Source organism: Cupriavidus sp. 291-E7, from assembly GCF_057798835.1.
Window position 1 is genome coordinate 281,787 of sequence record NZ_JBYOJV010000005.1, and the last position, 55,085, is coordinate 336,871.

Annotated in this window: 57 protein-coding genes and 1 tRNA gene (2 of these 58 cut by a window edge); 36 read left to right on the top strand and 22 right to left on the bottom strand. The window is 64.2% G+C overall.

The window, feature by feature from the left end; translation table 11 throughout:
• The 6 genes from gshB to bfr all read left to right on the top strand — a co-directional run.
• A protein-coding gene (gshB, locus tag AC3FLX_RS11730; protein WP_488696653.1) for a glutathione synthase crosses the window boundary here: on the top strand, window positions 1–772 show its 3' portion. The gene continues 182 nt to the left of window position 1, outside the view; the window shows 772 of its 954 coding nt (coding positions 183–954); the start codon falls outside the window, past its left edge; it ends in the stop codon at window positions 770–772.
• Between the two features lie 118 nt (window positions 773–890).
• A complete protein-coding gene (locus tag AC3FLX_RS11735) occupies window positions 891–1,346 on the top strand; it encodes a PTS sugar transporter subunit IIA (protein ID WP_488696654.1) in 456 nt (151 codons plus the stop codon).
• Window positions 1,315–1,584, top strand: a complete 270-nt coding sequence (locus AC3FLX_RS11740; protein WP_488696655.1) for an HPr family phosphocarrier protein — start codon at window positions 1,315–1,317, stop codon at window positions 1,582–1,584. Before AC3FLX_RS11735 ends, AC3FLX_RS11740 begins: the two co-directional genes overlap by 32 nt.
• 49 nt (window positions 1,585–1,633) lie before the next feature.
• Window positions 1,634–3,391 carry a phosphoenolpyruvate--protein phosphotransferase gene (gene ptsP, locus AC3FLX_RS11745; protein WP_488696656.1) on the top strand — a complete coding sequence of 586 codons (1,758 nt, stop codon included), beginning with the start codon at window positions 1,634–1,636 and terminating at the stop codon, window positions 3,389–3,391.
• A gap of 227 nt (window positions 3,392–3,618) precedes the next feature.
• Window positions 3,619–3,924: a (2Fe-2S)-binding protein gene (locus AC3FLX_RS11750; protein ID WP_488696658.1), complete on the top strand. Its 306-nt coding sequence runs from the start codon at window positions 3,619–3,621 to the stop codon at window positions 3,922–3,924.
• A 158-nt stretch (window positions 3,925–4,082) separates the two neighbouring features.
• A complete protein-coding gene (gene bfr, locus AC3FLX_RS11755; protein ID WP_092603115.1) occupies window positions 4,083–4,562 on the top strand; it encodes a bacterioferritin in 480 nt (159 codons plus the stop codon).
• Between the two features lie 252 nt (window positions 4,563–4,814).
• On the opposite strand, the gene AC3FLX_RS11760 is transcribed toward bfr, so the two are convergent.
• The 3 genes from AC3FLX_RS11760 to gpmA form a co-directional block, all read right to left on the bottom strand.
• The gene (locus AC3FLX_RS11760; RefSeq protein ID WP_488696661.1) at window positions 4,815–5,567 is read right to left on the bottom strand and encodes a HesA/MoeB/ThiF family protein; all 753 of its coding nucleotides are present in this window, start codon (window positions 5,565–5,567) and stop codon (window positions 4,815–4,817) included.
• Between the two features lie 102 nt (window positions 5,568–5,669).
• Window positions 5,670–7,280: a S41 family peptidase gene (locus tag AC3FLX_RS11765; protein WP_488696663.1), complete on the bottom strand. Its 1,611-nt coding sequence runs from the start codon at window positions 7,278–7,280 to the stop codon at window positions 5,670–5,672.
• A gap of 202 nt (window positions 7,281–7,482) precedes the next feature.
• Window positions 7,483–8,229 (bottom strand): 2,3-diphosphoglycerate-dependent phosphoglycerate mutase, encoded by a 747-nt coding sequence (gene gpmA / locus AC3FLX_RS11770; protein ID WP_488696665.1) that lies wholly within the window; start codon window positions 8,227–8,229, stop codon window positions 7,483–7,485.
• 147 nt (window positions 8,230–8,376) lie between these two features.
• On the opposite strand from gpmA, the gene AC3FLX_RS11775 reads away from it, so the two are divergent.
• The 6 genes from AC3FLX_RS11775 (at window position 8,377) to AC3FLX_RS11800 (ending at window position 15,087) form a co-directional block, all read left to right on the top strand.
• On the top strand, window positions 8,377–8,790 hold the full coding sequence (locus tag AC3FLX_RS11775) for a rhodanese-like domain-containing protein (protein WP_488696667.1): 414 nt from the start codon (window positions 8,377–8,379) through the stop codon (window positions 8,788–8,790).
• 85 nt (window positions 8,791–8,875) lie between these two features.
• Window positions 8,876–9,133: a glutaredoxin 3 gene (gene grxC / locus AC3FLX_RS11780; RefSeq protein WP_488696669.1), complete on the top strand. Its 258-nt coding sequence runs from the start codon at window positions 8,876–8,878 to the stop codon at window positions 9,131–9,133.
• 1,228 nt (window positions 9,134–10,361) lie between these two features.
• On the top strand, window positions 10,362–12,077 hold the full coding sequence (ltrA, locus tag AC3FLX_RS11785) for a group II intron reverse transcriptase/maturase (protein WP_008642654.1): 1,716 nt from the start codon (window positions 10,362–10,364) through the stop codon (window positions 12,075–12,077).
• A gap of 157 nt (window positions 12,078–12,234) precedes the next feature.
• A complete protein-coding gene (gene secB / locus AC3FLX_RS11790) occupies window positions 12,235–12,753 on the top strand; it encodes a protein-export chaperone SecB (RefSeq protein WP_153949023.1) in 519 nt (172 codons plus the stop codon).
• 148 nt (window positions 12,754–12,901) lie between these two features.
• Window positions 12,902–13,927, top strand: a complete 1,026-nt coding sequence (locus tag AC3FLX_RS11795) for an NAD(P)H-dependent glycerol-3-phosphate dehydrogenase (RefSeq protein ID WP_488696672.1) — start codon at window positions 12,902–12,904, stop codon at window positions 13,925–13,927.
• Between the two features lie 176 nt (window positions 13,928–14,103).
• Window positions 14,104–15,087 carry a Bug family tripartite tricarboxylate transporter substrate binding protein gene (locus tag AC3FLX_RS11800; RefSeq protein WP_488696674.1) on the top strand — a complete coding sequence of 328 codons (984 nt, stop codon included), beginning with the start codon at window positions 14,104–14,106 and terminating at the stop codon, window positions 15,085–15,087.
• Between the two features lie 24 nt (window positions 15,088–15,111).
• Here the strand turns inward: AC3FLX_RS11800 and trmL are convergent, their stop codons facing one another.
• On the bottom strand, window positions 15,112–15,582 hold the full coding sequence (gene trmL / locus AC3FLX_RS11805) for a tRNA (uridine(34)/cytosine(34)/5-carboxymethylaminomethyluridine(34)-2'-O)-methyltransferase TrmL (protein WP_488696676.1): 471 nt from the start codon (window positions 15,580–15,582) through the stop codon (window positions 15,112–15,114).
• A 51-nt stretch (window positions 15,583–15,633) separates the two neighbouring features.
• Window positions 15,634–16,449, bottom strand: coding sequence for a ComFC family protein (locus tag AC3FLX_RS11810; RefSeq protein ID WP_488696677.1), 816 nt, complete (start codon window positions 16,447–16,449; stop codon window positions 15,634–15,636).
• Here AC3FLX_RS11810 and AC3FLX_RS11815 point away from each other — a divergent pair.
• The 8 genes from AC3FLX_RS11815 (at window position 16,438) to AC3FLX_RS11850 (ending at window position 23,201) form a co-directional block, all read left to right on the top strand.
• Window positions 16,438–17,376, top strand: a complete 939-nt coding sequence (locus AC3FLX_RS11815; RefSeq protein ID WP_488696679.1) for a methyltransferase domain-containing protein — start codon at window positions 16,438–16,440, stop codon at window positions 17,374–17,376. The genes AC3FLX_RS11810 and AC3FLX_RS11815 overlap by 12 nt on opposite strands.
• 263 nt (window positions 17,377–17,639) lie before the next feature.
• Entirely contained in the window at window positions 17,640–18,221 is a 582-nt protein-coding gene (locus tag AC3FLX_RS11820) for a DUF2244 domain-containing protein (protein WP_488696778.1), read from the top strand.
• Window positions 18,218–19,486 (top strand): cytochrome c oxidase subunit II, encoded by a 1,269-nt coding sequence (coxB, locus tag AC3FLX_RS11825; protein ID WP_488696681.1) that lies wholly within the window; start codon window positions 18,218–18,220, stop codon window positions 19,484–19,486. Before AC3FLX_RS11820 ends, coxB begins: the two co-directional genes overlap by 4 nt.
• Window positions 19,487–19,528: 42 nt before the next feature.
• Complete coding sequence (gene ctaD / locus AC3FLX_RS11830; protein ID WP_488696683.1) at window positions 19,529–21,160, top strand: cytochrome c oxidase subunit I; 1,632 nt, start codon at window positions 19,529–19,531, stop codon at window positions 21,158–21,160.
• A 68-nt stretch (window positions 21,161–21,228) separates the two neighbouring features.
• The gene (locus tag AC3FLX_RS11835) at window positions 21,229–21,375 is read left to right on the top strand and encodes a cytochrome oxidase small assembly protein (RefSeq protein WP_488696685.1); all 147 of its coding nucleotides are present in this window, start codon (window positions 21,229–21,231) and stop codon (window positions 21,373–21,375) included.
• 43 nt (window positions 21,376–21,418) lie between these two features.
• Window positions 21,419–22,018 (top strand): cytochrome c oxidase assembly protein, encoded by a 600-nt coding sequence (locus AC3FLX_RS11840; protein ID WP_488696686.1) that lies wholly within the window; start codon window positions 21,419–21,421, stop codon window positions 22,016–22,018.
• Window positions 22,019–22,029: 11 nt separating this feature from the next.
• Complete coding sequence (locus AC3FLX_RS11845; RefSeq protein WP_488696687.1) at window positions 22,030–22,245, top strand: DUF2970 domain-containing protein; 216 nt, start codon at window positions 22,030–22,032, stop codon at window positions 22,243–22,245.
• Between the two features lie 95 nt (window positions 22,246–22,340).
• On the top strand, window positions 22,341–23,201 hold the full coding sequence (locus AC3FLX_RS11850; RefSeq protein WP_488696688.1) for a cytochrome c oxidase subunit 3: 861 nt from the start codon (window positions 22,341–22,343) through the stop codon (window positions 23,199–23,201).
• 99 nt (window positions 23,202–23,300) lie between these two features.
• Here the strand turns inward: AC3FLX_RS11850 and AC3FLX_RS11855 are convergent, their stop codons facing one another.
• Window positions 23,301–23,510, bottom strand: a complete 210-nt coding sequence (locus AC3FLX_RS11855; RefSeq protein WP_124682561.1) for a twin transmembrane helix small protein — start codon at window positions 23,508–23,510, stop codon at window positions 23,301–23,303.
• Window positions 23,511–23,609: 99 nt separating this feature from the next.
• On the opposite strand from AC3FLX_RS11855, the gene AC3FLX_RS11860 reads away from it, so the two are divergent.
• The 5 genes from AC3FLX_RS11860 (at window position 23,610) to AC3FLX_RS11880 (ending at window position 27,808) form a co-directional block, all read left to right on the top strand.
• A complete protein-coding gene (locus tag AC3FLX_RS11860; protein ID WP_488696780.1) occupies window positions 23,610–24,311 on the top strand; it encodes an SURF1 family protein in 702 nt (233 codons plus the stop codon).
• Between the two features lie 36 nt (window positions 24,312–24,347).
• Window positions 24,348–25,004, top strand: a complete 657-nt coding sequence (locus tag AC3FLX_RS11865) for an SCO family protein (protein WP_488696690.1) — start codon at window positions 24,348–24,350, stop codon at window positions 25,002–25,004.
• Between the two features lie 56 nt (window positions 25,005–25,060).
• Entirely contained in the window at window positions 25,061–26,164 is a 1,104-nt protein-coding gene (locus tag AC3FLX_RS11870; RefSeq protein ID WP_488696691.1) for a COX15/CtaA family protein, read from the top strand.
• Window positions 26,165–26,172: 8 nt separating this feature from the next.
• Window positions 26,173–27,099 (top strand): heme o synthase, encoded by a 927-nt coding sequence (cyoE, locus tag AC3FLX_RS11875; RefSeq protein ID WP_488696782.1) that lies wholly within the window; start codon window positions 26,173–26,175, stop codon window positions 27,097–27,099.
• A 94-nt stretch (window positions 27,100–27,193) separates the two neighbouring features.
• The gene (locus AC3FLX_RS11880; RefSeq protein WP_488696692.1) at window positions 27,194–27,808 is read left to right on the top strand and encodes an SCO family protein; all 615 of its coding nucleotides are present in this window, start codon (window positions 27,194–27,196) and stop codon (window positions 27,806–27,808) included.
• 66 nt (window positions 27,809–27,874) lie between these two features.
• Here AC3FLX_RS11880 and rpoH read toward each other — a convergent pair whose 3' ends face one another.
• Window positions 27,875–28,810 (bottom strand): RNA polymerase sigma factor RpoH, encoded by a 936-nt coding sequence (rpoH, locus tag AC3FLX_RS11885; protein WP_488696694.1) that lies wholly within the window; start codon window positions 28,808–28,810, stop codon window positions 27,875–27,877.
• 354 nt (window positions 28,811–29,164) lie between these two features.
• On the opposite strand from rpoH, the gene AC3FLX_RS11890 reads away from it, so the two are divergent.
• Window positions 29,165–30,037 (top strand): pirin family protein, encoded by an 873-nt coding sequence (locus AC3FLX_RS11890; RefSeq protein ID WP_488696696.1) that lies wholly within the window; start codon window positions 29,165–29,167, stop codon window positions 30,035–30,037.
• 8 nt (window positions 30,038–30,045) lie between these two features.
• Here the strand turns inward: AC3FLX_RS11890 and ybiB are convergent, their stop codons facing one another.
• The 5 genes from ybiB to AC3FLX_RS11915 form a co-directional block, all read right to left on the bottom strand.
• Window positions 30,046–31,035, bottom strand: coding sequence for a DNA-binding protein YbiB (gene ybiB / locus AC3FLX_RS11895; RefSeq protein WP_488696697.1), 990 nt, complete (start codon window positions 31,033–31,035; stop codon window positions 30,046–30,048).
• A 63-nt stretch (window positions 31,036–31,098) separates the two neighbouring features.
• On the bottom strand, window positions 31,099–31,902 hold the full coding sequence (locus AC3FLX_RS11900) for an ABC transporter ATP-binding protein (RefSeq protein WP_488696699.1): 804 nt from the start codon (window positions 31,900–31,902) through the stop codon (window positions 31,099–31,101).
• Between the two features lie 13 nt (window positions 31,903–31,915).
• Window positions 31,916–32,824 carry a nitrate ABC transporter permease gene (gene ntrB, locus AC3FLX_RS11905; protein ID WP_488696701.1) on the bottom strand — a complete coding sequence of 303 codons (909 nt, stop codon included), beginning with the start codon at window positions 32,822–32,824 and terminating at the stop codon, window positions 31,916–31,918.
• A 41-nt stretch (window positions 32,825–32,865) separates the two neighbouring features.
• Complete coding sequence (locus AC3FLX_RS11910; RefSeq protein WP_488696703.1) at window positions 32,866–34,176, bottom strand: CmpA/NrtA family ABC transporter substrate-binding protein; 1,311 nt, start codon at window positions 34,174–34,176, stop codon at window positions 32,866–32,868.
• 397 nt (window positions 34,177–34,573) lie between these two features.
• A complete protein-coding gene (locus AC3FLX_RS11915; protein WP_488696704.1) occupies window positions 34,574–35,209 on the bottom strand; it encodes an ANTAR domain-containing response regulator in 636 nt (211 codons plus the stop codon).
• Between the two features lie 175 nt (window positions 35,210–35,384).
• Between AC3FLX_RS11915 and AC3FLX_RS11920 the strand changes: the two genes are divergently transcribed.
• Together AC3FLX_RS11920 and maiA are read left to right on the top strand one after the other, a co-directional pair.
• On the top strand, window positions 35,385–36,086 hold the full coding sequence (locus AC3FLX_RS11920) for a fumarylacetoacetate hydrolase family protein (protein WP_488696705.1): 702 nt from the start codon (window positions 35,385–35,387) through the stop codon (window positions 36,084–36,086).
• A 4-nt stretch (window positions 36,087–36,090) separates the two neighbouring features.
• Window positions 36,091–36,738, top strand: a complete 648-nt coding sequence (gene maiA / locus AC3FLX_RS11925) for a maleylacetoacetate isomerase (RefSeq protein ID WP_488696707.1) — start codon at window positions 36,091–36,093, stop codon at window positions 36,736–36,738.
• Window positions 36,739–36,826: 88 nt separating this feature from the next.
• Here maiA and ftsY read toward each other — a convergent pair whose 3' ends face one another.
• The gene (ftsY, locus tag AC3FLX_RS11930) at window positions 36,827–38,122 is read right to left on the bottom strand and encodes a signal recognition particle-docking protein FtsY (RefSeq protein WP_488696708.1); all 1,296 of its coding nucleotides are present in this window, start codon (window positions 38,120–38,122) and stop codon (window positions 36,827–36,829) included.
• Between the two features lie 60 nt (window positions 38,123–38,182).
• Here ftsY and AC3FLX_RS11935 point away from each other — a divergent pair, with 60 nt between their 5' ends.
• From AC3FLX_RS11935 to AC3FLX_RS11955, 5 genes are all read left to right on the top strand, one after another.
• Window positions 38,183–39,718 (top strand): M16 family metallopeptidase, encoded by a 1,536-nt coding sequence (locus AC3FLX_RS11935; RefSeq protein ID WP_488696710.1) that lies wholly within the window; start codon window positions 38,183–38,185, stop codon window positions 39,716–39,718.
• Between the two features lie 22 nt (window positions 39,719–39,740).
• A complete protein-coding gene (locus AC3FLX_RS11940; RefSeq protein ID WP_488696712.1) occupies window positions 39,741–41,105 on the top strand; it encodes a M16 family metallopeptidase in 1,365 nt (454 codons plus the stop codon).
• A gap of 73 nt (window positions 41,106–41,178) precedes the next feature.
• A complete protein-coding gene (gene rsmD, locus AC3FLX_RS11945) occupies window positions 41,179–41,820 on the top strand; it encodes a 16S rRNA (guanine(966)-N(2))-methyltransferase RsmD (protein WP_488696713.1) in 642 nt (213 codons plus the stop codon).
• A gap of 245 nt (window positions 41,821–42,065) precedes the next feature.
• Window positions 42,066–42,551 carry a pantetheine-phosphate adenylyltransferase gene (gene coaD / locus AC3FLX_RS11950; RefSeq protein ID WP_066739714.1) on the top strand — a complete coding sequence of 162 codons (486 nt, stop codon included), beginning with the start codon at window positions 42,066–42,068 and terminating at the stop codon, window positions 42,549–42,551.
• Window positions 42,552–42,618: 67 nt separating this feature from the next.
• On the top strand, window positions 42,619–42,879 hold the full coding sequence (locus AC3FLX_RS11955) for a YfhL family 4Fe-4S dicluster ferredoxin (RefSeq protein ID WP_066739904.1): 261 nt from the start codon (window positions 42,619–42,621) through the stop codon (window positions 42,877–42,879).
• A 109-nt stretch (window positions 42,880–42,988) separates the two neighbouring features.
• Here the strand turns inward: AC3FLX_RS11955 and pth are convergent, their stop codons facing one another.
• The 7 genes from pth to AC3FLX_RS11990 form a co-directional block, all read right to left on the bottom strand.
• Entirely contained in the window at window positions 42,989–43,585 is a 597-nt protein-coding gene (gene pth / locus AC3FLX_RS11960; protein ID WP_488696716.1) for an aminoacyl-tRNA hydrolase, read from the bottom strand.
• Window positions 43,586–43,686: 101 nt separating this feature from the next.
• Window positions 43,687–44,301, bottom strand: coding sequence for a 50S ribosomal protein L25/general stress protein Ctc (locus AC3FLX_RS11965; protein WP_488696718.1), 615 nt, complete (start codon window positions 44,299–44,301; stop codon window positions 43,687–43,689).
• 164 nt (window positions 44,302–44,465) lie between these two features.
• Window positions 44,466–45,419: a ribose-phosphate pyrophosphokinase gene (locus AC3FLX_RS11970; protein WP_488696719.1), complete on the bottom strand. Its 954-nt coding sequence runs from the start codon at window positions 45,417–45,419 to the stop codon at window positions 44,466–44,468.
• Window positions 45,420–45,514: 95 nt separating this feature from the next.
• Window positions 45,515–45,591, bottom strand: a tRNA-Gln gene (locus tag AC3FLX_RS11975).
• 65 nt (window positions 45,592–45,656) lie between these two features.
• Window positions 45,657–46,544 carry a 4-(cytidine 5'-diphospho)-2-C-methyl-D-erythritol kinase gene (gene ispE / locus AC3FLX_RS11980; RefSeq protein ID WP_488696783.1) on the bottom strand — a complete coding sequence of 296 codons (888 nt, stop codon included), beginning with the start codon at window positions 46,542–46,544 and terminating at the stop codon, window positions 45,657–45,659.
• Complete coding sequence (locus AC3FLX_RS11985) at window positions 46,544–47,158, bottom strand: outer membrane lipoprotein LolB (RefSeq protein ID WP_488696720.1); 615 nt, start codon at window positions 47,156–47,158, stop codon at window positions 46,544–46,546. The genes ispE and AC3FLX_RS11985 overlap by 1 nt, the downstream gene beginning before the upstream one ends.
• A gap of 128 nt (window positions 47,159–47,286) precedes the next feature.
• The gene (locus AC3FLX_RS11990) at window positions 47,287–49,158 is read right to left on the bottom strand and encodes a tetratricopeptide repeat protein (RefSeq protein ID WP_488696721.1); all 1,872 of its coding nucleotides are present in this window, start codon (window positions 49,156–49,158) and stop codon (window positions 47,287–47,289) included.
• A 224-nt stretch (window positions 49,159–49,382) separates the two neighbouring features.
• Here AC3FLX_RS11990 and mutM point away from each other — a divergent pair, with 224 nt between their 5' ends.
• From mutM to mutY, 3 genes are all read left to right on the top strand, one after another.
• Window positions 49,383–50,297, top strand: a complete 915-nt coding sequence (gene mutM, locus AC3FLX_RS11995; RefSeq protein ID WP_488696723.1) for a bifunctional DNA-formamidopyrimidine glycosylase/DNA-(apurinic or apyrimidinic site) lyase — start codon at window positions 49,383–49,385, stop codon at window positions 50,295–50,297.
• Window positions 50,298–50,640: 343 nt separating this feature from the next.
• A complete protein-coding gene (locus AC3FLX_RS12000) occupies window positions 50,641–52,584 on the top strand; it encodes a dynamin family protein (RefSeq protein WP_488696725.1) in 1,944 nt (647 codons plus the stop codon).
• Window positions 52,585–52,654: 70 nt separating this feature from the next.
• On the top strand, window positions 52,655–53,806 hold the full coding sequence (mutY, locus tag AC3FLX_RS12005) for an A/G-specific adenine glycosylase (protein WP_488696727.1): 1,152 nt from the start codon (window positions 52,655–52,657) through the stop codon (window positions 53,804–53,806).
• Window positions 53,807–53,838: 32 nt separating this feature from the next.
• On the opposite strand, the gene AC3FLX_RS12010 is transcribed toward mutY, so the two are convergent.
• Window positions 53,839–54,492 (bottom strand): LON peptidase substrate-binding domain-containing protein, encoded by a 654-nt coding sequence (locus AC3FLX_RS12010; protein WP_488696729.1) that lies wholly within the window; start codon window positions 54,490–54,492, stop codon window positions 53,839–53,841.
• A 60-nt stretch (window positions 54,493–54,552) separates the two neighbouring features.
• On the bottom strand, window positions 54,553–55,085 hold the 3' portion of the coding sequence (rapZ, locus tag AC3FLX_RS12015; RefSeq protein WP_488696730.1) for an RNase adapter RapZ. Its footprint extends 358 nt past the window's final position; the window shows 533 of its 891 coding nt (coding positions 359–891); the start codon falls outside the window, past its right edge — the gene reads right to left on this strand; the stop codon is at window positions 54,553–54,555.

Consider the following 55,085-nt stretch of genomic DNA (forward strand, 5'->3'; position numbering starts at 1 on the left):
TGCCCACGACTGGTTCCGCCTGGGCGAGGCCGCCGTGCTGCCGCTGGCCAGGTTCGACGCCGTGCTGATGCGCAAGGACCCGCCGTTCGACATGGAATATGTGACCAGCACCTGGCTGCTGGAGCTGGCGGAAAAGCAGGGCGCCCGCGTGTTCAACAAGCCGCAGGCTATCCGTGATCATTCCGAGAAGCTGGCGATCGCCCAGTTTCCGCAGTTCGTCACGCCGACACTGGTCACGCGCGACGCCAGCCGTATCCGCGCCTTCCACGCCGAGCACAAGGACATCATCGTCAAGCCGCTGGACGGCATGGGCGGGATGGGCATCTTCCGCGTGGGCGCCGACGGCATGAACCTGGGTTCGATCGTCGAAACCCTGAGCGACAACGGCGCCCGCACGCTGATGATCCAGCGCTACATTCCGGCCATCAAGGATGGCGACAAGCGCATCCTGCTGATCGGCGGCAAGCCGGTGCCGTACTCGCTGGCGCGTATTCCGCAAGGCAGCGAGATTCGCGGCAACCTGGCCGCCGGCGGCATTGGCCGGGCGCAGGAACTGAGCGCGCGTGACCGCGAGATTGCCGAGACGCTGGCGCCGGGCCTGTGGAAGCAGGGGTTGCTGCTGGTGGGCCTGGACGTGATCGGCGACTATCTGACCGAAGTGAATGTGACGAGTCCGACCTGTTTCCAGGAGATCACGCAGCAAACCGGCTTCAATGTGGGCGCGATGTTCATCGACGCACTCGAGGAGGCCGTCGCCAGCGACCGGCGCTAAGCAAGCCGAGGTCGCATCGATGATGCGACGGCGCCACAGTACGGGGGACGGGCATATTCGCGGCGGAGGCGGCAAGGCTGCCTGCTACAATTCGGGGCAGTCCAACGGATTCACCATCATGGCAGGAATTCTGATCATCGCGCACGCGCCGCTGGCTTCGGCGCTGCGCGATTGCGCTGCCCACGTCTACTGTGGCCAGCCGTCCCGGCTGGAGGCGATCGACGTCGTCGCCGACGCCGATCCCGCGGCCGTGCTGGCCGAGGCTCAGCGTAGCCTGGCAGCGGTCTGCGAAGACAACGGTGCCCTGGTGCTGACCGACATTTTTGGCGCCACGCCCGCCAATATCGCCGCACGGCTGGCCGAACCGGGCCGCGTGAAGGTGCTGGCGGGTGTGAACCTGCCGATGCTCGTGCGCGCGATCTGCTATCGCGCTGAAAAACTCGACCAGCTTGCCACCAAGGCCCTCGCCGGCGGCTCGCAAGGCGTGCTGCAGATTGGCACGACCACCGTCCAGAACCAAACCGCAAACCATCCCGACAAATATGCTGCAGAGGGACACCACCATCATCAATAAGCTCGGGCTTCATGCCCGCGCTTCCGCCAAGCTCACGCAATTGGCGGGAAGTTTCAACAGCCAGGTCAAGATGTCCCGAAACGGCCGCCAGGTCGATGCCAAAAGCATCATGGGCGTGATGATGCTGGCCGCCGGCATCGGCTCGACGGTCACGATCGAGACCGACGGCCCCGACGAGCAGGAGGCGATGGACGCCGTGTTGGCGTTGATCGGAAACCGGTTCGGCGAAGGCGAGTGAGTCCCGGCGCCATTAACAGAATTTCTCAACGTTCCTGACGGAGCGGGTCATGCCCTTTGCCTTGCACGGCATTCCGGTTTCTCGTGGGGTCGCCATCGGGCGGGCCCATATCCTGGCGCCGGCTGCGCTGGACGTATCGCACTACCTGGTCGACGAAGACCGGCTCGATGCCGAGGTGGAGCGATTACGCGCGGCACGCGCCGCCGTGCGGGCGGAACTGATTACCCTGAAGCGTGACCTCCCGCGCGACGCCCCCGAGGAAATGGGCGCGTTCCTGGATGTGCATGCGATGATCCTCGACGACGAGGCGTTGTCGCGCGAGCCCGAGGAGTTGATCCTCCAGCGCCGCTATAACGCGGAGTGGGCGCTGACCACGCGGCTCGAGGAACTGATGCGCCAGTTCGACGAGATCGAGGACGAGTACCTGCGCGAGCGCAAGGCCGACATCCACCAGGTGGTGGAGCGGATCCTGAAGGTGCTGGCCGGCGCGCCCGCGCTGGCTCCCGCGCCCGTGCCGGCGCTGGCGCCGGACGGCGAGGCGGCGCCCGGCGTGATCGTGGTGGCCCACGATATCGGCCCCGCCGACATGCTCCAGTTCAAGCACACGATGTTCCACGGGTTTGTCACTGACCTGGGCGGCCGCACGTCGCACACGGCGATCGTGGCGCGCAGTCTGGACATCCCCGCCGCCGTGGGTGTGAAGAGCGCCAGCGAGCTGATCCGCCAGGACGACTGGATCATCATCGATGGCGACGCCGGCCTGGTGATCGTCGATCCGTCGGCGATCATCCTGGAGGAGTACCGTCACCGCCAGAGCGAACGGGCACTTGAAAAGAAGCGCCTGCAGCGGCTGCGCCATATGCCGTCGGTCACGCTGGACGGGCTTGAGATCGAACTGCTGGCCAATATCGAGCTGGCCGAGGATGCCGGCGCGGCGCTGTCCGCCGGCGCCGTGGGCGTGGGCCTGTTCCGCTCCGAATTCCTGTTCATGAACCGCCGGGACGAGATGCCCGACGAGGAAGAACAGTTCCAGGCCTATCGCAATGCCGTGGAGGCCATGCACGGTCTGCCCGTGACGATCCGCACCATCGACGTGGGCGCCGACAAGCCGCTCGACGGCCTTGGCGACGACTTCGAGACGGCGCTGAACCCGGCGCTCGGGCTGCGCGCCATCCGCTGGTCGCTGTCCGAACCTGCCATGTTCCTGACCCAACTGCGCGCCCTGCTGCGGGCGTCCGCGTTTGGTCCGGTGCGGCTTTTGATTCCGATGCTGGCGCACGCGAGCGAGATCGACCAGACGCTCGATCTGATCGAGCAGGCCAAGCGCCAGCTCGATGCGCGCGGCCAGCCCTATGATCCGGGCATCAAGATCGGGGCGATGATCGAAATCCCGGCGGCGGTGCTGTTGCTGCCGCTGTTTCTCAAGCGGATGGACTTCCTCTCGATCGGCACCAACGACCTGATCCAGTACACGCTAGCCATCGACCGTGCCGACAATGCCGTGGCCCATCTGTACGATCCGCTGCATCCGGCCGTGCTGCAGCTGATCGCGCGGACGATCCGCGACGCCAACCATGCTGGCGTGCCCGTGGCGGTCTGCGGCGAAATGGCTGGCGACCCGGCGATGACCCGCCTGTTGCTGGGCATGGGCCTGCGTGAATTCTCGATGCATCCGGCCCAGTTGCTGCGCGTCAAGCAGGAGGTCATCCACGCCGACTGCGAGCGCCTCGGCAAGGTGGTCGACCAGATCCTCAACTGCTACGAACCCGACGAGCAGGCGGCCGCGCTGAAGCAGTTGCAGAGCTGACACAACCCCTTCACGGACAGGGTCTTCCGTCCGTGCTGTTGGCGACCCAAGCGCCACTTTTCGAGTGAAAAGTGGCGCATCAAAACCTCGGAAAATCCCATTTCATGCTTCAGGCACCGCATGTTTCCCATGTGGCTTAATGGGAATTGTTATCATTTTCGATCTCTGTTATTCTGCCTCCATCGCGTACGGCATGCCGGTGCCGGCGCAGTCCCGAGGAGGTAGTTGTGTACGTCTGCATCTGCAATCAGGTTACCGACCATGAGATTCATGGTGCCGCTCATCTTGGCGTAAGCACGCTCGACGAGCTGGCCGAAACGCTTGGCGTGGGAACCTGCTGCGGCCGTTGCCGCGACTGCGCAAAGCAGGTCCTGTGCGAAGGCGTCGCCGCGGTGCAGAACATGAAGGCCTCCACCATCTCGACCATTCAGGTCGTTGAAATTTCCGCCTGTTCGGCGGCTGCGTCACATGCCATAATGGACGCTCGTGACCCGGCAGTCGCGAATGATCAGCGCACCGCACTGGTGGCCTGATTCAGTTAAGAAGAATCTCACCGAACAACGCGTGAATTGAAAAGCGCGCCCACGGACCTGGTTCCGCGGCGCGTTTTGTCATTTCGCGCGCTTGTCTTTTCCTGAGTCACCTTCGCGCTCGGCCGGGTTCGTTTGTTGTTTGCAACAGGAGCCCCCCTATGAAAGGTGACAAGAAGGTCATCCAGCATCTGAACGCCCAGCTGAAGAACGAGCTGACCGCGATCAACCAGTATTTCCTCCACGCACGCATGTACCGCCACTGGGGCCTGAAGAAGCTCGGTGATGTCGAGTACAAGGAATCGATCGGCGAAATGAAGCATGCCGATCGCCTGATCGACCGCATCCTGATGCTCGATGGGCTGCCCAACCTGCAGGACCTGCACAAGCTGCTGATCGGCGAAGACACGCCCGAAATGCTCAAGTGCGACCTGAAGCTGGAGCAGACTGCCCACGCCACGGTCAAGGAAGGCATTGCGTACTGCGAATCCGTGGGCGACTACGTCAGCCGCGAACTCCTGGTCGATATCCTCACCGATACCGAGGAACACATCGAGTACCTGGAAACGCAGCTTGACCTGATCGACAAGGTTGGCCTGCAGAACTACCTGCAGTCCCAGCTGGAACCCGGCGAGCAATAAGACACCGGGATAGCGGCCCGACCGGGCCTGACCACTGATCGCGGATCACTGGCAGGGCGGCGGGTCAGCCAGGTGGCGCGGGATGGCGCCACGCACGGGTGCGAAACGGTTCAATAACCTTTCTCATTCGGATTCTTGTCTCCATCCAGTCACATCGTCACGTCGTCACATCGCGCCTGAAATGAAAATGGCGACCATGCGGGGAGGGGGCTCCACCGCAAGGTCGCCATCGATTTCCGGCGTTTCGCTGATTCAGTGATCCTGTCCGCAGACCTCGCAGCCCGGCGTGCGCGCCAGGCGCATCGTGGTCCATTCCATCGTCATCGCATTGACCATCAGCAGGCGGCCCGCCAGCGTCTCGCCCACGCCGGTCAACAGCTTGAGCGCCTCGGCGGCTTGCACCGTGCCGACCATGCCGACCAGGGGCGCGAACACGCCCATCGTGGCGCAGGCGGTTTCCGGTGCTGGCTCGGAAGGCGGGAACAGGCATCCGTAGCAGGGCGCTTCGGGGTTGCGCAGGTCATAGACGCTAACCTGGCCGTCGAAGCGTAGCGCCGCGCCGGAAACCAGCGGCTTGCGATGCTTCAGGCAGGCGCGATTGACCGCCTGGCGCGTGGCAAAGTTGTCGCAGCAGTCGAGTACCACGCCTGCCTGGGCCACGAGGGCATCGAGTTCCGCATCGCCCACGCGCTGCGCTACCAGCCGCACGTCGATATCGGGATTGATGCGCAGCAGGCCCTCCCGCGCCGATTCCACCTTGGGACGGCCGACATTGGCAGTGGTATGAAGGATCTGGCGCTGCAGGTTGGTCAGGTCGACGTCGTCGTCGTCAACGATCGTGATCCGTCCCACACCGGCCGATGCCAGATAGGGCAGGGCGGCCGCCCCCAGGCCGCCGGCGCCAATCACCAGCGCGTGGCCTGCCAGCAGGCGCTCCTGGCCCTCGATTCCCAGTTCATCCAGCAGGATATGGCGCGAATAGCGCAACAGCTGATCGTCGTTCATGGTTCGACATCCAACAAAAACGGCCCGACGGTGCAATACCGCGGGCCGCAGGATTTGGGCGGAAACGCGCCGCGCACCCGGAGGCGCCCGGCGCGCACGCCGTTACTTCTGGCCGGTCGGCGTGCCCAGGGGCTGGCCGATCGGTGCGCTCGCGGGCGGCTGGCTGGCCGGCGCGGGCTTTGCCGGGGCGGGAGCCGGCTTGGCGGCGGGCTTGGTGGATGCCTTGCCCGACTTGTCTTCCTTCGTGTCGGGCTTGCCGGCGGTGCCGGTGGCTTCCAGGCGCGACTTCGAGCGCTGTACCGGCTTGCCGTCGAGCTGGGCGATCGCCTGCTGGAGCATGAAGTCGTCGGCCGAACCAAACTCCACCGGCTTCTTCTTGCGGTCCTTCTCGCGTTCTTCAGGCGACTTCTTCGAGTTTTCTTCTTCCAGGCGGCGCAGTTCGTCCACACGGCGCTGCTCGCGCTCGTTCATTTCCGGCTCTTCCGATTCCTGCTTGTTGTGCAGGTGGCGCTCGGTGTCGATCTCGCGGGTGATCAGCGCGTCGTCCGGATCGCCTTCCGGGTTCTGGTCGACCGGGATGTCCGGGCGGATGCCCTTGGCCTGGATCGACTTGCCCGACGGCGTGTAGTAGTACGCAATCGTCAGCTTGATGCCGGTGTCGTTGGTCAGCGGCCGCACCGTCTGCACCGAGCCCTTGCCGAACGTGGTCTTACCCATGATCAGCGCGCGCTTATGGTCCTGCAGCGCGCCAGCGACGATCTCCGAGGCCGAAGCCGAGTAGGCGTTGGTCAGCACGACCATCGGCAGCTTCTTGAACTGGGCCGGCAGGTCCTTGAGCGGATCGTCCTCGAGCGACGACAGGCGGTAGTTGCTGAACGTCGACTTGTAGACGCGCTTGGCGTCGGGCACCTGGCCGTTGGTCGACACGACCGTTGCGTCTTCCGGCAGGAACGCGGCTGCCACGCCGACCGCGCCCTGCAGCACGCCGCCGCCGTTGTTGCGCAGGTCCAGAATGATGCCCTTCAGGTTCGGGTTCTTGTCCGCCATGTCCTTGAGACGGCGGCCAAGGTCGGACACGGTCCGTTCCTGGAAGCTGGTCAGGCGCACCCAGCCGATGGTGTTGTTGTCGAGCATCTTGGTCTTGACCGACTGCACGCGGATCTCCGCGCGCGTGATCGAGACCGGGAACGTGCGTTCCTCGCTCTTGCGGTAGATGGTTAGCGTGACCTTGGTACCCGGCTCGCCACGCATGCGCTTGACCGCCTGTTCCAGCGGCAGGCCGCGCACGGGCTTGTCATCGATGCGGGTAATCAGGTCGCCCGGCTGGATGCCGGCGCGGAATGCGGGCGTGTCCTCGATCGGGTTGATGACCTTGACCAGGCCCTCTTCCTGCGAGATCTCGATGCCCAGGCCTGCAAAGCGGCCACGGGTGCCTTCCTGCAGTTCCTTGAAATCCTTCTCGTCCAGGTAGGCCGAGTGCGGGTCCAGGCTGGCGACCATGCCCTTGATGGCCTCGGTCAGCAGCTTCTTGTCGTCGACCGGCTCGACATACTCGCGTTTGATCTGCCCGAAGATATCGGACATCAGCCGCAGCTGGTCGAGCGGCAGCGGCCCCGAGCTGTTCTGCGCGGTGGCGGAGATTTGCAGCGTGGCCAGCACGCCGGCTACGACGCCGACTGAGACGAGGCTAATGTTCTTGAGCGTCTTACGCATGAGGGCAGCCTGAACTTTTGTGGGTGATGCGAAAGGGAAACTCCGGGCCGGACGGTCGGTGTCCGGCACGAATTGACCGACAGTATAAGAGGGTGCGCAGAAAAAGACCTGCGGGCCGCCTCAGCTGGGTGGGGGCGGCCACACAACACAGGGGCGCGCCTACCCGGAAGCCGACCGGACCGGCGCGCATGCGCACCGGCTGTCAGCGGGCCTTGCCCTGGTTGGCCACGGCGGCCAGCGACGCCGCGATGGCATCCTGGTCGCCCAGGTAGTAGTGGCGCAGGGGGCGCAGATCGGCGTCCAGCTCGTAGACGAGCGGGGTGCCGTTGGGAATGTTGAGGCCGACGATATCGTCATCCGAAATCTGATCCAGGTACTTCACGAGCGCGCGGATGCTGTTGCCGTGAGCGGCGATTACCACGCGCTTGCCGGATTTGATGTCGGGAGCAATGGATTCGTTCCACAGCGGCATCACGCGGGCCACCGTGTCCTTCAGGCATTCGGTCAGCGGAACTTCCTCACGCGGCACATTGGTGTAGCGCGGGTCGTTGAACGACGCGCGTTCGTCGGTCGGCTCCAGGGCCGGCGGCGGGGTGTCGTAGCTGCGGCGCCACACCAGCACCTGCTCGTCGCCGTACTTCTTGGCCGTTTCCGCCTTGTTCAGGCCCGCCAGGGCGCCGTAGTGGCGTTCGTTCAGGCGCCATTCGTTGCGCACCGGAATCCACATCAGGTCCATTTCGTCCTGAACGTGCCAGAGCGTGCGGATGGCGCGCTTGAGCACCGACGTGTACGCCACATCGAACGTGAATCCGGCTTCCTTGAGCAGTTGGCCGCCTTGGCGGGCCTGCGCAACGCCCGTGTCCGTCAGGTCGACGTCGACCCAGCCGGTGAAGCGGTTTTCGAGGTTCCACGTGGATTCGCCGTGGCGGATGAGAACGAGCTTGTACATGCTGCTGCTTCCAGGGTAGTAAGTAACCTGCCGCGCGCGGCGCCTGCATCACGCCGGGGGCGTGGAGGGGGCCGCCCGAAATAATCGGCGCTGGCGCGAAACCGCGTATTTTATAATGCCGCCGACCCAACCCAACGGAATGCCAACGTGAATTTCTTCGCCGATTACAACAACCTGGCCCTGATCGCGATCGCCGTGGTCTCGGGCGGCCTGCTGGCCTGGCCGCAAATCAAGGCCGGCACGGGCGGCAAGCGCGTCAATACTGCTGCCGCGACGCAGCTCATCAACAAGCGTAACGCCGTGGTGGTGGATATCCGCGACGCCGCCGAATTTGCCAAGGGCCATCTGCCGCAGGCCAAGAGTGCGCCACTTGCCGATCTCGCCAGCCGCGCCACCGGCCTTGCAAAGGACAAGGCGATCCCCATCATCGTGGTGTGCCAGAACGGCCAGCGCTCGGGCAAGGCTCAAGCAGCGCTGAAGGAAGCCGGTTACAGTGAGGTCTACGCGCTGGAAGGCGGCATGGCCGCCTGGCAGCAAGCCGGCCTGCCGGTGATCAAGTAACACAGCCCCATTCATCTATGCAGCGCGGCGCGGCACTGCCCTGGGCAGTCCGCGCCGCATGTTTTTGCAGTCAAGGAGATTCCGCATGGCCCGCGTCGTCATGTACAGCACGGTAGTGTGCCCCTATTGCCAGATGGCCGAGCGCCTGCTCAAGCAGCGTGGCGTGGAAACGATCGAGAAGGTTCTGATCGACCGCGAGCCCGGCCGGCGTGAGGAAATGATGACCCGCACGGGTCGTCGCACCGTGCCACAGATCTATATCGACGAGACCCATGTGGGTGGCTTCGACGACCTCTCCGCGCTGGACCGCCAGGGCGGCCTGGTGCCGCTGCTGGCCGCCTGACGCGGCTGGCAGGCCGCGGCACGGTTCCGATAATGCCGCCGTACGGTGAATTCGCCATCGGCGTCATGTACCATATGCGCTTTCGTGCGACACGCACTTCGTGTCCGGCAGCTCTACGTTAAGAGCATCGACCTCTGTTGAGACAAGGTGAAGGCTTCGGCCTGAACCGTCCAATCTCAACCATTTCTTGCTTTGACAAGCCCAGCCGCAAGGTTGGAGCGAGTCCATGTGTTGCGGGAAGGCCAGCTTATCGGCTAACTCGCAGCTTGCTATTTGCTGGATGGATGTCCAGCCATTGCCCAAAGGCGGGGACGCTTGCCTTTGGGCAGATTCCCTATAAACGCCCCTCTCAGGAGGGCGCGGGCTAACTCGCAACAGCCGTTTGTTGCGCAAACGCCACATAGCTTTCAAACCGATCCAGCAGGATCGGCGCTACGCCTATGGGACGGAACGCGCCCGCAAGGGCTCCTCTTCCGTCAAGCGCCTGTTAGTACTAAGGCACTGAAGTAATGAAGTGAGGTTTCCCGGAGCGTATAGCTCTGCGCGTTATGGTTCGGTCGAACACGCCCGCGAGGGTGCCTCGATAGAGAACCTGTCATGCGACTGACAGTAGCCTAGGGAGACATGCGTCACTGGCAACGGTGGGGTGTGAAGCTTTCCTGACAACGTAGCCCCCGCAAGGGTGCGTCCTTATCGTGAGATAAGGGCGCAGAGACTCCGAGCAGAAATGGGGTCAAGGAGCCAGGCTGGCTGGTATGGGTAATGTAAGTGAACTGCTGATAAACGCCGTGAATATGACGGTGCCTAAGCTGCTGCATGGCACTAACCAAAAGGTACGTGGTCGGTTATTCCGCTGGAAGCTCGGAATACGTCGCTGTAAGACCACCGGCGAAGAGGCAGGCCCTAACCCGGTCTTGTAACGTGCAGGGAACGTGGTAAGCCCGTATGGCTGCCGGGGCGCTGTATGGCTCTGGCAAGCGAACCGCAAGGAACGCCGTTGGCTGTGCGGGTATGGGAGGTTGGAGAAAGCGAACGTCGGGCTGTAATGGTCCGGATAGGGGTTGAAACATCATCCCACGCGAAAGCGGGCAGACTTCCAACTGGTCTTTCGTCGCAAGACGGCTGACTGAACTCGCTTGTTTAATTTTCTTCCCTTGGGGGGTGACATACCCCGCAAGGGGCATGTTGTCTCTGCTAGTTGGGGAAGTCCTCAAGATAGGAGAGCAGCATGGAAGCATTGATCCGAGAGGATGAATCTGCGCCCTCCGGCATTCCGCAGCGATGGGGCGACATCAATTGGCGCCGCGTCGAACAGAATGTTCGAGCAATGCAGATTCGAATTGCGAAGGCGACACAGGAACGGGACTGGCGCAGGGTGAAAGCTCTGCAACGGTCTCTGACCCGCTCGTTTTCCGCCAAGGCATCGGCGGTGCGACGAGTGACGGAGAACCAAGGTAAACGGACGGCAGGTGTCGACCGCGAACTCTGGGACTCGCCTGAAGTTCGATGGGTAGCCATCGGACGGTTGAGACGCCGGGGATATCGGCCCATGCCATTACGGAGGGTCTTCATCCCCAAAGCCAACGGAAAGGAACGCCCACTGGGTATCCCGACCATGTTGGACCGGGCCATGCAGGCGCTATATCTGCTGGCGCTGGAACCGGTGTCCGAGGGGACGAGCGATCCGAACTCTTATGGGTTCAGGTCCAATCGTTCTACGGCGGATGCTATGTCCCAGCTATTCGTCAACTTATCCAGAAAGGTCTCGGCCTCATGGATATTGGAGGCGGACATCCGCGGGTGTTTTGACCATATCAGTCACGACTGGCTGGAGCGCAATGTCCCTATGGACAAAGCGATCCTTCGGAAGTGGTTGAAAGCTGGCGTGGTATTTCAGGGCCAGTTTCAGGCGACCGAAGCCGGTACGCCACAGGGGGGCATCATCTCCCCGACCTTAGCCAATGTGGCGCTGAACGGACTGGAACAACAGCTAGCTCGGTTTCTCGAAACCACGCTGGGTGTCAACCAGACCCGGAAGCTCAAAGTAAATGTTGTGCGCTATGCGGACGATTTCGTGATCACCGGCAGCACGCCGGAAGTTTTGGAACACGAGGTGAAGCCGTGGGTGGAACAGTTCCTCGCAATTCGAGGGTTGTCCCTGTCCACGGAGAAAACGCGGATCGTGAGCATTGACGAGGGTTTTGACTTCCTTGGGTGGAATTTCCGGAAGTATTCCGGAACGCTGCTCATTAAGCCAAGCAGGAAAAACGCGCAAGCGTTCTATCGCAAGGTTAAGGAGGTTATCAGTGCTAACAAGACGGTAAAGCAGGAGGTCATCATTCGCCTGCTGAACCCGATGCTGAGAGGCTGGGCGCAGTATCACAGCCCGGTAGTGGCAAAAGAAGCGTTCAGCAAGATGCAGAGCCGAGTTTTCCGGGCGCTGCTCTGGTGGACAAAACGGCGACACAGAGGGAAGAACGCCGAATGGGTGCGGAAGAAATACTTCGCTTCGTTTGGTGATCGAAACTGGGTGTTCGGGACTGAGTTTGTGGAAGACGATGGGGAACGGCGCTGGCAGGAGTTGTATTCGCTTGCTAGCACGCCCATCAGACGGCACAAGAAGATTCGGGGGGACTTCAATCCTTTCGATCCAGCGCAAGAGATGTATGGCGAAAATCTACGCCGGGACCGCATGCTGGAAAGCATGTCTCACCGGAAACAGTGGATCAGGCTATATGTCGATCAGCGGGGCTTATGCGCAGTGTGTCAGTGCAAGATAACCAAAGAGACCGGGTGGGATGACCATCACATCGTCTACAGAACCCACGGAGGTTCAGACGCTCTAGGAAATCGAGTATTGCTGCATCCCAACTGCCACGTCCAAGTGCACCATCATGGTCGAACCGTTGTGAAACCGGTGCTGGAGATGTCCAGCATTTTGTAAGGGCTTGAGCCGTATGCGGGGAAACTCGCACGTACGGTTCTTAGGGGGGAGCAAACCAGCAATGGTATGCTCCTACCCTCCCAAACAGCCGCCGGGGCTTCGGCACCCGGCAGCGCATGGCGCAGCGCGCCCAAACCGATCCATCCGGAAGCCTTTCATGAGCGACCAGCAACAAGCCACCCAGCAGGACGACCAGCCCTTCTTCAACATCCAGCGCGTGTACCTGAAGGACATGTCGCTCGAGCAGCCGAACTCCCCGGCCATCTTCCTGGAATCGGAAGCTCCGTCGGTGGAAGTGCAGGTCAATGTGGGTGCGGCCCAGCTGCAGGAAGGCATCTTCGAGGTGGTGGTGACGGGTACCGTGACGACCAAGGTGCAAGACAAGGTGGCCTTCCTGGTGGAAGCGCACCAGGCTGGCATCTTCGATATCCGCAACGTGCCGGCCGAGCAGCTGGATCCGTTGCTGGGCATTGCCTGCCCGACGATTCTGTACCCCTACCTGCGCGGCAACATCGCCGACGTGATCACGCGCGCCGGCTTCCAGGCCATCCATCTGTCGGAAATCAACTTCCAGGCGCTGTACGAGCAACGTCTGCAGGCCGCGATGGAAGAAGCACAAGCCCAGGGCGGTAATTCGGGCATCGTGCTGCCGGACGGCAGCCAGGCTCGCCACTGATCCGCGCCAAGGCTGGATTAGACCAAAAACGGGGCTTCGGCCCCGTTTGCGTTTTCTGATGTCGCCGGCGGCGTTCATACTGTCCGCATGACTGCGCAATGCGTGCGCGGGACAGCGATCAACCTTTCGGCCCGATACTCGACCTGACATGAAACTGACCATCCTGGGCGCCGGCGCGTGGGGCACGGCACTGGCCAGCCACGCCGCTTCCGACAACCGGCATGAGGTGATGCTCTGGGGCCGCGATGCGAACCAGTTGGCGACCATCGCGGCATCGGGCAGCAATGCGGCTTACTTGCCGGGAGTGGCCCTGTCGCCCCGGCTGGTGTGCGAGCCAGACTTCGACCGCGCGGTGGATCATGCCCTGTCCGACCCGGACGGGCTGCTGATCGTCGCCACGCCGGTATCGGGCCTGCGCGAAATGACGCGCCGGCTGGCCGCGCGGCGCAAGGCACCGCTGGCCATGCTGTGGCTGTGCAAGGGTTTCGAGGCCGATACCCATGCGCTGCCGCACCAGATGGTGCGCGAGGAACTCGACGCGCTGGGCCTGGCGCCGGGCGATGTTCACTACGGCGTGCTGACCGGCCCGAGTTTTGCGAAGGAAGTCGCGCAGGGCCTGCCTTGCGCATTGACGGTGGCCGGTTCCACGCACGCGCTGACCGACCGCGCCCAGGCGGCGTTCCACCATCATGCGATGCGCATTTATGGCAGCGATGACCTGATCGGGGTCGAGGTCGGCGGCGCGGTCAAGAACGTGCTGGCGATTGCCACGGGAGCCAGCGATAGCCTGGGGCTGGGACTCAACGCGCGCGCCGCTTTGGTGACGCGGGGCTTGGCCGAGATGACGCGGCTCGGACTGGCGCTGGGCGGCCGTGCGGAAACTTTCATGGGCCTGGCCGGCATGGGTGACCTGATCCTGACGGCAACCGGCGATCTGTCGCGCAATCGCAAGGTTGGCCAGCAACTGGCCAGCGGCAAGACGCTCGAACAGATCCTGCAAGACCTTGGTCACGTGGCCGAGGGCGTGCGTTGCGCGCAGGCCGTGGCTGCACTGGCCGCGCGCAACGGTGTGGATATGCCGATCACGCGCGCGGTGTGCGCCGTGCTGTTCGAAGGGCTGCCCGTGGCCGATGCCGTCGCACGGCTGCTCCAGCGCGACGCGCGCGACGAGTAAGTAGTCGGGCCGTGGTGCCGTAGCGCCGTACAGGTCTGTCCCTCCGCGCCGCCCTTTTTCCGCGCACGTGAGTGGGGCGAGCACCGCGGCTTCATCAAACAGCATCAGCGCGCGCCTCTCTCCGGCCTGTGGAAACAGGGCTGCGGAAGAGGGCGAGCGCTTCAACGTCAAACAACATGGCCAATCGCCGCCAGGCGCTTCACATTCTCGCTGCCTCCGCCGTGGCTGCGGCATGCCCCTCGGTCACTCGCGCCGACGCCTGGCCGTCGAAGCCGATCCGGATGATCGTGCCGTTTCCGCCGGGTTCGTCTCCAGACCTGATCGCGCGCATCGTCACCGAGAAGCTGGCGGCCGTGCTCGGTCAGCCTGTCGTGGTGGAAAACCGTCCGGGCGCGGGCGGCAACATCGGCACGGGTCTCGTTGCCAAGGCGGCACCGGATGGCTACACGCTGCTGTTCACGATCAATGGTCCGCTGGTGACGGCGCCGTCGCTGTATCGGCACCTGAGCTATGACCCGATGAAGCAACTGGCTCCGGTGACGCTGGTGGCCACTTCGCCGAACGTACTCGTCATCGACGCCCGTCTGCCGGCGCACAACCTGGCCGAGTTCGTCGCCTTGGCCAAGTCCCAGCCCGGCGTGCTGAATTATGGTTCGGTCGGCAACGGCAGCGCGGCGCACCTGGCGATGGAACAGCTCAAGGCGATGGCGGGTATCGACTTGCAGCACGTGCCATATGCCGGCTTTCCGCAGATCACGACGGCGATTGTCGGTGGGCAGGTGCAGGCGGGCTTCATGGTGCCGGCCATTGCCATGCCGATGGTGACGGCAGGCAAGCTGCGTCTGCTGGCGGTGACTTCGAGCGGGCGCACGGGCCTGCTGCCGTCGGTGCCGACGGTGGCCGAATCAGGGTATCCGGGGTTCGAAGCCATTTCGTGGCAGGCGATCCTGGCACCCGCCGGCACGCCCGCGCCGATCGTGGGCCGGCTTTACCGGGAACTGGTGAAGATCATCGGCAGCGATGACGTGCGCAGCAAGATGCGCGCACAGTATTTCGTGCCGGCCGGTACGGCACCGGCGTCGCTGCGGCAGACGATGACTACCGAGAAGGCGCGCTGGGACCGCGTGATCCGCGCCGCCAACGTGCAGCCGGAAGACTGAGCAAGTAGCCAGGTCGCGCGGGGATCAGGCGCCGCCGGCGAATCCGTTCTGGCGCCACGCCTCGAACACGACCACGGCCACCGTGTTCGACAGGTTCAGGCTGCGGTTGTTGGGGCGCATCGGCAGGCGGATTCTCTGCGCAGGCGGAAACCACTCGCGGCGCTCCGGGGCCAGCCCGCGCGTTTCCGATCCAAACACGAACCAGTCACCCGGCTGGAAGCTGACCTGGCCGAATGGCGTCGATCCATGCGTGGTCAGTGCAAACATGCGCGACGGGTCCGGCGTCTCGGCGGCCATCAGGGCGTCCCAGCTTTCGTGGACGCGCATCGTCGCGTATTCGTGATAGTCCAGCCCCGCGCGCCGCATGCGCGCGTCTTCCAGCGGAAACCCCAAGGGTTTGACCAGATGCAGCTGCGCGCCGGTATTGGCGCACAGGCGGATCACATTTCCGGTGTTCGGCGGAATTTCGGGTTCGACAAGGACGACGTTAAACATGGGATGGCAGCAAAAAACCGGAGCGCAGCTTACCGCGACCGCTCCGCTGTGTCACGGTGTGCGCAAGGCCGTCAGCGCCGTGACGCGCGCCGCTCCATGCGCTTTCAGTACGCGGGCCGCCTCGCGCAGCGTGGCGCCCGTGGTCATCACATCGTCGACCAGGCCGATGTGCAGCCCATCGAGCTTTGCATCCTGACTGGCTGCAAACGCCTGCTGGAGATTGGCCAGGCGCGCAGCCAGGTCCAATGTGCGCTGACTGGCTGTCTCACGGTGACGCAACAGCAGGGTGGCCGATGCACGCACGCGCAATCGTCGCGCCAGTGGATGGGCGATCTCCCATGCCTGGTTGAATCCTCGTTCTGCCAGGCGAGACGCCGATAACGGAACCGGTATCAGCAGGTCCGGCAGTGCGCCGCTGGTGCCGACTTTATCGGCCAGTCGGGCGGCGATCCATCCGGCGGCGGGCAAGCGGCCGCCGAACTTCAGTTGCAGGACCAGGCTGTCGAACGGTTGGGTGTAGTGCCCGAGCGTCAGCGTGGCATCGAGCGGGTCGTCGTCGGCGCATATGCCGCAATGGCCGTGGCTGTCCGGCGTGGCACAGCGCGGACAGCGGGGGACGGGCTGCATCAGGGCACCGGCGCAGGTGGCGCAGACCACGTCGCGCTGAACCGTCGCACAGATCAGACAGGCCGATGGCAACAGCACCGGCCACAGGCTGGCGGTGGATCGGGCAAAGACCCTCCGGGCGCGCAAGCGCCCTGGCGCGTATACTTCCGGCGGCCCGCTTCGCGCGGCTCCCGAGGGTGCGACACTTTGCCGCACCTGCCGATCCGACCCTTGCTGCCCTGTTCGTCCGTGTCCCTGCATGCCACCGATTCTCCAGATGCCTGGTTGCCGCCCGCGCGGCTGACCCGGCTCGCGTTCGACCGCCGTAGCCCGCGCTTCGGCCAGCTCGATTTCCTGCTTGGCGAGATTGGCCAGCGCATGCAGGAACGGATGGAAGTGGTCAAGCTGTCGCCGCGCCGCGCACTCGATATCGGTTGCGGCCACGGCCAGGGCCTGGCGGGATTGCGCGCACGGTTTCCCGATGCGCAGATCGCCGGCCTGGATATCTCCGGCGCGATGCTGCATCAGGCAGGCCAGCGCGATCCGCAGCGCAGGCCGGGCTGGATCGGCCGTCTGCTGGGCAAGCGTCCGATGTTCGACCTGGTGCAGGGCGATCTTGCCACACTGCCGTTTGCCCCGGCCAGCTTCGAACTGTTGTGGTCGAACCTGGCGCTGCACTGGCATCCCGAGCCGCATCACGTTTTTCCGGAATGGCACCGCGTGACGGCCGACGATGGCCTGGTCATGTTCTCGTTGTTCGGTCCCGATACCCTGAAGGAACTGCGCGCCGCGTTTGCCGAGGTTGACCTCGACGCGCACACGCTGCGATTCGTCGACATGCACGATATCGGCGACATGCTCGTGCACAGCGGGTGGTCCACGCCGGTGATGGACATGGAAACACTGACCATCACCTACGAAACGCCCGAAAAGCTGCTGCGGGAAGTGCAGGCTTTCGGCGGGATGCGCCGCCCTGGCGCCGCCGGTCTGCGCGGCCGCAAGTGGCATCGCGCCGTGCTGGCCGCGCTCGATCGTCTGCGAAACGCCGATGGCGTGATCCCTTTGACGTTCGAGATTGTCTACGGCCATGCATGGAAAATTCCGGCGCGTGGCAAACAGGCAACTGACGATCAGGGCCGCGCGATCATCCCGCTCGACAAGATCGGCCGCGCCCAGCCGCGCCGCTGAAGCGCGCCCGCAGCCCGGTTGGCCAACAATCGGGCTGCATCGTTTGTGTTGCCTATCGGGGCTTGAAAGCCCATGCACAAATATTTGAACGGCGCAAGCACTTCGGTCAAATCCTAAGTTGTTCAGGTATGCGAAGCGCCATATAATGGGCCGGTTTGTCGCAGTGGTCCCCTGGCACAAGAACGCCCCGGAATGCACTTCGCACGTGCTTCCCCTGAGGCGGGTTTCGTCCCGGGTGTGCATCCGATGCAGAGTGGTTGGCGATGCAAGACTTGGGTATCGCATTCCAGACGGTAGTAGATGACTCCGGCGGAAATCTCGACGGACGCATCCTCTTGCCGGACAACGACTGGCTGATGAAGCGGAATTGTTCGCTCTCTCCACGCCAGGTCGGCTGGTTCTACTTCTCCATCGCATGTTTCTCCATTGCCATCGCGGCGCTGCTGACCGCGTGGCTCGGGGCCTGGCTCGTGCTGCCGTTTGCCGGCCTGGAACTGGGCGGGCTGGGGATTGCCCTGCTGGCGTATGCGCGCCATGCGACGGATTATGAACGCGTGAGTGTGACCGACGGAATGCTGGTCGTGGAGACAGCCAGCGCCAGTCGGGTCACGCGGGAAGTATTCAATCCACAGTGGGTGCGGATTGAACTGGGTGAATCGTTCCGGGCGCTCGTGATTCTGCGGTCGGGCAGGCGCACCGTACGGGTGGGGTCGTATCTGGACCCGTACCGGCGGCGCAAGTTCGCGCAGGAGCTCGCAGCGGCCCTTCATGGTGTCCATCCCGGACGCGATGCGGGGCAGGGCGGGGACAGATTTGAATCTGTAAATTGGGTAGATAAACAATGAAAATGTGGAAGAAGGCATCCGCAGCATGTCTTGCAGGCTCGTCCCTGCTTGTCAGCCAGGCGGCCTCCGCGGTCAGTGATATGCCGGGTGGCCCCGCCGTCCGACAGCTGAACCTGGCCGAACCCGTTACAAAAATCGCCGAACAGATTCACTGGCTGAACTGGATGATGCTGATCATCTGCACGGTGATCTTCGTCGCCGTGTTCGGTGTGATGTTCTATTCCATCTTCAAGCACCGGAAGAGCAAGGGCGCGAAGTCGGCCTCGTTCCACGAAAGCATCACCGTGGAAGTGGTCTGGACCATCGTGCCGTTCCTGATCGTGATCGCGATGGCGCTGCCCGCCACCAAGACCGTGGTGGCGATGAAGGACACCACGAACTCGGACATCACGATCAAGGCCACCGGCTACCAGTGGAAGTGGGGTTACGACTACCTCAAGGGGCAGGGCGAGGGCATCTCGTTCGTGTCCACGCTGACCACGCCGCGCGAGCAGATCAACAACCAGCAGGAAAAGTCGAACACCTACCTGATGGAGGTGGACAACGAGCTGGTGGTGCCCGTCAACAAGAAGATCCGCATCGTCACGACCGCCAATGACGTGATCCACGCCTGGATGATTCCGGCGTTCGGCGTCAAGCAGGATGCGATCCCGGGCTTTGTGCGCGACACCTGGTTCCGTGCCGAAAAGACCGGCATCTACCGTGGCCAGTGCGCCGAACTCTGCGGCAAGGAACACGCATTCATGCCGATCGTGGTGCGCGTGGTATCCGACGCGGAATATACGAAGTGGGTGGACGACAAGAAGAAGCTGATGGCCGCCGCCGCCGACGATCCCAACAAGACCTGGACGATGGACGAGATCAAGGTTCGTGGCGAGAAGGTCTACGCCGCCAACTGCGCGGTCTGCCACCAGCCGACCGGCAAGGGCGCGGGCGCGTTCCCGGCGCTCGATGGCTCGAAGGTCGTCAATGGCTCGAAGGCTGGCCAGATGCACATCCTGCTGGAAGGCAAGGGCGGCATGCCGTCGTGGAAGCAGCTTTCGGATACCGAGCTGGCCGCGGTCATGACGTACACGCGCAACAGCTGGAGCAACAAGACCGGTGAGGTGATCCAGCCGGCGGACTTCGGACAAGCCCGTGCGGGCAAGTTCCCCGAAGGCGGCGGCGCGCAAGCCGGCGCCGGCGATACGGCTCCCAAGGCCGCCACGCCGACCACGTCCAACGACAAGCAGGCCAGCCTCGCGGGCAACCGCGTCGCAGGCTGACCCGCGGCAGCCCCGCATTCAGGAATTGATGGAGTCATTGCGATGAGTACCGCTACCCCGGAGACACTGGGCCATCCGCACGACCACGCGCACGATCACGGTCATGATCACGGTCATGACGATCACGCCCACGATCATCCGCACGGCTGGCGCCGTTGGCTGTTCGCGACCAACCACAAGGACATCGGCACGCTGTACCTGCTGTTCTCGTTCACGATGCTGCTGTCCGGCGGCGTGCTGGCACTGCTGATCCGCCTGGAGCTGTTCGAGCCGGGCCTGCAGTTCTTCCGCCCCGAGCTCTTCAACCAGTTCACCACGATGCACGGCCTGATCATGGTGTTCGGCGCGATCATGCCCGCCTTCGTGGGCTTTGCGAACTGGATGATCCCGCTGCAGATCGGCGCATCGGACATGGCGTTCGCGCGCATGAACAACTTCAGCTTCTGGCTGATGCCGCCGGCCGCGCTGCTGCTGGTGGGTTCGTTCTTCGTGCCGGGCGGCGCCACCGCCGCGGGCTGGACGCTCTACGCGCCGCTGTCGGTGCAGATGGGCCCCGGCATGGACATGGCCATCTTTGCCATGCACATCATGGGCGCGTCGTCGATCATGGGCTCGATCAACATCATCGTGACCATCCTCAACATGCGCGCGCCTGGCATGACGCTGATGAAGATGCCGATGTTCTGCTGGACGTGGCTGATCACCGCGTACCTGCTGATCGCCGTGATGCCGGTGCTGGCTGGTGCCATTACGATGGTGCTGACCGACCGCCACTTCGGCACGAGCTTCTTCTCGGCCGCCGGCGGCGGTGACCCGGTGATGTACCAGCACATCTTCTGGTTCTTCGGGCACCCCGAGGTGTACATCATGATCTTGCCGGCGTTCGGCATCATCTCGCACGTGGTGCCGGCCTTCGCGCGCAAGCGCCTGTTCGGCTACAGCTCGATGGTGTACGCCACGGCGTCGATCGCCATCCTGTCGTTCATCGTCTGGGCGCACCACATGTTCACCACCGGCATGCCGGTGACGGGCCAGCTGTTCTTCATGTACGCGACGATGCTGATCGCGGTGCCCACGGCCGTGAAGATCTTCAACTGGATCGCCACCATGTGGCGCGGCTCGATGACGTTCGAGACCCCGATGCTGTTCGCGATCGGCTTCATCTTCGTGTTCACGATCGGCGGCTTCACGGGCCTGATGCCGGCCGTGGCACCGATCGACATCCAGCTGCAGGACACGTACTTCATCGTGGCGCACTTCCACTACGTGCTGGTGGCGGGCTCGCTGTTCGCGCTGTTCGCGGGCTTCTACTACTGGGGTCCGAAGTGGAGCGGGTTCATGTATGACGAGATGCGCGGCAAGATCCATTTCTGGGGCTCGCTGATCTTCTTCAACGTGACCTTCTTCCCGATGCACTTCCTGGGCCTGGCCGGCATGCCGCGCCGCTATGCGGACTACCCGACCCAGTTCACGGACTTCAACGCCGTGGCATCGCTGGGCGCGCTGGGCTTTGGCCTGATGCAGGTGTACTTCTTCTTTGCCGTGGTGCTGCCGTCGTACCGTGGCGGCCAGGCCGCGGGCGACAAGCCGTGGGATGGCGCCGAAGGCCTGGAGTGGACCGTGCCGTCGCCGGCCCCGTTCCACACCTTCGAGGAACCGCCGGTCGTGAAGTAAAGCGCAGTCGTCGTAGTTTAAGAAATGGCCGGATGCCCGCGGGCGTCCGGCCAAGCGAGATTCCAAACATGCAGCCCTCAGCAAAAAGCCCGTCGCAACTGGAACGTGAAGCCAGCCAGAAAGCCGCCAACCGGCGCCTGGGCTGGATCCTGCTTTCGATCGTGGTGGTTTTTTTCCTGGGATTCGTGGCCAAGATGAAGTTTCTTGGCGGCTGATCCGAAAATAGAAAGTAAAAAGCAAAGAGCCGGAGACAGAGTCGTGGACGCGCAGGACAAGGCCCTCGAAAAGCGTTTCAACCGCGGCATGCTGATGCGCCTGCTGGTGGTGGTCACGCTGATGTTTGCCTTTGGCTACGCGCTGGTGCCGCTGTACAAGGCGATCTGCGAAGTCACCGGACTGAACGTGGTGACCACGCGCGACCTGTATGGCGCGGGTGCGGCGGTAAAGAACACGCAGATCGACCGCAGCCGCACGATCACCGTGGAGTTCGATTCGAATGCGCGCGGCCCGTTTGCGTTCCGTCCGGTCAAGCATTCGATGGAAGTGCATCCGGGCGAGCTGACGACGATCGTGTATGAGGTGGCCAACGGCCAGTCGCGCGATATCTCGGCGCAGGCGATTCCGAGCTACGCGCCGAAGCAGGCCACGGAGTATTTCAAGAAGGTCGAGTGTTTCTGCTTCAAGCAGCAGACGCTCAAGGCGAACGAGGCGCGCGAGATGCCGGTGGTCTTCGTGATCGATCCGAAGCTGCCGAAGGATGTGAAGAACATCACGCTGTCGTACACGTTCTTCGAGATCGGCACGCCGGTGGCGCAAGCGCCGGAGGCCGGCGCGGCGGCAATGCGGCAGGGCAGCTGAGGAGGCTGGACATGGCGACCGACGATCCGGTTCATCGCAAGGCGTCATTCATACAGACGGTGCGCGCGGTGTTGTGGTCGTTCATCGGGCTGCGCAAGGGGTCGGAGCATGAGTCCGACATGGCGCGGCTGAACCCGGTGCATGTGATCATCGCCGGGCTGATTGCGGCGGCAGTGTTCGTGGCGGTGCTGATCGCCATCGTGCGCGTCGTGGTCAGCCAGGCATAGCAGGGCAGCAGATACAAAGCGAGCACGCCGCCGGCCAGCAGTGGGGGCCGGATGGCGAAAAACATGAATCGAGACTTTGAGCTGGAGATAGAAGAATGAGTGCGAATCGCGCAAACGCCCCGTACTACTTCGTGCCGGGCCCGTCGCGCCATCCGATCACGGCGGCGTTCGGCCTGCTGATGACCGGCGCGGGAGCCGCCGGTTGGGTCAACGGGCAACCGTGGGCGCCGTACCTGTGCGGCTTCGGCCTGATCTGGTTCCTGTTCGTGCTCAAGAGCTGGTTCGGCGACGCGATCGGCGAATCGGAGGGCGGTCTCTACGGCAAGAACATCGACGTGTCGTTCCGCTGGTCGATGGGCTGGTTCATCTTCTCCGAGGTGATGTTCTTCGCGGCATTCTTCGGCGCACTGTTCTATGCGCGCACGATCGCCATGCCGTGGCTGGGCGACCTGAACAACAAGATCATCTGGCCGGATTTCGCGGCGGTGTGGCCGAACATGGGCCCGGCGGGTACGGTGGAGAGCTTCCAGGTCATGGGTCCGTGGCCGATCCCGACCATCAACACCGCGCTGCTGCTGACCTCGGGCGTGACGCTGACCTGGGCGCACCACGCGCTGCTGGCCGGCAAGCGCAACCAGGTGATTCAGGGCATGGCGCTGACGATTCTGCTGGGTGCGATCTTCATGTGCCTGCAGGCCTACGAATACATCCACGCTTACCATGAGCTGAACCTGAAGCTCACGTCGGGTGTCTATGGTTCGACGTTCTTCCTGCTCACGGGCTTCCACGGTTTCCACGTGACGATGGGGGCGATCATGCTGGCCGTGGTGCTGGGCCGCGTGCTGAAGGGCCATTTCACGCCGGAGCACCACTTCGCGTTCGAAGGCGCGGCCTGGTACTGGCACTTCGTGGACGTGGTCTGGCTCGGTCTGTACGTGGTCGTGTACTGGTTGTAATGCGCTGGCCGCCGCCCACCGGCGGCGTTGCGGTACAAACAAGAAGCGCCGCGGGAGCAATCCTCAGCGGCGCTTTTGTTTTGCGGACCGGCGTCGCGGTCAGGGCGACATCTGGATGCCGGTGCTCTGGATCCAGCCCATCCAGTGCGAGAACAGGATGAACAGGAACAGCGCCACCGAGAAGCCGACGCGCAGCATCAGTGAGCGCATCATGTTGGGCGTGCGGCCCCGGTCGCGCATCATGAAAAACAGCGCGGAGGCCAGGCTGCCGATGATCAGGATGAAGGCGACGATGATGACAAAGCGCATGTGGGGACTCTTTTCGGCAAGCGCCCATTATCGCACCGTGATCGCGGGAGAACACCCGTGACGACCCGCAGGCGCTGGCGCGCGCCGGGGCCGGTGCCGATGATCGCCGCGCTGGTGGTGATCGCGGTGACCTGCGCACTGGGCAACTGGCAGTTGCGGCGCGGGCACGAGAAGACGGATCGCGCCGCACGGTTGGCGGCGCTGGCGGAGCAGGCACCGGTCGATCTGCACGCGGGGCAGGCAAATGCGGCCACGGTGGTGGATCGGCGAGTGCGCGCGCATGGCAGCTTCGACGCGGCACGGACCGTTCTGCTCGACAACCGGCCACATGGCAACGGCACCGATAATCGCGCGGGTTTTCTGGTGCTGACGCCGCTGCGGCTGGACGATGGCGGGCAGGTGCTGGTGCTGCGCGGCTGGCTGCCGCGCGACGCGCAGGATCGCACGCGCATTGCGCCGTTTGCGACGCCATCCGGCACCGTCTCCGTCGAAGGCATCGCATTGCCCACGGTGCCGCGCGTGTACAGCCTGGGCCAGGACCCTTCGGCCGAGGCCGGCCGCAAGATACGTCAGAATATCGACCTTGCCGCGTTTGCCGGTGAGATTGGTACGCCACTGTTGCCGCTAGTGGTGGAGCAGTCGACCGACAATGGCGATGGCTTGGCGCGTGACTGGGCGCCCGCCGATCTTGGCGCCGACCGCCACTTTGGCTATGCCGCGCAGTGGTTCGGCCTGGCCGCGCTGGCGGCTGTCCTGGTGGTGGTGCTGGGATGGCGCCGCGCCCGGCGCGAAGCCGCCTGATGTGGTTTCAGGCAGTGGCAACCGAATAATCGAACGATGAACGCACAGACTCCTTCCATGCCGCAGCAAGACCCTTCGGCCACGCCCGACCCCCGCATCGACGCGCGCACGCGCCGCGGCCGCCTGCAGATGTTGATGCTGCTGCTGGTGTGCGCGTCGCCGGTGCTGTTTTCCTATTTCACGTACTACGTGATCAAGCCCACCGGCGGTTCGACGAACTACGGCGCGCTGGTGGACCCACAGCGCCCGATGCCTGCGGTGCAACTGGTGGACGAGCGCGGCGAGGCGGTGCCGCTGACGGCCATGCGCGGCAAATGGCTGATGCTGATGACCGATCCTTCCGCCTGCGACGAAGCCTGCGCGCGGAAGCTGTTCACGATGCGGCAGATTCGCGCGGGCCAGGGCGAGGGCCGCGAACGGATCGTGCCGGTCTGGCTGATCCAGGACACAGGCAAGGTGGACGACCGGCTCGTTGACGCCTACAACGAACCCTATGCTGGTGTGCGCTTCCTGCGCATGGATCGCGCGGCCATCGCGGAATGGCTGCCGGCCGGGCAGGACGCGCGCGTCGAGGACACGATCTTTCTGGTCGATCCACTCGGCAACCTGATGATGCGCTGGCCGAAAGACCCCGACCCGAAGAAGGTGAGCAGCGATCTCAAGAAGCTGCTCAAGTATTCGCGCATCGGCTGAAGCTGAAGCTGACCCGCCGACCGATTGAAACCTTTTGAATTCCTGGCTGTACCGAAATGCTGCTCCAGCTCGCCATCATCGGCATCCTGATCGCCCTGCTGCCACTGTCCTATGTGATGGTGCGCGGCAGCCGTGACAAATACCGCAAGCTCGTGTGGATTACGGCGTTCCTGACGCTCGACCTGATCATGTTCGGCAGTTTCACGCGCCTGACCGATTCCGGCCTGGGCTGCCCGGACTGGCCCGGCTGCTATGGCCATTCGAACCCGCACGCCGCCCTGGAGCCGATCCGCGCCGCCGAAACCGCGCTGCCGAGTGGCCCGGTGACACTGGTCAAGGCGTGGATCGAGATGATCCATCGCTATTTTGCGATGGCGGTGGGCGTGCTGATCATTTCGCTGATGGTGCTGGCCTGGGTCAAGCGGCGGGAACTGAAGCAGTCGCCGTGGTTTGCCACGGGCGTGTTCGTGCTGGTGTGCGTGCAAGGCGCGTTCGGCATGCTCACGGTGACGATGAAGCTGCAGCCGATCATCGTAGTCACGCACCTGCTGCTGGCCATGCTGTTGCTGGCTTCGCTGATCTGGCTTGGCTCGCGCAACGACATGCCGCACGCCGTGGCGCCCCAGGCGGCGTCGCTGCGCTGGGCGGGCCTGATTGGCATCGCGCTGCTGGTGATCCAGATATTCCTTGGCGGCTGGGTGAGCACCAACTATGCGGTGCTGGCCTGTACCGATTTCCCGCTGTGCAATGGCCAGGTGGTGCCCGAGATGGACTTCCGCCACGGTTTCACGCTGTGGCGCCAGCTTGGTATGACGGCCGATGGCGACTACATTCCGCATGCCGCGCTGGTGGCCATCCACTGGGTGCACCGCGGGTTCGCTTTCGTGGTGCTTGGCTACCTGCTCTGGTTCGGCCTGCGCGCCCGCAAGCTGGAAGGGTTGTCGCGTCACGGCAAGTGGCTGCTGGCCGTGCTGGCGCTACAACTCGCCACGGGCATGTCCAACATCGTGTTCGACTGGCCGCTGGTGGCGGCGGTAGCACATAACGGCGGAGCAGCCCTGTTGCTGATGCTGTTGCTCCGTCTCAACTACAATATTGGCCTCGCGACCCGCTCCGCCGGCGCCGCCGCCCAACCCGCGATTGCGGCGCGCGCCACATGAAGGACAAGATGCCCCCCGTGGTTACCGCTACTCACCCCCATTCCTCCGTGGGCCGATTACGTCATCTGGCCCGACAATATGCCGCACTGACCAAGCCGCGCGTGACGCAGCTGGCGGTGTTCTGCTCCGTCATCGGCATGTTCCTGGCCACGCCGGGCATGGTGCCCTGGTCGGTCCTGATCGGCGGCGCCGCCGGTATCTGGCTGCTGGCCGGCGCGGCCTTTGCCATCAATTGCCTGGTGGAACAAAAGATCGATGCGCTGATGCGTCGCACGGCCTGGCGCCCATCGGCCACGGGCGAGATCACCACCACGCAGACGCTGATCTTCTCGGCCATCCTGGGCGGCAGCGGCATGTGGCTGCTGCACGTGTTCGCCAATGACCTGACGATGTGGCTGACGTTTGCGACGTTCCTGGGCTACGCGGTGGTCTACACGATCCTGCTGAAGCCGGCCACGCCGCAGAACATCGTGATCGGCGGCCTGTCCGGCGCCATGCCTCCCGCGCTGGGCTGGGCGGCCGTGGCCGGCACGGTGCCGGCCGAGGCCTGGTTCCTGGTGCTGATCATCTTCACGTGGACGCCGCCGCACTTCTGGGCCCTGGCGCTCTATCGCCGCGCCGACTACGCCAAGTCCGGCCTGCCGATGCTGCCGATCACGCACGGCGAGCGCTACACGCTGCTGCACATCCTGCTGTACACGCTGGTGATGATCGCGGCGACGCTGCTGCCGTTCGTCTATGGCATGAGCGGCTACATCTATCTGGCCGCGGCGCTTGGCCTGGGCCTGGTGTTCCTGGGTTACGCCTGGAAGCTGTTCCGCAATTACTCGGACCAACTGGCCCAGCGCACCTTCCGCTATTCGATCCTGTATCTGTCGCTGCTGTTCGCGGCGCTGCTGGTGGATCACTACTTCAAGTTCGTGCCGCAGGTCTGATGCACCTGCCTGCGGCATCTTGCCGCGCCCGCGAGCCATCGTCGATGTGATCGGCGATACTTTCGGGCGTACCCCGTTCCCTTCGTTTCGACGCATGCCGAATTCCGCCCAAGGCTTTCTAGCCACGTTCCGCCGCTTCTGCCTGCTGGTTCTCTGTGTCACGCTCCTGGCCGCCTGCGGTCAGCCGAAGCCTTCGTTCAAGAACGTCGATATTTCGGGCGCCAGTGATTTCGGCAAGGACTTCGCCCTTCAGGACCCCACGGGCAAAACCCGCACGCTGGGTGACTTCAAAGGCAAGGTGGTCCTGATGTTCTTCGGCTACACCCATTGCCCGGACGTCTGCCCAACCACGATGGTCGAGCTCAAGCAGGTGATGGACCAGATGGGGCCGGATGCCGACAAGGTGCAGGTCCTGTTTGTCACCGTGGACCCGGACCGCGACACGGCGGCGCTGATGGCGCAATATGTGCCGGCCTTCGATGCCCGCTTCCTGGGCCTGCGCCCGGCTGACGAGGCGGCACTCAAGAAGGTCACCAAGGACTTCAAGGTGTACTACGCCAAGGTCCCCGGTTCGTCGCCGAACAACTACACGATGGATCACTCGGCAGGCAGCTACGTATTTGACCAGAGCGGCCAGCTGCGCCTGTTCATCCGTCACGGCCAGGGTCCGGAGCCGATCGCTCACGACCTGAAGGCGCTGATGTCCTGACGCGGGGCGCGCAGGAAACAAAAAGGCCGGTCAATCGACCGGCCTTTTGCTTTGGCGGGGTGTGGATCAGGCGAATGCCGCCAGCGCACCCTTCATCTTCTTCATGGCCGCGGCCTCGATCTGCCGGATCCGCTCGGCGGACACGCCGAATTCGTCAGCCAGCTCGTGCAGCGTGGACCCGCCCGAACCGTCGTCGTTGACGTCCAGCCAGCGCGCCTCGATGATGCGGCGGCTGCGCGGATCGAGCTTGCCCAGCGCTTCTTCCAGGCCCTCGACCTGCAGGCGGTCGTGGCGCTTGGCTTCGATCACCTTGGTCGGCTCGTTATGGTTGTCCGCCAGGTAGGCGATGGGGGCGAATTCCTCTTCGCCGTCGTCGACCTGGCCTTCCAGCGCCATGTCACCGCCCGCCATGCGGGTTTCCATCTCCATCACCTCTTCGGGCTTCACGTTGAGCTCGCGCGCAACGGCTTCCACCTGCTCGGGGGTGAAGGTATGCAGACCCTGCTTGTGGCTGCGCAGGTTGAAGAACAGCTTGCGCTGCGCCTTGGTCGTGGCGACCTTGACCATGCGCCAGTTCTTCAGCACATATTCGTGGATCTCGGCTTTGATCCAGTGCATCGCGTACGACACCAGGCGCACGCCTTGTTCCGGGTCGAAGCGCTTCACGGCCTTCATCAGGCCGATATTGCCCTCCTGGATCAGGTCGGCGTGCGGCAGGCCGTAGCCCAGATACTGGCGGGCGATCGACACCACGAGACGCAGGTGAGACATCACCAGGCGACGCGCGGCATCGACGGATTCGTGATCGCGCAAATCGCGTGCGAGACTCAGCTCTTCCTCGGGGGTGAGCATCGGGACACGATGCACCGCCTGGATGTAGCTTTCCAGATTGCCCAGCGTGCCCGGGAAAGTCAGCGCCAGGCTGTTCGCGGTAGCGTTCTGGGGCGCCGTTGGCAGACGGCGAGAAACTTGGGTTTGATCGGCAGACAGAACTGCGTTCACTATGACTCCTTTCGCATCCGGCGGTGGGTTGCCGGTGTGTCCCGGAAGGACACCGCATTGCAACGCATATTAGCACTCGAACCGGACGAGTGCTAAGTTAGAGAACTTATGGGGTTGATAGTTCAGCCCGATTGCATCCTCTTTTGTAATAGCCATCGATTCGGATCTCTGGCCGGCCGAATCCAGCACCGGCAAGGCCTTGCGGGCAGTCGCCCATCTGGCAAGAAGATTAGAGAGAAGGATGGTCAATCGGTTTCCGACCAATTCACTGTAATTTCGGGATGGTGAATTGCGGGATTCGCTACACTGAAGTTGTTTTCCAGCCGCATTGCACCATTCCTCGGAGACGTTTCCATGTCTGCTATCGAACACTTGCTGAAGCCCCATGTGCGGGACCTCGGCGAGTTCACCGTACGCCGCCTGCTGCCGGCCGCCACGACCCAGACCGTCGGCCCGTTCATCTTTTTCGACCATATGGGTCCGGTGGTAATGGCGCCGGGACAAGGCATGGATGTGCGCCCGCATCCGCATATCGGCCTGGCTACCGTGACCTATCTCTTCGAAGGCGCGATCATGCATCGGGACAGCCTCGGGAGCGAACAGGTCATCCGGCCCGGCGATGTGAACTGGATGACGGCTGGCACCGGCATCGTCCACTCCGAGCGCACGCCCGACGATCTGCGCGAGGCAGGGCCCCGTGTTCACGGCATCCAGACCTGGGTGGCGCTGCCCAAGGCGCATGAGAACGATCCGCCATCCTTCCACCATCACCCGGGCGCCACGCTGCCCAAGCTGGAGCTGCCGGGCGTGCGGATGACGGTGATTGCCGGCGACGCCTTTGGCGCCGAGTCCCCGGTTCGTGTGTATAGCCGGACGCTCTACGTCGCCATCGAGATGGACGCCGGCAGCAGCCTCGTGATTCCGGCCGATCATGTTCAGCGCGGCATCTACCCGGTGGACGGCAATCTGGAAATGGATGGGGAAACGCTGCCGGCCGAGCATCTGGTGGTGCTGACGCCCGGCGAGCCGGTCACCATCACGGCGACGATGCCGTCGCGCGTGATGCTGCTCGGCGGCGACCCTACTGACGGACGCCGGTTCATCTTCTGGAACTTCGTGGCCAGCAGCAAGGAGGCCATCGAGGAAGCCAGCCAGCGCTGGCAGGACGACAAATTCCCTCACGTGCCCGGCGAAACCGAGCGGAGTCCGCTGCCGGTGCGGCGTTAAGCCGCAGCTCAGAGCGGGCTGGCCCAGGCCACGCGAGTGGCTTGTTGCAGACACTCCTTGATCGTGGCGATCTGGGTCGCGATGGGCGCGGGTACGGCTTCCGTGCCATCGAGCACCTTCCGGATCCAGGCCGCCGTCTCGGCCACATCGGTGCCGGCAGGCAACGCCGGAACCTCGGCGATCGATCCGCCCACCGGGTCCACCATCGTGCGCTGGTGGCCGTCGTGCAGCCAGTCGATGCGCGTGCTGCGGCGCGCGTCCGCGACGACTTCGCCTTCCGTGCCGCGTCCAAGCAGCACGTTGGCCGGCTCATGCGAGAAGTAATCGGTCAGCGTTTCCCGATATTCGGGGTGCGTGTAGCTGTACAGGCGCAACGCCTCGGCGGGCGTATGGCCGCCCACCGGCTGAAGCATCTTCACGATCGTGTGTGAGGAGTTGCGCAGGCCGATGATCGACCGCTTCTCGAGCAACGCGGACAGCGCGGGCGACAGCACGTCCACGGGCAGCACGGCCAGCGGGTTCGATGCCGCGCGCAGCTGGTCCTGCGCCGCCTGCGTGGTATCGCACAGCGGCACGCCCAGCGCCTCGAACAGGGCGATGCTGGTGACCCGGCCCTGGAATCCGCGTACGCCATGCACCAGCGTCGGCACGCCGTCGCGCGCCAGCAGCATCGCCAGCAGCGGCACCAGGTTGGGTTGCTTGCGCGCGCCGTTGTAGCTGGGGATCACCACCACGGGCTTGTCGGGCGGCGCGGCCAGCGGCTGGCAATGCAGGTGCGCGGCTTCGAGCATCCCCGCCAGTTCGTGCGGGGCTTCACCCTTGATGCGGTACGCCATCAGCACGGCGCCCAGTTCGATATCGGAAACGCGGCCGGCCAGCATGGCGTCGAACAACGCCTGCGCGTCCTCGCGCGGCAACGCACGGGCGCCGTTGACGCCGCGCCCGATTTCCTTGATGTACTTTGCCGCCGAAAAAGGCGAATCTGCTGCAGTGGTCATGGTGACTGCCGGAATCGTGGGGTTGGGGTTCATGATAGCCCCACGATTCCGTCGGCGAAAGGCTCAGGCAGCCTCTTGCAGCGCCGGGTTGCGCTGCTTGCGGTACAGGAAGTCCAGCACCGCGGTGCGGCACGCATGGTAGGTCTTGTCGTCCGCCAGCGCCACGCGGTCGCGCGGGCGCGCGATGCCGACGCTCAGGATCTCGCCGATCGTGGCCGCGGGGCCGTTGGTCATCATGACGATGCGGTCGGCCAACAGCACGGCTTCGTCCACGTCATGCGTGACCATGACCACGGTGCTCTTCGTACGGGCGACGATCTTGATGAGTTCGTCCTGAAGGTGCGCGCGAGTCAGTGCATCGAGCGCGCCGAACGGTTCATCCATCAGCAGCACCTTCGGCTGCATCGCCAGCGCCCGGGCGATACCCACGCGCTGTTTCATCCCGCCCGATATCTCGTGCGGATACTTGGACTCGGCATGCGTCAGACCCACCAGTGCCAGGGTGTCATGCGTGCGGGCCTTCAACTGTGCCTTGCTTTCCGCCGCACCGAACACGCGCTCCACGCCCAGGTGGACGTTCTCGAAGCACGTGAGCCAGGGCAGCAGCGAGTGGTTTTGAAACACCACGGCACGCTCCGGCCCGGGTCCGGCAATCTCGCGCCCCGCGCAGATCAGGGCGCCGGCGGTGGGCATGGTCAGGCCGGCGATCAGGTTCAGCAGCGTGGACTTGCCGCAGCCCGAATGCCCGATCAGCGTGATGAACTCTCCTTCGGCAATCGACAGGTTGATGTCGCGCAGCGCCACGAACGGCCCCTTGCGCGTCTTGAACGTCTGGCCGACGTTTTCGATGCTGACGAACTTTTCCATCCTGGGACTCCGTTCAGGTATTGCCGTAGCTGAAGCGGCGCGCCAGGGCCAGCAGCAGGTGCTCCAGCACCAGGCCCACCACGCCGATGATGAAAATGGCGATGACGATGTGTTCGACCTTGAGGTTGTTCCACTCGTCCCACAGCCAGAAACCGATGCCGGTGCCGCCCGTCAGCATCTCGGCGGCCACGATCACCAGCCACGCGGTGCCGATGGAAAGCCGCACACCGGTCAGCATGTACGGCAGCACCGCCGGGAACAGCACGCTGCGGAAGATCTTCCATTCGGACAGATCGAGCACGCGCGCCACGTTGAGGTAGTCCTGCGGCACCCGTGTCACGCCCACGGCGGTGTTGATGATCATCGGCCAGATCGAGCAGATGAAGATGGCCCAGATGGCAGCCGGGTTGGCGGCCTTGAACAGCAGCAGGCCGATGGGCAGCCAGGCCAGCGGCGACACCGGCCGCAGCAGGCTGATCACCGGCGCGGCCATCGCGTTCAGGAACGCGAAGCGCCCGAGCAGAAAGCCCGCCGGAATGCCGATCACCGCCGCCAGGCCGAAGCCGGCCGCCACGCGCGCCAGCGATGCCAGCACGTTCCAGCCGATACCCTGATCGTTCGGACCATTGCGATAGAACGGATCGGAAAACAGCGGCACGGCGGCATTCCATGTGACACCTGGCGTGGGCAGCGCGGGAATCAGCGTGGCGATGCCGTGCCAGACCAGCAGGAACAGCACGAAGCCGGCCAGTGGCGGCACGCATTTGTGAACGATGGCGGCAATGGCCTCACGCCGTGCCGCCTGCTGTGCCTGGGCGGCAATCTCCCGCGCGCGGCGGCGCGTATGTTCCTTGGCTTCGGAATCGATGGCATCTGCATCCACGGCAGCACCTTTCGGAGAAGTTGGGGCGATGGCATTCACGGCAAGCTCCTTTCGGAAGAGCGATGAGACGGGCTATGGGGTCAGAGGGCGTTCGCCTTGATCTTGAAGCCGTCGGCGTAGGCCTTCGGGTCCTTGGTGGCATCCCAGGTCACGCCATCGATCAGCTTCGCGGTACGGAAGTCGCTCTTGGGCAGCGGCACCTGCGCGGCGGCGGCCGCCTGCTTGAACACGTCGATGCGGTTCACCTGCTTGGCCACGGCCAGGTAGTCGGGATGGTCCTTCAGCAGGCCCCAGCGCTTCTGCTGCGTCAGGAACCACATGCCGTCCGACAGGAACGGGTAGTTGGCCAGGCCGTCCTGGTAGAACTTCATCGAATCGGGGTCGTCCCAGGTCTTGCCCAGGCCGTTGGTATAGCGGCCCAGCATGCGATCCAGGATGATGTCCATGTCGGTGTTGACGTAGGACTTGGCCGCGATGGTCTCGGCGGTCTTGCGGCGGTTCGACGCCGATGCGTCGATGAACTTCGACGCTTCCAGGATGGCCGCCACCATCGCGCGCGCCGTGTTCGGATTCTTCTGGACGAACTCGGACGTCGTGCCGAGTACCTTCTCGGGGTGATCCTTCCAGATGGCTTGAGTGGTTTCGGCCGTGAAGCCGATCTTGTCGGCGATGGCACGCGCGCCCCACGGTTCGCCGACGCAGAAGCCGTCCATGTTGCCCACGCGCATGTTGGCCACCATCTGCGGTGGCGGCACGGTGATCGCCTTGGCGTCCTGCATCGGATTGATGCCGTTGGCGGCCAGCCAGTAGTAGAGCCACATCGCGTGCGTGCCGGTGGGGAAGGTCTGGGCGAACACGTACTCGCGCTTTTCCCGCGTCATCAGCGCCTTCAGGCTGGCGCCGTCCTTGACGCCCTTTTCCGCCAGCTTCTGCGACAGCGTGATGGCCTGGCCGTTGTGGTTCAGATTCATCAGCACGGCCATGTCCTTCTTCGGCCCGCCGATGCCGAGCTGCACGCCATAGACCAGGCCGTAGAGCACGTGCGCGGCATCGAGTTCGCCATTGACGAGTTTGTCGCGCACGGCGGCCCACGACGCTTCCTTGCTCGGCGTGATCTTGATGCCGTACTTCTTGTCCAGGCCCAGCGTCGATGCCATGACGACCGACGCGCAGTCGGTCAGCGGAATGAAGCCGATCTTGACCTCGGTCTTTTCGGGGGCGTCGGAGCCGGCGGCCCAGGCACCGCTGCGCACCAGCGGGTCCACCAGCGTCATCACGCTGGCGCCGGCAATGGTGGCCAGCGCGCGGCGGCGGCCGTGGCTGGCGGGCGCGTGGTCGGCGGCGGCGTTGTCGGCGACGTTGGGCTTGGCAATCTTGAGGCGAGAGGGCATTGCGATGGCTCCGAGAAGAAAAAAGGCGCCCTGACCGCAGCCCCGTCTTCATCAGAAGCCGGAGGTGCGGTGCAGGACGCCGTTGTCCGATGCCGCGCGTGCCGTCGTTGGCTCGCGTGCACACGTGTTGTGGGTTGATGCCGGGTGATGCCGGCCGTCGTTGGCCTTGCCGTGGATAACGCAAGCCCCATGCCATGCTCGTTGCGGTGCACAAATTTCCCGGCGCGCGCGCGTTTTCCCCATCTGGATGCGCGGACGCATGCGGACGGTGCATGAAGCAGGCATGCGGCGCACACGGCGGCCGGCCTGGCGTTCGAAGCGTGCGCGGGGGAAGGGAGAAGCCGGAGGTGGTGCTGCGCCAGACTTGTGCATGCACAAGTCCGGCGTGAGGCGGGGGTCAGCTCATGACGTCGATGACGCGCTCGGCGGCGTCCACGAGCTTGATGCCACGTTCCATCGCCATCGACCGCAGGCGCTTGTAGGCTTCGTCCTCGCTGATGCCGCGCGCCTGCATCAGCAGGCCCTTGGCACGCTCCACGGTCTTCCGCTCGGCCAGCTTGAGCTTGGTGGCGTCCAGTTCGGCGCGCAGTTGCTGGTCCAGCTCGAACCGCGCATAGGCCACGTCCAGGACGGTTTTCACGCGCTCGGCGCGCAGCCCGTCGACGATATAGGCGGTGATCCCGGCCGACAGCGCTGCCTTGATGCGCTGGGAGTCGTCATTGTCGGTGAACAGGACGATGGGCCGCGGCGCGTGCTGCGTCGAGACGCAGACATGCTCGATGGTGTCGCGGGCCGCGGATTCTGAAGCGATGATGACGAGGTCGGGCTGCACCGCCGTGATCACATCGGGCAGCTTCAGGTCCGCGTCGACGGTCTGCACCTCGGCGAAGCCAGCTTGCGCCAATCCGGCGCGGATGGTCTCCACGTTGAGCGGATCGGCGTCGTGCGGGTCCCGGACCAGCAGGATGCGCAAAGGGCGCGAGGCTGCGGCGGGAGGTGCGCTGGCGGATGGGGGCTGGGTGCGGCGGTTCATGGCGGTCGCTTGGTTGCAGTGCAATATGCAAGATTCGCGCCGGGTGTGCTTTCACTGTATGCCACCGTACGCCGGGTGTATGCTTTGCCCCTGCCGCGCCCCCGATTTCCGATATCGAGGCACGCCGAATGCACCGGCGCGGCGTTCCATCAAAAAGAGAAAGCAGGAGAGTTGGATGACCGAGTTCGTATTCGCCCCGCAGGCCCCCGTCGGGGTGCCGGTGCGAGGCAGCAGTGCAAGCTTCCCCGTGCGCCGGGTCTATTGCGTGGGTCGCAATTATGCCGCGCACGCACGTGAAATGGGCTCGGATCCAGACCGCGAACCGCCGTTCTTTTTCTGCAAGCCGTCCGACGCCGTCAGCTACGTGGCCGACAACACCGAGGGCACGTTCCCCTATCCGCCGGGCACCGGCAATTGCCACTATGAAGTGGAACTGGTGGTGGCCATCGGCAAGGGTGGCCGCGATATTCCGGTCGACCAGGCTGCCAGCCACGTCTACGGCTATGCCATCGGCCTGGACATGACGCGCCGCGACCTGCAGAACGAATCGAAGAAGACGGGCCGCCCCTGGGAAACCGGCAAGGCGTTCGACAAGTCGGCGCCGATTGGTCCGATCGTGCCGGTGTCCGCCATCGGCCATCCCGAAAAGGGCGCCGTGACGCTGGCAGTGAACGGGGTGGAAAAGCAGCGCGGCGACCTCTCCGACCTGATCTGGTCGGTGCCGGAGATGGTGTCGTACCTGTCGAAGCTGTTCGAACTGCAGCCGGGCGACCTGATCTACAGCGGCACCCCCGAAGGCGTGGGGCCGGTGGTCAAGGGCGACGTCATGCAGTGCCACGTGGCCGGCGTGGGCGACCTGACGATCAAGGTGGTGTGACGCCATGCTCGAGCTTTACAGCTACTTCCGTAGCTCGGCCTCGTTTCGCGTGCGCATCGCCCTGAACCTGAAGGGTCTGCCCTACGACTACAAGGGCGTGCACCTGCTCAAGGAAGGCGGCATGCAGCTGAAGCCCGAGTACCGCGCGCTGAACGCCGATGGCGTGGTGCCGACGCTGGTGGTGGACGGCAAGCCGCTGATCCAGTCGATGGCGATCATCGAATACCTCGATGAGATCCATCCGGCGCCGGCGCTGCTGCCCAGCGATCCGTTCGACCGCGCGGTGGTGCGCGGTCTGGCCCAGGAAATCGCCTGTGAGATCCATCCGCTGAACAACCTGCGCGTCCTCAAGTACCTGAAGCACGAACTCAAGGTGCCGGAGGAAGCCAAGGACGCGTGGTATCGCCACTGGATCGAGCAGGGGTTTGCATCGCTCGAAAAGAACCTGTCGCAACTGGGCCGCGTGGGCCGCTATTCGTTCGGCGATACGCCGACGCTGGTGGACCTGTGCCTGGTGCCGCAGGTGTTCAACTCGCAGCGCTTCAACGTGGACCTGACCCCGTTCCCGACGATCGCGAAGATCCATGCGAACTGCATGGAGGAGGAAGCGTTCCAGAAGGCGGCACCGGGGGTGCAGCCGGATAGCGAGTGATCGGATCCATCGCCAGAACAAAAAACCCCGGCAGCGATGCCGGGGTTTTTTGTTTGAAAGTAGAACCTTGCCAGTTCGTTGCCTGGTGTTACCCCAGCAACGCCTCCGCAAATTCCTCGGCCTTGAACGGCTGCAGGTCTTCCACCTTCTCGCCCACGCCGATGAAGTAGACCGGCACCGGGCGCTGACGTGCGATGGCGGCCAGGATGCCGCCCTTGGCCGTGCCGTCGAGCTTGGTCACGATCAGGCCGGTCAGGCCCAGCGCGTCGTCGAAGGCGCGTGTTTGGGCCAGTGCGTTCTGGCCCGTGTTGGCATCGATCACGAGCAGGCACTCGTGCGGCGCCGTGGGCATCGCCTTGCCGATCACGCGCTTGACCTTCTTCAGTTCTTCCATCAGGTGCAGCTGCGTGGGCAGGCGGCCCGCGGTATCGGCCATCACGATATCGATCTTGCGGGCGCGCGCGGCGTTCACGGCGTCGAAGATCACGGCGGCCGGGTCGCCGCTTTCCTGAGCCACCACCGTCACGTTGTTGCGCTCGCCCCAGATCGTCAGCTGTTCGCGCGCGGCGGCGCGGAACGTGTCGCCGGCGGCCAGCAGCACCGACTGGTGGTACGACTGGAAATGCTTGCAGAGCTTGCCGATGCTGGTGGTCTTGCCCGCGCCGTTGACGCCGGCGATCATCATCACCAGCGGCTGTTCGCGGCCCAGCTCCATCGTCTTTTCGAGCGGCTTGAGCAACTGCACCAGCAGGTCCTTCAGCGCAGCCTTCACGCCTTCCGCGGTTTCGATGCGATCGCTCTTTACGCGGCGGCGCAGCTCGGTCAGCAGGTATTCGGTCGCTTCCACGCCGGCATCGGACATCAGCAGCGCGGTTTCCAGTTCCTCGAACAGGGCCTCGTCGACCTTTACGCCGACAAACAGCACGCCGATGTTCCGGCTGGTCTTCGACAGGCCGGCCTTCAGGCGCGACATCCAGCCGCGCTTGGCTTCGGCCGTGGGCGCGGGCGGTGGCACCAGTTCGAGTTCCTCGACCACCGGCGGCTCATAGGCAACCGGGGCTGGCGCGGGCGGCGGCACCTGGGCGGGCACGGGGACCGGCACGGGAACCGGTGCCGGGGCCGGGCTAGGAGCCGGGGCAGGCGCGGGAATGGGTGCCGGGACAGGAACCGGAGCGGGAATGGGTGCCGGGGCGGGGACGGGAACCGGGACCGGCACGGGAACCGGCGTCGGGGCCGGAGCGGGTGTCGGAGCGGGAAGCGGCGCGGGCGCTGGGGCCGGTGAGGGCAGCGGGGCGGGAGCTGGCGCGGGGACAGGTGCCGCAACCGGCGGCTCGACAGGCGCGGGAGCCGGCTCGGCCTTGCGCTTCTTCCAGAAACTAAACATTGGGAAAGGGGTCAATACCCCGGTAGAATCAATCGCCAAAATTCTAGCAGACGGGGTCGCATGAACCATTGCGCTGACTTGTCCGGAGCGGGCGCCGCCCGCATCGTATCGCCTTCCACCGGCGCCGCCCGACTCTCGCGGCGTCTGATCTCCACCCTGGTTGTCGCCACGCTTGCCGTTCCGCTGGCGGGAACCGTCATGGCGCAGACCAAGGGCGAGCCCACGCGGGCGACCACGCCGCAGGGGCCGCCATCGGGCATGGCAACCGCCGGCAAAGTCGGCCAGTCGGAGGCCGGTACCACCGAGTTCAGGCTGTCCAACGGCATGCGCGTGATCGTCAAGGAAGACCATCGCGCGCCCACGGTGGCGCACCAGATCTACTACCGGGCAGGCGGCAGCGACGAAGTCAGCGGCACCACCGGCGTGGCCCACATGCTCGAACACATGATGTTCAAGGGCACGCCCAAGGTACCGATCGGCGAATTCTCGCGCCAGATCGCGCTGCTGGGTGGCCGCGAGAATGCGCTGACCAACCGCGACTTCACGCTCTATTACCAGCAGATCGCCAAGCAGTATCTGCCCAAGATGATGGAGCTGGAGGCCGACCGCATGGCCAACCTCATCATCAAGAAGGAAGAGTTCGACCGCGAGATGAAGGTGGTGATGGAAGAGCGCCGCCTGCGTACCGACGATTCCCCGCGCGGCAAGGTCTACGAGCAGCTGCTGGCCACGGTCTACACGGCGATGCCGTACCGCCATCCGGTGATCGGCTGGATGGATGACCTGGTCAACATGCACGTGGAAGACGTGCAGGACTGGTACAAGACCTGGTACGTGCCTAACAACGCGCTGCTGGTAGTGACCGGGGACGTGAAGGCCGACGAGGTGCGCGCGATGGCCGAGCGCTACTATGGCAAGCTCAAGCCGCGCGCGCTGCCACTGCGCAAGACTCAGCTGGAGGCGCAGCAGGAGGGCATCAAGCGCGTATGGGTCAAGGCGCCGGCCGAGAACCCGTATATCGTGCTGGCCTACAAGGTGCCGCGCCTGCATGACGTGGAAAAGGACGTCGATCCGTATGCGCTGGAGGTGCTGTCGGCCGTGCTGAACGGCTACGACAACGCGCGGCTCACGCGCGAGCTGGTGCGCGAGCAGCGCTTGGCCGACGACGTCAACGTCGGCTACGACAGCATCAATCGCAATGAATCGCTGTTCGTGCTCGACGGTACGCCGGCCAGCGGACACACCACCGAGGAAATCGAAAAGGCGTTGCGCGAGGAGCTTCAGCGCATTGCCAAGAACGGTGTGTCCGAGGAAGAACTGAAGCGCGTCAAGGCGCAGGTGGTGGCTGGCCAGATCTACAAGCGCGACTCGGTGTTCGGGCAGGGCATGGAGATCGGTGTGTCGGAAATCGCCGGCATCTCGTGGCGCCAGATCGATCGCATGCTCGACAAGATCAAGGAAGTCACCCCCGCGCAGGTGCAGGCCGTTGCCGGCAAGTATTTCAGCGACGACAACCTGACCGTGGCCACGCTGCTGCCGCAGCCGATCGACCCCAACAAGCCCAAGACCGCAGCGCCCGAAGGCCTGCGTCATTGAGGACAGAGTCCAAGGAGAAAGAATGTCCCTGTCCGTCATGACCATTGCGTCTCCGCGCCTGTTGCGCCGACTGGCTGGCGCCGCCTGCGGGGCGGCCGCGCTGCTGGCCGGCACCGTTGCCTACGCCGCGATCCCCATTGAAAGCTGGACGGCTTCCACCGGTGCCAAGGTGTTTTTCGTGCCTAGCCCATCGATTCCGATGCTCGACGTCAATATCGACTTCGACGCGGGCAGCCGCTACGACCCACCCGGCAAGGCCGGCCTGGCCACGCTGACCGCGGCGCTGCTCGACAAGGGCAGCAGCGCGCAGAACGGCCAGCCCGCCCGCAACGAGGCGCAGATCGCCGACGCCTTTGCCGACACCGGTGCGGATTTCGGTGGCGCCGCTGGTGGCGACCGTGGCGGCGTCGGTTTGCGCACGCTGACGGCGTCGCCCGAGCGTGAGCAGTCACTGCGTCTGGCTTCGCAGCTCATCAAGGCCCCTGCCTATCCCGACGCCGTCGTGGCACGCGAGAAGCAGCGCCTGATCACGGCCATCCGCGAGGGCGATACGCGCCCCGGCGTGATTGCCGACAAGACGTTGTCGAAGACGATGTACCCGAACCATCCGTACGGTGTGTCCGCCACGCCGGAATCGGTGGGTTCGATCACACGCGAGGACCTGCTGAAGTTCTGGCGCGATAACTACACCGCCAAGCGAGCGGTGGTGACGCTGATCGGCGCCATCGACCGCAAACAGGCGGAGCAGATCGCCGAGGAGATGACACGCGGTCTGCCCGAAGGTACCGCGGCACCGAAGCTGCCGGATGTGCAGATGTCGATCCCGGCCAGCGAGAAGCGGATTCCGCATCCGGCGCAGCAGGCGAGCGTAGCGATTGGCGCACCTTCCATTGCGCGTGGCGACCCCGACTACTTCGCGCTGCTGGTGGGCAACTATGTACTGGGTGGCGGTGGCTTCAGCTCGCGCCTGACCGATCAGGTGCGCGAAAAGCGTGGACTCACCTACGGCGTGGATAGCTTCTTTGCGCCATCCAAGCAGCCGGGGCCGTTCAGCATCACGTTGCAGACCAAGAAAGAGAACACCAACGAGGCAGTGGGGCTGGTGCGGCAGATTCTGGCGAAATACGTAGCCGAAGGTCCGACCGATGCGGAGCTGAAGGCGGCCAAGGATAACCTGATCAATGGCTTCCCGCTGCGCATCGACAGCAACCGCAAGCTGCTGACCAATGTGGCAAATATTGGCTGGTATGGCTTGCCACTGGACTACCTCGATACGTGGACCGCGCAGATCAACAAGGTGACGCGCGATCAGGTGCGCGCCGCCTTCCAGCGGCACGTACATCCCGATGCCGTGGCCACGGTCATCGTCGGCGGCCCAGAAAAGTGATCCGCTGGCCTGATTGTTGGCCAGAGCACGCCCCGCCGCTGTACCGGGGCTTGCCAGGCTCTACAATCACGGCATGAATCCGCAATCCCGACCTTCGCCCGCACCGCGCGGGCGAACTTCTCTGTCCCGCCAGCCTCGCCAGACATCGGCCCAGGTACGCATCATCGGCGGCCGCTGGAAACGATCGCTGCTGCCGGTGCTCGAGGCTGAAGGGCTGCGCCCGACGCCAGATCGCGTGCGTGAGACGCTGTTCAACTGGCTGGGGCAAGACCTCACCAGCCTGGCTTGCCTGGACCTGTTTGCCGGCTCCGGCGCACTCGGATTCGAGGCCGCGTCGCGCGGCGCGGCCGCCGTGACGCTGGTCGAAGCCAATCCGCGTGTGGCGAAGCAGTTACGCGACAACCAGTACAAGCTCGACGCGGCGCAGGTCAGGGTGGTTCAGGCCGACGCCTTCGCGGCTGCGGCGCAGATGCCGGCGGACAGCTTCGACGTGGTGTTTCTGGACCCGCCGTTCGCCGAAGACTGGATCGGACCGGCGCTGGAGCATGCCGCGCGGCTGACACGGCCCGGTGGCGTGGTCTATGTGGAATCGGACAAGGCGCTGATCGGTGCCGATGCGCCGGTGCCCGCTTCGCTCGAGATCATCCGCCAAGCCCGGGCTGGCGCCGTGCATTTCCATCTGCTGCAGCGTCGCGAAGGCAACGACACGGAATGAGTCGTGTTGGCCGCATCGGCCAGCACCGCGGTCATATGACGACTGCCAGGCGGATTGCCGCCCCGGACAAGCGTTTGTGGGTCTGCTGCAATGCCGCAAAAAGGCGGCCGGGCGGACTTCAAAAAGCCGCATTTGGGGTTACACTACGCCGCTGTTGATTGTCCAACGCCCGTCACGCAGCCAGTATTCGAAAGCGGTCTCCCTGCATGGGCAGGCCGCCAGCGGGCAGCCCCTAAGGAGGAAACATGGTCGTCGCCGTCTATCCCGGTACTTTTGATCCCATGACCCGGGGACACGAGGATCTCGTCCGTCGTGCGTCGAATATCTTCGACGAACTCGTGGTCGGCGTGGCGCATAGCCCTAACAAGCGCCCGTTCTTCTCGCTCGAAGAGCGCATCGGTATTGCCCGTGAAGTCCTGGGTCACTATCCGAACGTCAGGGTGGAGGGATTCTCCGGCCTGCTCAAGGATTTTGTACGCAAGAACAATGCGCGTGTGATCGTAAGGGGCCTTCGCGCGGTATCCGACTTCGAGTACGAGTTCCAGATGGCGGGCATGAACCGTTACCTGTTGCCCGACGTCGAGACGATGTTCCTGACGCCGTCCGACCAGTACCAGTTCATCTCGGGCACGTTCGTGCGCGAAATCGCCGTGCTGGGCGGCGATGTCAGCAAGTTTGTCTTCCCCTCCGTGGAGCGTTGGCTTCAGGAGAAAATCGGCAAACCGGAATAAAATACGACCTTCGATCCCGTCGACGTGGCCAGTTCGGGCATGGGCGGGGTTGCTGGAAGGAACCATCATGGCGCTACTGATCACCGACGACTGCATCAATTGCGACGTTTGTGAACCCGAGTGCCCGAACGAAGCCATCTCGATGGGGCCCGAGATCTATGAGATCGACCCCAACAAGTGCACCGAATGCGTCGGTCACTTCGACGAACCGCAATGCCAGCAGGTCTGCCCTGTGGCTTGCATTCCGAAGGACCCGAACCGCATCGAAACGCACGAGGTGCTGATGCAACGCTACCGGCTGCTGACCGCGGCCAAGCACGCGGCCTGAAGCCGGAGGCACATCCGGCCACTTCGTTCCGGCCCCACAAAGCAGAAAATGAAAAATCCCGCGCGACCGCAAGGTCGGCGGGGTTTTTTGTACGTGGATGCCAGATGGTCTAGCGCCCGGTATGCAGCTCCATCATCGCGCGTTCGCTCTCGCCACGTGCCAGCACGCCCAGTGGGCCGATGCAATGGTCGATCGCTTCGTCGATGGCCTGCTGTTCTTCCTTGCGCGGAGGCGTCAGCACGAAATTCACCACGTCCTCGCGTCCGCCAGCGGCGGCGCCCGGCGCGTTGCGCGGATGGCCCACGCCGATGCGCAGGCGCCAGTAGTCCTGCGTGGTCAGATGGGCGGAGATATCCTTCAGGCCGTTGTGCCCGCCCGAGCCGCCGCCGCGCTTGAGCTTGACCGAACCGGCGGGCAGGTCCATCTCGTCGTGCGCCACGAGGATTTCGTCGGGCAGGATCTTGTAGAAGCGCGCGAGCGATACCACCGACAGCCCGGACCGGTTCATGAAGGTCGACGGTTTGAGCAACCAGACGTCCTGGTCCCACAGCCGTGCGCGGCCGGCCAGGCCGTGGAAGCGGCCCTCCACGCGCAGCGTGGTACTGCCCATGCGGGCGAGCTGGTCGACGAGCCAGAAACCGGCGTTGTGCCGGGTGGCCTCGTATTCCGCCCCGGGATTACCGAGGCCGACGATGAGCTTGATCATGCGTGAAAGAAAGCGGAAGCAGGCGTGAAAGGATACGCGAAAACCGTGCACGAAAAAAAACCGCCGGAGAACCGGCGGTTTTTTCCAGAGACGCAGGCAGCTTAGGCAGCCGGCGTTTCGCCTTCGCCACCGTCAGCGGCTTCGGTCGACTGGGCGCCAGCCGGCAGCGAGATGTTCGCCACGGCCGGGTTGTCGTCACCGTGGGTGATGGCGGTCACGCCCTTCGGCAGCTTCAGGTCCGACAGGTGAATGGTCTGGTTCAGCTCGGCTGCAGCCAGATCCACTTCGATGAACTCGGGCAGGTCGGCCGGCAGGCACGACACTTCCAGGTCGTTCATGATGTGGTTCACGATGCCGTGGCCCAGCTTCACGCCAGGAGCGGTTTCCTGGTTCATGAAGTGCAGGGGCACCTTCACGTGGATCTTTTCCGTGGCCGACACGCGCTGGAAGTCAACGTGCAGCACCATCGGCTTGAACGGGTGCATCTGGAATGCGCGCAGCAGGGCCTTTTCGTTCTTGCCGGCAACTTCCAGGTCCAGGATCGACGAGTGGAACGCTTCCTTCTTCAGGGCGTGCCACAGGGCGTTGTGATCCAGTTCGATCATCTTCGGTTCGGCGGCGCCGCCGTAGATGATGCCGGGCGTCTTGCCCGAATTGCGCAGGCGGCGGCTCGCACCCGTTCCCTGTACGCTACGCTCGAAAGCGACTACTTTCATGTTCAACTCCAAATGTGAAGAAGGCTGTCCGCGACCAGACAGCCTCGACTGACGATACGACAATCAAACCGTACCGCATGAATCACATTGGCCACCCAGAGGTGGCCAATGCGGTAAACCCAGAATTCTAGCAGGCTTTTGCCTGCCTTGCGCCTGCTTACCGATCAGTGGTCGGCAAACAGCGACATGATCGAGTCGCCCTTCACGATCCGGGTGAAGGTTTCGGCCAGCAGCGGGGCGGTCGAAACCTGGCGGATCTTGCCGGACTGGCGTGCTTCGTCGGACAGCGGAATCGTGTCGCAGACCACCACTTCGTCCAGCGACGAAGCTGCGATGCGGGCGGCGGCACCACCCGACAGCACCGGGTGCGTACAGTACGCGAACACCTTCAGCGCGCCACGTTCCTTCAGCACCTGCGCGGCCTTGCACAGCGTGCCGCCGGTGTCGATCATGTCGTCCATGATCACGCAGTTGCGGCCGGCCACTTCACCGATGATGTTCATCACCTCGGAGACATTGGCCTTGGGGCGACGCTTGTCGATGATGGCCAGATCGCAGTCCAGCTGCTTGGCCAGTGCACGGGCACGCACCACGCCGCCGACGTCCGGCGACACGACCAGCAGGTCGCCGTAGCTCTTCTCGCGCAGGTCGCCCAGCAGAACCGGGGATGCGTAGATGTTGTCGACGGGAATATCGAAGAAGCCCTGGATCTGGTCAGCGTGCAGGTCCATCGTCAGGACGCGCTCGACGCCGGCCACTTCCAGCATGTTGGCCACGATCTTGGCCGAGATGGCCACGCGCGCCGAACGCGGGCGGCGATCCTGGCGTGCATAACCGAAGTAGGGCATGGCGGCGGTGATGCTGCGTGCCGAAGCGCGCTTGAGCGCATCGACCATCACCATCAGTTCCATCAGGTTGTCGTTGGTCGGCGCGCAGGTGGACTGCAGCACGATGACGTGCTTGCCGCGAACGTTTTCCTGGATTTCTACTTGAACTTCACCGTCGGAGAAACGGCCGACCAGAGCCTTGCCCAGCGGAATGCCGAGGTGCTGTACGACAGCCTCCGCGAGTTTAGGGTTGGCATTGCCGGTAAATACCATCAAGCCTTCGACGCTCATTCGGGGCACCTGTCTTGCTGCTGGGGGAGCTTTGAGCCACCGGCCGATGCCGGTAGCGAGTTCTGCATGTCCGATTCGGACACTATAGGAAGTAATGGCAGGGGAAGAAGGATTCGAACCTTCGAATGCCGGAATCAAAATCCGGTGCCTTGACCAACTTGGCGACTCCCCTACACAACCTTTACCGTCTGTCGCCGAACCGAACTTTACTTCAGTACTGCGCCAAACGAAAACCTGTTACGCGAAAGCTGCGAGCGGGTGTTGCGACAAACTTCTTGCACACCTGCCATCCCAATCGGACGGCAACCTTTCCATCACGTTCTGCGCACTTGCTTCGTCGTCGAAACGGGCAAACACGCAGGCTCCGGAACCGGTCATCCTTGCATGGGGACTGTATTGTCTCAGCCATTCAAGGGCTCGGGCAACTTCGCCGAACTTCGCTGTTGCTATCGCTTGCAAGTCGTTGCGACCGAAAGCGAATTTGTTTGTGCAAGCAGCGAAGTCCGCAACTATAGAGATCGGTGAATTCCTTGTCAAGCGCTCGTCGGAAAAAATTGAAGCAGTCGGTACATGCTGGCGCGGGTGGATAACGACGAACCAGCTGTCCGGCAGTTCGACAGGAGTCAGCTCCTCGCCCACGCCTTCGGCAAACGCATTCTGGCCGAACACAAAGACGGGTACGTCGGCACCCAGTGTCAGGCCGATACGCATCAGTTCGGCGCGCGGCAGTGCCGTGCCCCACAAGTGGTTCAGCGCCAGCAGCGTGGTGGCCGCGTCCGATGATCCGCCGCCGATGCCGCCGCCCATCGGCAGCTTCTTGTCGATGGCGATGTCGGCCCCGAAACGCGTGCCGCTGGCCTGCTGCAACGCACGCGCCGCACGCACCACCAGGTCGGTGTCGGCCGGAACGCCGGGGATATCCGTGACGCGTGCGATGACGCCATCGTCACGGCGATGAAAGTGCAGCGTGTCCGACCAGTCGATCAGCTGGAACACGGTTTGCAACGTGTGGTACCCGTCCGGGCGGCGGCCCGTTACATGCAGGAACAGGTTGAGCTTGGCCGGCGCGGGGCAGTTGCGCAGTTCGGCGGGCGGCAGCGTGTGGCTGGAGGTTGTTGCTTGCATCATTGTTCGGATTTCGGATCGATCACGAGTCGCACGGACAGCGGCGCTTCATTGCCATCGCGCGCCATGTCGATGCGGCGCGGCTGTGCCGACGTTGTGGCGGTGCCTTCGGGGGTTTCCTGCCACGCCACATAGCGCACGGTCCAGCCGTTCTGCTTCAGCGTGTCGGGGCGGCCGTTTGTGTCGCGCGTGACGCTCGCGGGCTTGCCGGGGGTGGGGCGGGCGTGCAGCCAGTCGCGCATGCCCGAGACGGGCAGCGAAAAGCCCAGCGCCTGCTCCATCAGGGTGTCCACCTCGGGGGCATTGCGTGGCTTTTCATTGGGCAGATCGAGCGTGGCGCCCGAAGGCGTGCTGGTCACCACCGCCAGTGTCTGGCCAAGGGGCGATATCAGGTCGAGCCGCACGTTGCGGCCCTGCTCTTCCCATCGGAAGCTGCCTTGCACGCCTTCACTGCGGCCGTAGCGCGTGTAGTTGGCGGCAAAGCGTCCCGTGTATTGCTCGCTGCGCGCGGTCTCGCCAGCGTCGAAACTGCGTGAGGGTGTGATGGTGCTGCACGCGGCAAGCCAGAGCGGGGCGGCCACGCAGAGCAGGGCCAGGCGTCGGGATCGGAGCATGTGCAAGAGTCAGAGTCGCGGAAATTTGGCGGCGGTGGCGTGAAGACGGCGCAGTAAGACGCGGATCGTCAGAATGAAGCGCCCGGGCACAAGGCCCGGGCGGCAACACGCATGATACGCAAGGCGGATTATTTGGACAGCAGCAGGTTCTGGTTGTAGCGGCGCAGCGTGTCGAGCAGCGTGGCGTTTTCCGGCTCCACCTTGGCGGCCTCGTACCACGTCTTGCGCGCTTCCTCGTGCTGGCCCAGTTGCCAGAGCACCTCGCCCAGGTGGGCGCCGATCTCGGCTTCGGGCGCCTTCGAGTACGCGGTCTTCAGCAGATCAGCGGCGGGCTGGAGTTCGCCCTGGCGGTATTTCACCCAGCCCAGGCTGTCCATGATGTAAGGATCGTCCGGGCCAAGCTCCGAGGCACGCTCCAGCAGCTTGCGCGCTTCGGGCAGCCGCTCGTTGCGGTCGGCCAGCGAATAGCCCAGCGCGTTGTAGCCCTGCTTTTGTTCCGGCTGCAGCGCGATGACCTTGCGCAGGCCACGCTCCATGCTGTCGTAGCGCTTCTCGCGCTCGTCGAGCATGGCCAGCTCGTAGAGCCAGTCGGCGTTGTCCGGCTCGACCTTGACCCGTTCGTCCAGCACCTTGCGCGCGCGATCGTAGGCCTTGCCTTCGAGCAGGGCGCCCACTTCGGCCTGGCGAATCGCGGTCATGCGCTGGTTGCGCTGGATCGGGTCGGAGATGTCCTCGGCATCGGCCAGCAGTTCGCCGAACACGGCCTGAGCGTCGTCGAGCTTGCCCATGCGTACCAGCAGCTGGCCGCGCTTGGCCTGCGCCGCGGTGGCCAGACGGCCGTCCTCGATCCGGTCGAGCCAGTTGATAGCCGTCGCGTAATCCTTCTTCTCCTCGGCGATCTGGGCCAGGTACTGGAACGCGACGTCGGGATTGGCGGCCGGCGATTTCTCGGCCATCTGCAGGTATTCCTTCAGATAGCGCTCGGCATCGTCATAGCTGCGTGCCTGCAGGCTGGTCAGTCCAAGCGCCAGCGGTACGCGCGGATCGTTCGGGGCCACCTTGCGCAGCACCTCGAACTCGGCGCGCGCGGCCTGCATGTCGTTCTTCTGCAGATACAGACGGGCCAGCGTGATGTGTCCGTTGACCGACTGGGGCGACTTGGCCAGGAAACGCTTGAGCACCTCGATCGACTTGTCCGTGGCCGATTCGGCCTGGAGTTCGGCCGCCATCAGTGCGGCGGGTTCGAGGTCGGGCTTGATGCGCAGTGCCTGGTCCAGTTCCGTCAGCGCGCCGGCGTTGTCGCCGGCAGCCTCGCGGGCACGCGCCAGGGCCAGATGCGTTTCCGCCAGCTTCGTGTCGCCTGCCGTGACGCGCTGGAGCACGCCAACCGCGCCGGCCGGATCGCTGGTGCGCGACATCTGCTGCTGCAGCAGCAGAATGGCATCGCCGCGATGTCCGGTGGGTGCCGCCGCCAGTTGCTGCACCAGCAGTGGCTCGGCGTCTTCCCAGCGGCCGTTCAGCACCAGCAGCGTCGACAGAACCTGGCGAGCAGCCGGCGACTTCGGTGCCAGCTCCGACCAGAGCCGGGCGCTATCGAGCGCCTGTTGCGCGACGCGTGCGTTAAAGGCGATTTCCGTGGCCCGTTGCGCCAGGCGCGGATCGCGCGTTTCCCGGGCCAGGTCCATGTAGGTGCGATAGGCCGGTCCCACCAGCCCGCGCTGCAGCGAGATCTCGGCAGCCAGCACGCGGTAGACGATGTCCGGCGTCAGCGCGACGTTCGGCAATGGTGTGCGCGCGGCACGGGCCGCCGACGACGGCGCCGGCACTTCGATGACTTCGTCATCGTTCTGGGCAACCGTTGCGGGCGCGGCGTGAGCCAGCGATGCCAATGCCAGGCACGCGGCCACGCCCAGGGCGCGTGCATGGCGACGGAAACGGAATGCAGTCATGGGGATGGCTTCCGGGCGCATGGCCTGAGAGGACAAGATTTGGTCCTGCATGAATCAAAGCTCCGGCGCACGGGGGCGTAGGAATGGATGGAGGCATTGTAGCCTGCCGCTACAATGCCCTGCTTGCCTTGCAGGGCGCTTACGTATGGGAACCCGCACACTGGGAGTGCGACGGCAGGGAATTCCCTGCGTGGTTGGAGCGTAAAAGTGGGTCATAGGTTCTGCAAAGGCGATGGTTGCCGGGCCGGACCCGGCCAGGGAGACAAGGGCGCGCAATGCCAGAACTACCGGAAGTCGAAGTCACGCGGCGTGGATTGCTGCCGCATGTGGTGGGGCGTCGCATCGTCCGGGTGACCGTGCGTCATCGCGGCCTGCGCTGGCCGGTGGAGCCCGAACTCGAGGCACGCCTGACCGGTCGCGTGATCGGCCGTATCGAGCGACGCGGCAAATACCTGCTGCTCGAATGTCTGCCGGCTCAGGAAACCGATGATCCGGAGCGCGTTCAGGACGACCCGTCCGGCGAATCCGCCGAGCCAGGCTGGCTGCTTGTGCACCTTGGCATGACCGGCACGCTGCGCGTCTATCCGGACCCCCCGGCTGCCGGGGCGCACGATCACCTTGACCTGGTGCTGGCGCCCGCCGATGGCCGGAACGGCGACGCCGGCAGCATGGTGCTGCGTTTCCGCGATCCACGCCGCTTCGGCGCCATCATCTGGACGCCCCTGGCGGAAGCGGCGCTGTCCGAACATCCGCTGCTGCGGCGGCTCGGCATCGAACCATTCGACCCGCGTTTCGACGGTGCCTGGTTCCACAAGCTCACGCGCGGCCGCTCCGTGGCGATCAAGCAAGCACTGCTGGCCGGGGAAATCGTCGTGGGCGTCGGCAATATCTATTGCTCGGAAAGCCTGTTCCGCGCCGGCATCCGCCCCACCACGCCGGCAGGCCGAATCAGCCTGGCGCGCTACGACAAACTGGCCGCCGCCGTACGTGAAACGCTGACCGAAGCCATTGCGCGCGGCGGCAGCACCCTGCGCGATTTCGTCGGCAGCGACGGCAGCAGCGGCTATTTCCAGTTGGACTGCCTGGTCTACGACCGCGCCGGCGAGCCATGCCGGGTTTGCGGCACGCCGATTCGCCAGATCGTGCAGGGTCAGCGCTCGACGTTCTATTGCCCGCATTGCCAGCACTGAAGCCGGTCAGCCGCAAGTTGATCCGACAACACACGGGGTGTGCCGGCCCACCTTGAGACATGGCAATCCCGTGGCGAAATATTGTTGCAATACATTGCCGATGGGTCGGCGCAACACTCGTGGCGCAGAAGCACGACAAGGGACGCGAATTCCACAAAATCTGTCCGGAAACCTGTATCGTGTGCGCAGTCATAAAAAGTTACAAAAACCGCCGGAGCCGCCCGTTTGACAAGGCTGTCCGGCAAGACGCCTGACATCGGGTCCGCGGGTCAACGGAGACACCCGGCGCCAGGCGTGTATGCGCCCAAAACCATAATTCCGAGCCGAAACAGCGAACCACTCCATGACGAGCCTCGCCCATCAATTCGAACAATATGGCGCCTGGAGAACCGGGGTCCTTCAGTCACTCGCCGAATTCCAATCCTGGTTGCAACAGTACGACCTGCATGACGCCACCGCGGACGACCGCGCGCAGCGCATCCAGAACGTGCTCAAGAGCGACCGGCTCAAGGTTGCGTTCATTGCCGAGTTCTCGCGCGGCAAGAGCGAACTGATCAACGCCATCTTCTTTGCCGACTACGGCCGCCGCATTTTGCCGTCGTCCGCTGGCCGGACGACGATGTGTCCGACGGAGCTGCGCTACGACGAACACGAGCAGCCCTGCATCCGGCTGCTGCCGATCGAAACGCGGCTGCAGGACGCCTCGACTGCCGACTTCATGGAACCGGGGGCGTCCAACTCGCACTGGACCACGGTACCGCTCGACCCGTCGTCGCCAGACGGCATGCTGGCCGCGTTCCAGCATGTTGTGGAAACCACGCGCGTGACTCCGGCTATGGCGGAATCGCTTGGCCTGTACAACGAGAACGATCCCGACGCCGCGTATTCGGTGGATGCCGACGGCATGGTGGAAATCTCGCGCTGGCGCCATGCGGTGATCAATTTTCCGCATCCGCTGCTGCGCCAGGGGCTGGTGATTCTCGATACGCCGGGCCTGAACGCCATTGGTACCGAACCGGAACTGACGCTGCGCCTGATTCCCGACGCGCACGTGGTGGTGTTCGTGCTGGCCGCCGATGCTGGTGTGACCAAGAGCGACCTCGCGCTCTGGCGTAGCCACGTCGGGGCGGGCCATCGCCGCGGTTGCCTGGCCGTGCTGAACAAGATCGATGGTCTGTGGGACCCGCTCAAGTCGTCGCCGGAAATCGCCAGCGAGATTGCGCGCCAGGTTCGCACTACCGCGCAGACGCTGGGTATCGAGGAACGCCGCGTGTATCCGGTGTCCGCGCAGAAGGGCTTGGTGGCCAAGGTCACGCATGACCAGGCCATGCTCGTGCGCAGCAACCTGATGCAGTTTGAGAACGTGCTGTCGGACCAGTTGATTCCGCAGCGGCGCGAGATCGTGTCCGACCAGGTGCAGCGCCTGGTGCAGGACATGTCGCGTGGCGCGCAGCAGCTGCTGCAAAGCCGCCGGCGCGATATCGTCGAACAGCTGTTCGAACTGCGCGGCCTGCGCGGCAAGAACCACGCGATGGTCAAGCACATGCTGATGCGTGTGCAGAGCGAGAAGGAAGAGTTCGAGCAGAGCATCGCCAAGTTCCAGGCGCTGCGACTGGTGTTTGGCCGCCATAGCGCCGACATCATCAAGAGCCTGCAACTGCGCGACGTACGCCGGACGATGCGCGACAAGCGCGAGCAGATGAAGGAGCGCTTCTTCTCGCGCGGCCTGCGCGAGGATATGGATGCATTGTTCGGCCAGTTGACGGGGCTGATCGAGGAATCCGATCGCAAGATCGGCGAGCTGCACCAGTTGGTGGACAGCATGTATCGCCGCTTCAATGCGGAGCATGGTTTCACGCTGCCGTCGCCGATGCAGTTCGTGACGTCGCGCTACACGAACGAGCTGCAGGAAACGCTGGCCCTGGTCAACGCGCACTTCGGCACGGTGAACATGCTGACGCGTTCGCGTCCGCAACTGGTGCAGAACGCGTTCGCGACGATGGCTAGCCGCGTGCTGGAGAACTTCCGCGACCTGAACCGCGATATCGAGATCTGGCTGAAGTCGGTGATGACGCCGCTGGAGGCGCAGGTGCGCGAGCACCAGAAGCAGCTGCGCCGCCGCGTGGATTCGATCGAGCGCATTCACGAAGCTACCGACACGCTGGAAAGCCGTATCGCCGAGCTGGAGGAAGTGCTGAACGGCCTGGACGAGCGAAGCACGAAGATCGAGTCGTTCACGCGCAAGCTGGTGGAGCTGCCGGTGGAGTCGTCAGCGCGCGCTGCGTAGTCTTCCAACGATCATTGGTATCATGTGGCGCCGCCTTCAGAGCGGCGCTTTTTCTTTCCAAGATCCCGCAATGCCCCGCAAGCCTGCCGCAGCTCCCTCGCCCACAGATAACATCGCCGTGCCGTCCGATTTCGGCATGCGCGTGGTGACGTGGCAGCGCCGGCATGGCCGGCATGACCTGCCGTGGCAGAACACGCGCGACCCGTACCGCATCTGGCTGTCCGAGATCATGCTGCAGCAGACGCAGGTGGCGGCCGTGATCGAGTACTTCCAGCGTTTTGTGACCGCGCTGCCTACCGTGGCGGCGTTGGCCGCCGCGCCGGCCGACGAGGTCATGGCGTTGTGGGCGGGGCTAGGCTACTACTCGCGGGCGCGCAATCTGCATCGCTGTGCGAAGGCGGTCATCGAAGAGCACGACGGCGTTTTTCCGACCGATCCGGCGGTACTCGTCACGTTGCCCGGTATCGGACGCTCGACCGCGGCGGCCATTGCGGCATTCAGCGCCGGCGTGCGCTCACCGATTCTCGATGGCAACGTCAAGCGCGTATTCGCGCGCGTGTTTGGCATCCACGGCTATCCGGGCGAACGCGCCATCGAGACCCGCATGTGGGGGCTGGCCGAACAGGCACTCCCCCCCGCCGGGCCGACGCAGGCCGACGACATGGTGGCCTACACGCAGGGACTGATGGACCTGGGCGCCACGATCTGCTCGCGCGGCAAGCCGGCCTGTCTGCGCGATGCCGATGCGTGTCCGCTGGCGGCGGACTGTGTGGCCCGCCGGGACAACCTCACGGCGTTACTGCCCACACCAAAACCTCGTGCCGCGATTCCGGAGCGAAGCACGGTCATGCTGATCGTCCGTCACGGGCGCAACGTTCTAGTCAATCTGCGGCCTGGCAGCGGCATTTGGGGAGGGCTGTGGAGCCTGCCCGAAATCGCGGTGGACACCGTGCCGTTCGATGCCGAGGCCGCGGAAGATGCGGCGCTGGAGCTGGCCAGGCAATTCGGCCAGCCAACGCGCGCGCATCTGGCCGGGGAGTTGACCCATGTGTTCACGCACTTCCGTCTGTTGATCCGCGCCGTGCGTGTCGATCTGGATGAGGCGGCGTCGCGCGCCAATGGCGAAACGCGATGGTTGTCGCTGGACGACCTCGATGCCCTGGGAACGCCCGCGCCGGTGCGGCGCCTGCTGGAAGACCAGGCGCGCATGGGACTCTTCTGAAGTCGTTTCCCGGTTTGCTGAAGGGCCGGCGATCAGACGATGTGGTGCTGGCGCATGTAGCGGTGCACGATCTCGATGCGCATGCCGGCGTCGGGCAAGGCCATCAGCATCTGCTTGGCCTTGAGCGGCACGGGCAGTAGCTCGCACAGGCGGTTGGCCACCCAGCTCGGGTCGTCCCAAAGGTAGGGTTCCGCGAAGGGCAGCTTCGACTTGTCGGGCTGTTCGCTGTGGACCGACGCGACGATCCGGCGCAACGCCTCCAGGCATTCGCTCAATAGTTCCAACTTGCAGTCGATGATGTCGGCTGGCAGCACCTCGGCCTGGGCCACCATCAGGCCGTCGTCACGTGTCGCGTGAGACAGCGCGCGAAAGCGTTGCCGCCCGCGTGTCTCGATCAGCAGCACGCCCAGCTGCTCCATATTGCAGTCGACGATCTGCGCCAGGCAGCCGATCTCCTCGGGCACGGTTTTCTGGCCGGGGCGGGCGACCTCTTCACCGCTGGCGATCAGGCAGACCCCAAACGGCGCGCCATCGCGCATGCAGTTGCGCACCATGTCGACATAGCGCTTTTCGAACACACGCAGCGGCAGGCGGCCGTCTGGAAAGAGGACCGTATTGAGGGGAAACAGCGGTAGCGCATCCAGGATGGTGCCGATGGGTGCGGTGTCGGTGGGAGGTGTCGACATGCGATTGGCCGCTCCAGTGACAGGGAGGGCCACCGGGGCCGCCCCTTTCAAGCCCGCGTGTCAGCCGGCTGGGCCCATTTCGCGGTGTCTGACCAGCACATTACCATGCGCCCGGAAATAGTTGGCGAGTCGTTCGGCGATGAACACTGAACGATGCTGCCCGCCCGTGCAGCCGATGGCCACCGTCAGGTAGCTGCGGTTGTCCGCAATGAAACTTGGCAGCCACTTCTCCACGTAGGCGCGGATATCCTCGGCCATCGCCAGTACCATCGGCTGGCTTTGCAGGAAATCCACGACCGGCGCGTCGCGGCCGGTGAGTGGGCGCAGGGCAAGGTCGTAGTAGGGATTCGGCAGCGAGCGCACGTCGAAGACGAGGTCGGCGTCGCTAGGCACCCCATGCTTGAAGCCAAACGATTCGAACAGCAGTGTCAGCGACTGGCCGCTGGCGCGGTCATCACGGATCAGTTCCTTGACCCAGCTGCGCAGCGTGTTGGTGCGCACGTTGCTGGTATCGATGCGATGCGCCGACTCGGCCAGCGGGCTGAGCAGCTCGCGCTCCATCTCGATGGCTTCGATCAGGGATGTGCTGGCTG

What these genes read in the sequence shown, in the direction of transcription:
- ltrA (WP_008642654.1), top strand. Translation starts at nt 10,362, where the DNA reads ATGGAAGCATTGATCCGAGAGGATGAATCTGCGCCCTCCGGCATTCCG.
- ispE (WP_488696783.1), bottom strand. Translation starts at nt 46,544, where the DNA reads ATGCAAGCAACAACCTCCAGCCACACGCTGCCGCCCGCCGAACTGCGC.
- mutY (WP_488696727.1), top strand. Translation starts at nt 52,655, where the DNA reads ATGCCCCGCAAGCCTGCCGCAGCTCCCTCGCCCACAGATAACATCGCC.
- secB (WP_153949023.1), top strand. Translation starts at nt 12,235, where the DNA reads ATGAGCGACCAGCAACAAGCCACCCAGCAGGACGACCAGCCCTTCTTC.
- AC3FLX_RS11910 (WP_488696703.1), bottom strand. Translation starts at nt 34,176, where the DNA reads ATGCCCTCTCGCCTCAAGATTGCCAAGCCCAACGTCGCCGACAACGCC.
- AC3FLX_RS11935 (WP_488696710.1), top strand. Translation starts at nt 38,183, where the DNA reads ATGAACCATTGCGCTGACTTGTCCGGAGCGGGCGCCGCCCGCATCGTA.
- rsmD (WP_488696713.1), top strand. Translation starts at nt 41,179, where the DNA reads ATGAATCCGCAATCCCGACCTTCGCCCGCACCGCGCGGGCGAACTTCT.
- AC3FLX_RS11965 (WP_488696718.1), bottom strand. Translation starts at nt 44,301, where the DNA reads ATGAAAGTAGTCGCTTTCGAGCGTAGCGTACAGGGAACGGGTGCGAGC.
- AC3FLX_RS11850 (WP_488696688.1), top strand. Translation starts at nt 22,341, where the DNA reads ATGAGTGCGAATCGCGCAAACGCCCCGTACTACTTCGTGCCGGGCCCG.
- ctaD (WP_488696683.1), top strand. Translation starts at nt 19,529, where the DNA reads ATGAGTACCGCTACCCCGGAGACACTGGGCCATCCGCACGACCACGCG.
- ptsP (WP_488696656.1), top strand. Translation starts at nt 1,634, where the DNA reads ATGCCCTTTGCCTTGCACGGCATTCCGGTTTCTCGTGGGGTCGCCATC.
- AC3FLX_RS11900 (WP_488696699.1), bottom strand. Translation starts at nt 31,902, where the DNA reads ATGGAAAAGTTCGTCAGCATCGAAAACGTCGGCCAGACGTTCAAGACG.
- AC3FLX_RS11735 (WP_488696654.1), top strand. Translation starts at nt 891, where the DNA reads ATGGCAGGAATTCTGATCATCGCGCACGCGCCGCTGGCTTCGGCGCTG.
- coxB (WP_488696681.1), top strand. Translation starts at nt 18,218, where the DNA reads ATGAAAATGTGGAAGAAGGCATCCGCAGCATGTCTTGCAGGCTCGTCC.
- trmL (WP_488696676.1), bottom strand. Translation starts at nt 15,582, where the DNA reads ATGTTTAACGTCGTCCTTGTCGAACCCGAAATTCCGCCGAACACCGGA.
- AC3FLX_RS11740 (WP_488696655.1), top strand. Translation starts at nt 1,315, where the DNA reads ATGCTGCAGAGGGACACCACCATCATCAATAAGCTCGGGCTTCATGCC.
- AC3FLX_RS12010 (WP_488696729.1), bottom strand. Translation starts at nt 54,492, where the DNA reads ATGTCGACACCTCCCACCGACACCGCACCCATCGGCACCATCCTGGAT.
- AC3FLX_RS11920 (WP_488696705.1), top strand. Translation starts at nt 35,385, where the DNA reads ATGACCGAGTTCGTATTCGCCCCGCAGGCCCCCGTCGGGGTGCCGGTG.
- coaD (WP_066739714.1), top strand. Translation starts at nt 42,066, where the DNA reads ATGGTCGTCGCCGTCTATCCCGGTACTTTTGATCCCATGACCCGGGGA.
- maiA (WP_488696707.1), top strand. Translation starts at nt 36,091, where the DNA reads ATGCTCGAGCTTTACAGCTACTTCCGTAGCTCGGCCTCGTTTCGCGTG.
- AC3FLX_RS11970 (WP_488696719.1), bottom strand. Translation starts at nt 45,419, where the DNA reads ATGAGCGTCGAAGGCTTGATGGTATTTACCGGCAATGCCAACCCTAAA.
- AC3FLX_RS11845 (WP_488696687.1), top strand. Translation starts at nt 22,030, where the DNA reads ATGGCGACCGACGATCCGGTTCATCGCAAGGCGTCATTCATACAGACG.
- cyoE (WP_488696782.1), top strand. Translation starts at nt 26,173, where the DNA reads ATGCCCCCCGTGGTTACCGCTACTCACCCCCATTCCTCCGTGGGCCGA.
- mutM (WP_488696723.1), top strand. Translation starts at nt 49,383, where the DNA reads ATGCCAGAACTACCGGAAGTCGAAGTCACGCGGCGTGGATTGCTGCCG.
- ftsY (WP_488696708.1), bottom strand. Translation starts at nt 38,122, where the DNA reads ATGTTTAGTTTCTGGAAGAAGCGCAAGGCCGAGCCGGCTCCCGCGCCT.
- bfr (WP_092603115.1), top strand. Translation starts at nt 4,083, where the DNA reads ATGAAAGGTGACAAGAAGGTCATCCAGCATCTGAACGCCCAGCTGAAG.
- AC3FLX_RS11795 (WP_488696672.1), top strand. Translation starts at nt 12,902, where the DNA reads ATGAAACTGACCATCCTGGGCGCCGGCGCGTGGGGCACGGCACTGGCC.
- AC3FLX_RS11955 (WP_066739904.1), top strand. Translation starts at nt 42,619, where the DNA reads ATGGCGCTACTGATCACCGACGACTGCATCAATTGCGACGTTTGTGAA.
- AC3FLX_RS11870 (WP_488696691.1), top strand. Translation starts at nt 25,061, where the DNA reads ATGCTGCTCCAGCTCGCCATCATCGGCATCCTGATCGCCCTGCTGCCA.
- AC3FLX_RS11820 (WP_488696778.1), top strand. Translation starts at nt 17,640, where the DNA reads ATGCAAGACTTGGGTATCGCATTCCAGACGGTAGTAGATGACTCCGGC.
- pth (WP_488696716.1), bottom strand. Translation starts at nt 43,585, where the DNA reads ATGATCAAGCTCATCGTCGGCCTCGGTAATCCCGGGGCGGAATACGAG.
- AC3FLX_RS11915 (WP_488696704.1), bottom strand. Translation starts at nt 35,209, where the DNA reads ATGAACCGCCGCACCCAGCCCCCATCCGCCAGCGCACCTCCCGCCGCA.
- AC3FLX_RS11985 (WP_488696720.1), bottom strand. Translation starts at nt 47,158, where the DNA reads ATGCTCCGATCCCGACGCCTGGCCCTGCTCTGCGTGGCCGCCCCGCTC.
- AC3FLX_RS11940 (WP_488696712.1), top strand. Translation starts at nt 39,741, where the DNA reads ATGTCCCTGTCCGTCATGACCATTGCGTCTCCGCGCCTGTTGCGCCGA.
- AC3FLX_RS11860 (WP_488696780.1), top strand. Translation starts at nt 23,610, where the DNA reads ATGATCGCCGCGCTGGTGGTGATCGCGGTGACCTGCGCACTGGGCAAC.
- AC3FLX_RS11880 (WP_488696692.1), top strand. Translation starts at nt 27,194, where the DNA reads ATGCCGAATTCCGCCCAAGGCTTTCTAGCCACGTTCCGCCGCTTCTGC.
- grxC (WP_488696669.1), top strand. Translation starts at nt 8,876, where the DNA reads ATGGCCCGCGTCGTCATGTACAGCACGGTAGTGTGCCCCTATTGCCAG.
- ybiB (WP_488696697.1), bottom strand. Translation starts at nt 31,035, where the DNA reads ATGACCACTGCAGCAGATTCGCCTTTTTCGGCGGCAAAGTACATCAAG.
- AC3FLX_RS11890 (WP_488696696.1), top strand. Translation starts at nt 29,165, where the DNA reads ATGTCTGCTATCGAACACTTGCTGAAGCCCCATGTGCGGGACCTCGGC.
- AC3FLX_RS11990 (WP_488696721.1), bottom strand. Translation starts at nt 49,158, where the DNA reads ATGCAGGACCAAATCTTGTCCTCTCAGGCCATGCGCCCGGAAGCCATC.
- gpmA (WP_488696665.1), bottom strand. Translation starts at nt 8,229, where the DNA reads ATGTACAAGCTCGTTCTCATCCGCCACGGCGAATCCACGTGGAACCTC.
- AC3FLX_RS11760 (WP_488696661.1), bottom strand. Translation starts at nt 5,567, where the DNA reads ATGAACGACGATCAGCTGTTGCGCTATTCGCGCCATATCCTGCTGGAT.
- AC3FLX_RS11855 (WP_124682561.1), bottom strand. Translation starts at nt 23,510, where the DNA reads ATGCGCTTTGTCATCATCGTCGCCTTCATCCTGATCATCGGCAGCCTG.
- AC3FLX_RS11865 (WP_488696690.1), top strand. Translation starts at nt 24,348, where the DNA reads ATGAACGCACAGACTCCTTCCATGCCGCAGCAAGACCCTTCGGCCACG.
- AC3FLX_RS11765 (WP_488696663.1), bottom strand. Translation starts at nt 7,280, where the DNA reads ATGCGTAAGACGCTCAAGAACATTAGCCTCGTCTCAGTCGGCGTCGTA.
- AC3FLX_RS11835 (WP_488696685.1), top strand. Translation starts at nt 21,229, where the DNA reads ATGCAGCCCTCAGCAAAAAGCCCGTCGCAACTGGAACGTGAAGCCAGC.
- AC3FLX_RS11810 (WP_488696677.1), bottom strand. Translation starts at nt 16,449, where the DNA reads ATGCAGGGACACGGACGAACAGGGCAGCAAGGGTCGGATCGGCAGGTG.
- AC3FLX_RS11800 (WP_488696674.1), top strand. Translation starts at nt 14,104, where the DNA reads ATGGCCAATCGCCGCCAGGCGCTTCACATTCTCGCTGCCTCCGCCGTG.
- AC3FLX_RS12000 (WP_488696725.1), top strand. Translation starts at nt 50,641, where the DNA reads ATGACGAGCCTCGCCCATCAATTCGAACAATATGGCGCCTGGAGAACC.